Raw genomic sequence first — 50047 nt, 5'->3', positions numbered from 1 at the left:
TTCCGGCGACAGTCGATTTTTTGATTTCAACAGCCATGGCTCGTTCTAATTTGCCTCACTTCGCACCTTCGGTGGCACCGGAGGCGCAGGCGGACGCGTCGGTTCCGAGTTCATCTTGGCTCGCTCGATGTTGTGCAGCATGCCTTGATTGTCGAGTCTTCGGCGACCGACAAAATGAGCCATTCGCGGGGTCAGATCAAAGGCGACTTTTTCAATCTGATTGAACAATTTCGCCAGTCGGTTTTCGAGGTATTGAGCAAAAATCGCCGCCGGGATCGCCACGATCAAGCCCGCCAAGGTGGTGACCAGTGCCGTGTAAATGCCTTCGGATAATTGTTCGCTGCGGCTGCGATCGGCTGTCAACGTGGTCGATTCATGAAAGGCAACAATCATGCCCCACACGGTACCCAGCAGCCCCATCAAGGGTGTTGCGGCAGCGGCCAGATTGAGCCATCGAATCGGGGCGGCATGCCCATCGGCTTCACGCTGAATCGTTTCTTTGACAGCATCTTCGATCTCGCCAATCGGTTGTCCGGTTCGCAGCAACATCGTGCGGATTGCCGTCGCCGCAGGTGAAGGGAAATCGTTGCAAGTATGATAGGCAATATTGGGGCTAAAGTTTTCCGCTGGCTCAGAGATTGCGTACAGTTCGTCGACCAACGTGCGGGGAATAATTTTACTCTGTCGCAACGTCAACAGCCGTTCGGTTGCCAGCGCGACGACTAACAGACTCATGATGCCGATCGGGATCATAAACCGACCCCCGCGACTGATCAGCGACAGCAAATCAATCGACGACGGTTCGGCGATTGCGGTATCCGGGGCAGGGTTTTCATCCTGCATCACCGATTGAATCTCCGCTGCGTCGAAACGCATTTCTCCCGTGTCTTGGCTGTGCAGGACCAGGGTGTCAAGCGAGAGCATCACGAACATGGCAACCACCACGGCCAACGCGATTCGGTGCAGTCGATTCGGATTGTGATTCGTAAAATTCACTACTTTTTCAAAGCCTCTAATTGCGTTTGTGCTTTTCCCGCCAGTTCGTGCTTCGGATGTTTTGCGACAACATACTGAAAGAAGTTAACCGCGAAGTTTTTTGATTTCTGTTTGGCGGCCGCTGTGCGAGCTTGCTGCATTAACAGTTCGCTGCATCGGCCCGCTTCGAACCCGCTTTTGGCTTGCCAGTTTTTGATCGATTCGGGGGCCTGTTCAGCGCCAAAGCCGTACATGACTTTCTGGAATTCGGGGATAGCGAGGTCGAAACGTCGGTCTGCGAAATGGATCTCGCCGATCATGAATCTCGCCCGCGCCGCGATTTCGTTGCGGTAATTGTCAGCGACTTCAGCGAACCATTGCAGCGCCTTTTCGTTGTCACCGGTCTGTTGATACGCAAATCCGGTTTCATAAAAGACCTGAGCCAGATACTGAGTCGACGGAAAGCGACCGCGAAGTTCATCGTACCACTGGATCGCTTCTTCCCATTTTTTCAGTTGAGCAGCGCTCTGGCCTCCGTGCAGCAGCACCAGCTCTCTGGCTTGGCGGTCCGCCGCATCCCGCACCGTTTTCGCCGTGTCATCATTCGCTTGGATTTGTTTGCGCGCGACCTCAAATCCGCGAAGTGCTTTTTCGTAATTCTGTTCGTTAAATCGGCACTCGCCCACCATCATCAAGGCGTCGAATCCGAGCGAGCCGTCGGGATGCTTTTCCGCTTGCTGCTTGAACGCATCGGCGGCTTGGTCAATGTTACCGGCTTTAAAGTGCGACCAACCGAGTCGATAGAATGCTTTTTCGGCCAGTTCGGAATCGGTGGTGTTTTTTGCCGAGGCCAGAAAGTACTTGGCCGCTTCGGGCCAATCTTTCTTCTCGTAATAATTTTGGCCGACAAAGTAGGCCGCCTCACCGGTCAACGAGGTGTTCGAGGACTTGGCGATTAGCTTCGTAAACGAATCCACCGCCGCCTGCTGTTTTCCAGACTCGCGATACGACCACCCTAACTCGTACAAGACTTTGTCCAAATCGGGATAGTTGGGGACTTCGGCCACCAGTCGTTCGAGCCGTTTGGCCGCTTCTTCGGGCTGCTTCTCTTTCTGGTCAATGAGCGCTAATTCGTAGAGCACGTGACCGAGGTTCATCCCTTTGGGGTCGAGCGCCAGATAGGCTTCGAGATCCCGACGCGCGGCATCGGTTTGATTCAAATTGCGTTCGGCGATGCCTCGTGCCAGCAACGCTTCGCCGCGGATCGCGTGCCCCGCGTAATCGCTGAGCAGCGTGTCCAGCGACTTCATGGCATCGTTGTGTTTTCCGTTTTCCATCAACAGTTGAGCGAGACTGTAATATGCATACGGCATCAATCCGGGGTCGGCACCCGAAGCAATGATCTCGTTGTAATGCTCGATCGCCTGCGTTGCATTCTGTTGCGTGCTGGCGAGTTGAGCCAATTTGAAACGCGCCTGATCCGCCATCCGGCTGTTCGGATCTTCTTCGATAATCGTGCTCCAAGCGGATTGAGCCGAGCGGCTGTCACCAGAGGCGAACAAGGCTTGGCCCGACATCAGCAGCGCTTCGGACGCGCGAGGCCAACTTGGATCCGCTTCATGACTGGCACGGAACGCCTTCGCGGAATCGGTGGCATTGCCTGCCATCAAATAGGCTTGGCCGAGCAGCAATTGAGCTTCGGCACGCTGTGATTTCTCAGGCAATTGGTCCGCTTCTTTCTTGAGCATCGCAATCGTCTCGTTGATCCGCCCGGCCGTATTGAGTGCCGTGGCGGCGCGAACAATCCAGATGGGACGCTGCTGCATGTCGTTCGGGTCTGAATTTTCAACCAATTCTTTGAACAGACCCGCGGCCCCGGCCGCATCCCCCATTAGAAACTGGCTCTCGGCTTTCACAAAGCGAACATCCGGAGCGAGTGTGTCGCTGGGGAATTTTTTCAGAAACTCTGTCGCCAACTCAATCGCGTGTTGGGATTCGTTCAGCTGCAGCGCCGAGAACGCCGCGTTGTAGAGAGCGCGTGGGGCGAGCTCGTCGTCCGGCGCATCACGATACGCTTGTTCGAACGCTTCGAGTGACTCCTTCAGCGTGTCCGGGTTCATCGCCAACGCTTCTGCCAAATCCAATTTCAGCGACGCGACAAACTTGCCTTCGGCCGCCTTGTCGAGTTGCTTTTTCGCGATCGCTAACGCAGTGGCCGCATCCCCTTTGCCAAGATGGATTCGCGCCAACCAATGCGCCGCTTCGGTCGATGCTTCTGGATTGTTCTGTTCTAAAACACGCTCGAACCGCTTCGCCGCTTCGTCGGTATCACCACTTCGATAGGTGCTTTGCGCCGAGGCAAGCGTTGCCGACGCGGTGTACGGTGAATCGGGGAAATCGTTTAGCAGTTGTTCGTACTTCTTGGCTGCTTCGCCTGGCTTGTTCGCCTGTACCAATGCGAACGCTTGCCGGAATATCGCGTACGACAGATCTTCGGCATTGTCGGTCGATTTGATCGCAGCATCAAACGATTCGATCGCCTCGCTGTAATTTTTCTTCATGATGGCGGTGTCGCCGATCCGCAAATGGACATCGGTGACTAAATCGCTCTTTTCGCAGCTGCCCAAGAGTTGACGAAACGATGCCACCGCGTTGTCAAATTGGTCAAGCTCTTCGTAGGCAACGCCTCGTGCATACAACGCGTCGCATCGCAGTGGAGATTCTTTCGCGGTGGGCAATGCCAACAATTGGTCGTAGTTTGCGATTGCTTTTTTAGCATCCCCCAACCCATAAGCCGCCTCACCGCTGTAGAACAAGGCACGATCGAGGAATGCACTTTTGGGAAATTCTTTTCGCAGTGTTTCAAATGCTTGAATCGATTCTCGCAACCGATCTTTGTTGCGATTGGGGGCCTCGCCAGCGGCCGAATAGAGACACCATCCGCGATTCACCAGACTCTCTTCGCGTAGTTCGTAATCCGCGTCCTTCAGGGCACGAGCAAACGCGTCCGAGGCGGCGACGTAATCCGGATTCTCTTGCTGCATGTAACAAACGCCCAAAAAGTGAGCCGCCTTGGACACCATCGGGTCCTGCGGGTACTCCTTCAGAAAACGTTGCCAATGCTCGATCGCTAGCTCAAGGGCGCCGTTGGTTTGGAAATTCGCGGCGTCCGCGTAGGCTGCAATCGATTCTTCGGTTGATTCTTCCGCCCAAACACGCGTGCTCAAACCGCTTGTGCCCAACAGTGCAATGCAGGCAAGCCAACCCACAATGGATTGGTGATAAGAATCAATCCTAGAAAAATCGATTCGGAACAGGCTTAAGCGGACCTGCGTTTTCAACACGAACATGACCCCCCCGGATGAGCGTAGGTGTTTCAGCAAACGGTGTTTCAGCAATTTGTCGAACGGTGCGAGCCTGTTATTAAAACGAGAACCGTGCGATCTCGTAAACGACTAATTCTAACGAGATGGCGGCACAGGCGATAGTTTCACGATCAAGCCCATTACAGTTTAACAAGAGCCCCGATTTGGTAGCATCCGTTCAATCTGGAAACCCTTCCTACTCGTCACTTTTGTGCTGATTCCCATGCTCCGTGCAATAACTTGCCGAAAGGATAAGGTGTCAGCCAAATCGGCTCGATCCACCGATCGCGGGGACTCGATGCTGTGCAGGTTAGAGCAAACGGATGCTCTCGGTGACGATGGCAAAGAGGCTACTTTGCTCTGCTGGCGGTTTAACTGCCACTGCGGCTCGTTAGCGGCAGGTCGCGATTTGGCTGGGTAATTGGGGGCAGATAGGGGCAGTGGGCTGTTCACCCCGATACGCCATGCGACGCTTCGGATACACTAAACGGCCGCTGCGTGTCTTTCTGCTTGCGAACTTTTTCTTCTCTTTTTTAATGATCGGATCAACGGTGAGTGAACTGACTTCGGTAATCACGGGTGGTGCGGGGTTTATTGGTTCGCATTTGACGGAATCGCTGCTTTCGCAAGGACACCGCGTGATTGTGGTCGATGACCTGTCGACCGGACGCAAGAACAACATCGAAGGGCTGCTGGACAATCCCAACGTCGAGTACATCGAAGGGTCGGTCACCGAAGAGTCGTTGGTCAACGAAATCGTCGATCGCGCCGACCGCGTGTATCACTTGGCGGCCGCCGTTGGCGTTGCACTGATTGCCAAGCAGCCGATTCAAACCATCGAACGCAACGTCTATCCCACTCAATTGATTTTGAATCGCTTGGGTGAACGAGCAAGCAAAGGCAAATTTGTGCCTTGTTTCATCGCCAGCACCAGCGAGGTGTATGGCAAAAACCCAAAAGAGGTTTGGTCCGAAGAGGACGATCTCGTGTTTGGTGCGACGACCAAGCCGCGATGGAGTTACGGCGTTTCCAAGGCGATTGATGAATTTTTGGGGCTCGCGTTCTACAAAGAAAAACAGTTGCCCGTCGTTGTCGGTCGCTTCTTTAACGTCGTCGGCCCTCGGCAAACCGGAGCCTATGGGATGGTGTTGCCGCGGTTTGTCGAAGCGGCACTGCGTGGAGGGCCGCTGGTGGTTCATGACGATGGCCATCAAGTGCGATGTTTTGCTCACGTGGACGATGTCGTTCGAGCCGTTTCGGATTTGGTCAACAAGCCGGATACCGCTGGCCGCGTCTATAACATCGGCAGCGATGTCCCCGTCTCGATTTTGCAGTTGGCCCAACGAGTTGTCGAGCGAGTCAATCCGAAAGCGACGATCGAGTTCCAAACCTACGCCGACGCGTACGATGATTCGTTCGAAGACATTCGCCGCCGTGTTCCCGATCTGACGCGAATTCGTGAAGCGATCGGCTACGCACCGACCAAAGATCTTGACGGGATCATCGACGCGGTCGCGAAATACCAATCCGCGCTCTAAAAGGCTTCGAACTTCTCGCTGCCACCTCCTCACTGCACCCCCCTCTCTCGCTTCCAGCTATACTCATTGGTCCCCCCCGTCGCGAAAACGTCTTTCGCGAGCAAGGCTGGCGTGACTTCGTCGGCTTAAAACCGCTGGACTGGAGAGTGAGTGAATGGTTGTCGTGCGTCACTTTTTCATTGCCACTTTGATTTTGGCTGCAGGGACGGTTCTCGCCGCCGACCCGGCCGTTGTGGGCTCGAAAACTGCGGGCTGGAAAACGGTAGACTGGAAAACTGTAGGCTGGAAAACCCAGCAGCTTTCGGGCGAATTCTTCAGCGAGGGAGCCACCTCGGGGGACTTCAATCACGACGGAGTGCCCGATATCGCCTCGGGACCGTTCTGGTATGCAGGCCCGGACTTCAAAACTGCGCAGCGATTCTACGCCCAAGACGTCTTCGACCCTCACGGCTATTCGAATAACTTCTTTGCCTACACCGACGATTTTAATGGCGATGGCTGGGATGACGTGTTGGTGTTTGGGTTTCCGGGCCAGGATGCGTCGTGGTTTGAGAACCCCAAGGGGGCTGATCGCTTTTGGCCTCGGCACCAGGTGCTCGATCGTGTGGACAATGAATCACCGGCGTTCGTGGACATCACCGGCGACGGCAAACGCGAGATCGTTTGCAGCCAAGATGGTTATTTCGGGTTTGCCAAAATCAATTCGGAAACTCCTGAAGCTCCGTGGCATTTCCGCCGCATCTCGACCCAAGTCGCCGGCGGTCGCTTCACTCACGGGCTCGGCATCGGCGATATCGATGGCGACGGCCGCTTGGACCTGATCGAAAAAAATGGTTGGTGGAAACAGCCCGATTCGCTCGAGGCAGATCCGTTGTGGCAGCAGCACCCGTTTGCCTTTTCGCCAGGCAACGGCGGAGCGCAGATGTTTGCATCGGACGTTGATGGCGACGGGGATAACGACGTCATCACGTCGATCAATGCCCATGGGTTTGGACTGGTGTGGTACGAACAAATCCAAGCCGATGGAGCGATCACGTTCAAGTCGCACCAGATCATGGGGGCGACGGCAGCCGAAAATCCATACGGCGTCTGCTTCTCACAAATCCACGCCGTCGAGCTCGTGGACATCAACGGCGACGGATTGGATGACATTCTGACTGGCAAGCGTCACTGGGCACATGGACCGCGAGGAGATTCAAATCCGGGCGATCCGGCCGTCGTGTATTGGTTCGAATTGTCTCGGGGCGCCGCAGCCGAAGCTCAGAACGCGGGCGAGAACGCGGGTGAGAACATGCGCGAAGCGGAACAGGTACAGTGGATTCCGCATTTGATCGACGATGATTCAGGCGTCGGAACCGAGGTGAACTTCACCGATCTCGATGGCGACGGAGACCTCGATGTCTTCGTCGGTAACAAGAAAGGGACGTTCGTGCATTGGCAACAACGTCGTCCCCGCGCCGACGTGGATGCGTCAAGGTGGTCGCCTCGGCCCCGCAGCGCCGGTGCCCGCGCCGCCACCAACGGGTTGCCTGAAAACGAGGGGCTTTCGCCACAGCAGGCAGCCGAGGCGATCACCGTTCCCGAGGGCTTTCGCGTTCAATTGGCCGCAGGTGAGCCGATGGTGCATCAACCGATCGCCATGACGCTCGATGATCGTGGTCGGTTGTGGATCGCCGAAGCTCACACCTATCCCACCCGTGCTCCGCAAGGCGAGGGAAAAGATAAAATCATCATCCTCGAAGATGAAAATCATGACGGAGTATTCGATACGCGAAAGGTGTTCACGGAATCGCTCAATCTGGTCAGCGGTTTGGAAGTCGGATTTGGTGGCGTGTGGGTCGGCGCGGCTCCCTATTTAATGTTCATCGCCGACCGCGACGGCGATGACGTTCCCGACGGTGAACCAGAGATTTTGTTGGATGGTTTTGGGTACCACGACACGCACGAGACACTGAACGCTTTCATCTGGGGACCCGATGGTTGGTTGTATGGATGCCACGGCGTGTTCACGCATTCCAAAGTCGGGCCGCCAGGAACCGCCGATGCCGATCGCACACCGCTGAACGCCGGCGTGTGGCGATACCATCCGATCCGTCATACGTTCGAAGTCTTTGCGCACGGAACCAGCAATCCATGGGGAGTCGATTTCAACGAGTATGGCCAAGCGTTTGTCACAGCATGTGTAATCCCGCACATGTATCACATCATCCAAGGTGGGCGATACCAACGGCAAGCGGGGCGTCATTTTGATCCCTACGTTTACGACGATCTAAAAACGATCGCCGACCATGCCCACTACGTCGGCAGTATTGGCGACCATGCATGGTGGGGTGGCCGTAACGAAGCAAGTGCACTCAATGACACCGGCGCCGCAGGCGGTGGTCATGCTCATTGTGGTGCGATGATCTATCAGGGTGACAATTGGCCAATCCAGTATCGGGGATCAATGTTAATGGCCAATATTCATGGCAACCGCATCAACAACGATCTGCTTCGCCGCTCGGGCAGCGGCTATGTTGCCTCGCACGGCGCCGATTTTCTGTTCGCCAATGATCGATGGTTCCGGGCGATCAATATGAAATACGGACCCGACGGCAGTGTCTATCTGATCGATTGGTACGACAAAAATGCGTGCCACCGCACCGATCGTGAAGTTTGGGATCGTACCAACGGGCGTGTCTTTCGAATCCGCTTTGGCAGCACCGAATCCAAACCGGTTCATTTGTCGATCGAAGACAATGAAACTCTGGTGGCCTACCACACTCATGAAAACGAGTGGTATTCGCGAATGGCTAGACGCATCTTGCAATCTCGATGTTTTGCCGCCGGATCGCAAACACCGCTGGACTCACAACAGAACGAGCAGCTCACCGCATCGCTCGAGCAATTGGCGTTTGGTTCGCACGAGGTGCCGGTGCGACTGCGTGCGGTCTGGACGCTGCACGCATGTGGGCTGTTAACGACGCAGCACATCGAGCGACTGCTTGACGATCAAAGCCACAAATCCGAGTACCTGCGGGCTTGGGCGATCCAGTTGGAAATGGAAGATTCAAACACCTCGCTGCTACCCAAATTGGCCAACATCGCAGCGACCGATTCTTCGGCCCACGTCCGCTTGACGCTGGCGAGTTCGCTGCAGCGATTGCCGATCGATGATCGTTGGTCGATTTTATCGGGGCTGGTCCGGCACGCCGACGACGCCGCCGATGCGAATTTGCCATTGATGGTTTGGTACGCGGCGCAGCCGTTGGTCGTCGAGGACGCGCCCCGCGCGCTCGCGTTGGCGAAACAGGCACGTTTGCCGGTCGTCCGGCAATTTATCTATCGCCGTGCCGCGGCCGATCCCGACGCGATCAATCACCTCTTGGCCGAGCTCGCCACGCTCGAGGACATCGAAACGCAGAAGATGGTGTTGTCGGAAATCTCGGCGGCGATCGCCAATCAAGCTCGTTTGAAAATGCCCAAGCAGTGGCCGGCGGTCTACGAGAAACTCGCCGCCAGCGAGGATCCACAAATTGCCACGCAAGTCCAATCGATCACGGTCAAGTTTGGTGATGCTTCGATCTTTCCTCAGCTGCGTGGGATCGTCACCAACGCTCAGCTCGATGCAAACTCGCGATCCAGTGCCCTGGCGGCGCTGGTCAGCGGGAAGGACAAGGAACTGCTGCCCGTGCTCGTTTCGTTGTTAGAGGACACGCGTCTGCGTGGTCAAGCGGTTCGCGGCATGGCCAATTACAGTGAGATTGAGGGCGCTGCTGCAATCATCGCTTATTACGATCGCTTCTCGGATGACGAAAAATCCGATGCGATCGCCACTCTGGCTTCGCGAGTCTCGTTTGCCGCCGAACTGCTCACTGCGGTGTCGGATGGCAAGATCCCTCGCGGTGACTTGTCGGCGTTTACGATCCGGCAAATCCAATCGCTCGGTGACGATTTGCTGACTCAGCGAGTGAACGACGTGTGGGGGACGGCGCGAACATCGCCAGCCGAAAAACTCGAGCGGATTGCACGATTAAAGCAGCAGCTGACCGCTGAGGTGCTCAGCAAAGCCGATCTTCCTCACGGACGTGTCCTGTTCAACGAAACCTGTGGCAAATGCCATCGATTGTTTGGCAGCGGCAGCGACATTGGTCCCGATATCACCGGATCCAATCGAGCCGATATCGATTACTCGCTGCAGAATATCATTGATCCCAACGCACTGATCGGACGCGATTATCAAGCGACTCAGGTGCTGACAACCGACGGCCGCGTGATCACGGGACTACTGAAGGATGAAACGCAGACGGCACTCGTCATCCAAACCGCCAACGAAAAAGTGATTCTCGACAAAGAAGAGATTGAAGAGCGAACGCTTTCTAAAACATCGATGATGCCCGAAGGCCAATTGGACCCGATGTCGCCGGACGAGGTGCGAGATCTGATTGCTTATCTGGCTAGTCCCGTTCAAGTGCCGCTGCCCGGTTCGGTGCCGGTGATCGACCCGAAAACGAACCGCGTCGCAGGAGCCGTCGAAGCCGAAACCGCGACGTCGCTGAGTGTGTCGCGAGGAAGGGTGCAGCCACAAAATATGCGTGGGTTCAAGGCCGGTAAATGGAGCGATGGGACGCATCTGTGGTGGACCGGTGGCAAGCCCGGCGACAAGTTAACGTTGTCGATTGACGTCGAGAAAGCAGGGACATACGAAGTTTTCGTGGCGATGACCAAGGCTCATGATTACGGCGTCGTTCAGTTTTCGATCAATGATGCCCCAGCGTCCTCGCCGATCGATTTGTTCCATAAAGCCGACGTCGTGGCGACGGGCCCGGTGTCGTTGGGCACCCACTCGCTGAATAAAGGAGGCAACCAAATCCAGGTCGAATTGACCGGAGCCAACCCCGCCGCCACCCAAGCGTTCATGTTCGGACTCGATTACATCTACTTGAAGTGACGCTACAGTATAAGGAGGGGTCGCTCGTCGAACCTAAGTTCTGTTTCGTTCCTAATTTGAAGATGTCCCTCTAACGTGATTCAGTTTTCCGGCCGCGCTGATCGATGCATGATCCTCTCTGTTTTTTTGGGCGGGATTGCGTTGCTGCTTGTTTCGGTCGGTTGCGAGCGACCCTCAAATCCTGCTCCGCAATCGGAAACGCCAGCGGCCGAGGCCGAGATTCCTGCGACGATTCCCCCGTCGCAAGCGGACGTCGCATCCGGCGTCGATTCGAATGTCAGCATCGACGAAATCAAGCAATGGATCGATGCCGGCGATTTTGACAAAGCAGAGCAAGGACTCCGCCGCCGACTGGCCCTCGACCCCACCGATCCGCCGATGTTGTTTCTTGCGGCGCGGTGCAGTCACGGACGCGGAGCATTGGACGATGCGCTGGAGTATCTGACGCTGATCCCCGCAGATCATCCGCAGGCCGGATTGGCGGCCCAGGGACAGGCAGCGGATTGGTTGATGCAAGCGGGAAGGTTGCCTGAGGCGGAATCCCGTTTCGAAGAGATGATCGAGCGTTTTGGCAATTTGCCCCCGCTGCATCGCCGCATGGCGTCGCTTTTGAATTCGCAAGGTCGACGCGTGGAAGCTGCCGAGCATGTCCGTCAGCTCATTCGATTAGGCGACGTCACGGAGAAGGAATTGCTGAGTTTAACGACGCTTAGCGTGCCGTTTCATGATGAACAGAGTGATTTTGCCTCGGGGTCACCGCTGCATCAATTGGCTCGAGCCAAGCGGTTATTGGTGCAGGACGAAGTGCCCGAGTCGCGTCAGTTAGCAGAGCAGCTGTATGCTGAATTTCCTGAGTCGACCGCAATCGCAGCCTTTGTGGGCCGAGTCTATAACGCGATGCAGGCCGAGGAATTGCTTGAACGTTGGGTGGCGATGCTGCCACAGGGCATCGAAGCGGAGCCCGAGTATTGGGCCGCGATGGGCCAGTGGATGCTGCGTCGTGGCCAGCCCAAGGTGGCGGTTCGCTGTTTGAGCGAGGCGGTCGTACAAGATCCGACCGACCGGGTGGCTTATTTGCGACTGGCCGAAGCGTTGGCGGCAACCGGGGATTCGGCGGCCGCAGAACGTGTTGCCGCCCGGCAGCAGGTTTTGCAGCAGTGTTGGCAATGGGCCATCAATATTGGCTTTGGCCGAGAAACGCGGGGCGAAGATATGCAGCGGTTGGCAGCGAAATTAAACGAAGTGAATCGGCCTTGGGAGGCGGTGGCGTGGGAGTTTATCGCGGCACACGATCGCAACGAACTCGATCAAAAATTGCCCGAGCTTCGTGAAAGACGTGAGGAATTGGCGACGAGCGGCACGGCGGTCGACGACCCCCTTTTTTTGACTTGTGGCGTCGATCCGTCGCAATATCCGCTGCCCGATCTGCCGTCGCTCGCCGCGGCCACCTCCGGCTCGAATCGCTTTCAGCTCGATCCCGCCTCGTCGGCAAGCTCGCCGCTAGGTACCCCGTCCGGTCCAGCCGCTCCTATCCAACTCGTGGATGTCGCAGCGAAGCGAGGCATCGATTTTCAGTATCTCAATAATCAATCGGCCAATGATGCCCATATTGTGATGTACCAAACCGCCGGGGGCGGCATCGCGGCGTTTGACTTTGATTTGGATGGATGGACCGATCTCTATTTTTGCCAAGCCGGAGGGTTGCCGAATGTGCCCGACGGTTCGCAGCCGAACCGGCTGTACCGAAACCATGCTGGCGATCAGTTTGCCGAACTGGGCGGTCTCGCTGGCGTGGATGATCGATCGTATGGCCAGGGCGTGGCCGCAGCCGACTTGAACCAGGACGGCTTTTTAGATCTCGTGGTTGCGAACATCGGTGCTAACCTGATCTACATCAACAATGGCGACGGCACGTTTACCGAATCACCGATCGCAGGCTCCGGCGGCTGGACCACCAGCATCGCGGTGGGCGATCTCGATGGGGATGCCTTGCCTGAAATCGTCGAGATCAATTACATCGACGATCCGGCGGCGCTGACGGCACAGTGTTGGGGGCAGGGATTTGACTGCACTCCGCGAATTTTTCGACAAGCGAACGATCGTATTCTACGGCGTGATGCAAACGGGAATTGGCGTTCCTGGGAAATGGATAACCGGTTTGCCGAAACGCCCAATTACGGCTTCGCGGGAGTGATCGCAAATTTCGATCAATCCGCAGGTAACGATCTGTTTGTCGTTAACGACACCAAAGAGAACCATTTTTGGGTCAGCCGCGATGGGGGTGTCGCATCAAGGTTTGGGATGGTCAATCAAGCGGCGCTGCGTGGCTGTGCCTCCGGTGCAAGCGGCGAGGAACAGGGATGCATGGGGATCGCCGCGGGGGATTTCAATCGCGACGGGCTGTTGGATTTGCATGTAACCAATTATTGGCAGCAACCTGCCAATCTGTACTTGCAGCGCACCGGCGGGTTTTTTACCGACTATGCCGCCCAGTACGGGATCGCCGATCCGAGTCGCGCGACGGTGGCCTTTGGGACGCAAGCGTCCGACTTTGATCGCGATGGTTGGTTGGATCTTGCCGTTTTGAATGGTCACGTGTTTGATCCGGTGGAAAACAATACGCCTGAGATCCCCTTTCGTATGCCGCCGCAGCTGTTTCGCGGTCACCACGGCGGATTTGCCTTGGACGTGACCGCCACCGACGCGGACTCGTTTTGGTCCACGCCGACCCTCGGGCGGACGCTGGCGAAGTTGGACTTCAATCGCGATGGACGCCCCGATTTGGTGGCGAATCATCTCGATGCTCCCGCTGCCTTGTTGGAAAACAAAACCGCCGGCGGGCATTGGTTGCGGCTGGATCTGGTAGGCGTCACGAGCGAACGCGATGCCGTCGGAGCTCACGTGACGGTGCGGCACGCCGATGACGTGTGGCACAGCTGGGTGATCGGAGGCGATGGGTACCTGTGTACCAATGAATCGACCGTCGATTTTGGGGTGGGCGACTATTCGCAAGTCGCCGAGGTCACGATTGAGTGGCCGTCCGGAGCTCGGCAGATCTTTACTGATGTCGATACGAACCACAGCTATTTGGTGGTCGAAAATGATGACCGCCTGGTTCCCCGCTAGGCCGGTCGTCCAACGCCACCTACTTTTGCACTCACCGGGTGGTTTTTGAATCAATTCTCGAAGGCGGGGGCGATTCGCCCTTATTTTTGACTATGAAATATTTGCGTGATACGCCAAGCGAATCTGTCTTCGGAGCGAGTTTCCGGTCCGGTCTGCCGCAGAGGTTTGTGCTGCTTTGTTTGGCTGCAGTGTTGTTGGTGGGATGCGGCCGCGAGACGACGGATTCGCCGAGGGCAGCAGAGACGATAGCGGAACAGCCTGTCGAGGCCGCAGACGAAGCGGCCCGTCTCGCGATGCAGCGAGGGGATTGGGCGGCGGCCCAGGCGAGGATTCAAGAAGCGTTGCTGGTCCGCCCCAATGATCCAGTCGTCCTCGAGCTTGCGGGTGATATCGCGGCGGCGTCACGGCGATTCAGTGAAGCCGTCGAGTTGTATCAATCCGCAGTCGAAAACACGCCAAAGCCAACGCTGGCGTTGCTGGACAAGGTCGGTAAGGGATGGATGAACCTGGGGCGTCCCTTTGAAGCGGTGCGGACGCTCGAGTCCGCAGTGCAGCTGTACCCGAACCAGCCCGCCGTTCGCACCGACTTGGCAGGGCTGCTGGCGGCACTGGGGATGCAACATCAGGCCGGGCCGCATCTGCAGTGGCTTGCCATGCGCGGTCACGCCGGTGTGAGCGAGTTGATTATGTTGTCGGATCTGGCCCGTCCGCAAAATAATGTGGCGATGAGCGAGTATTCGCTCAAGCATTATCCGGCAGATCTGCGCCCCCAATTCTCGCTGTCCATCGCCGATGCTTACAAAGACGACTGGTCAAAGGTGCGTGAGCGATTGCGGCCGGTTGTCGCGAAATATCCCGAGTTCACAATTGCACACGCGTATTATGGACGCGCGATTGTCGAGTTGGACGACGACGAAGCAGTGCAAACATGGGCTGCGTCACTGCCCGAGGGAATCGAAGACGAGCCTCAGTATTGGATGGCTGCCGGGATCTGGGCCGAGCGTCAAGGAGATGTCAAGCAAGCCGCCCGCGGCTATTGGGAAGCGGCAATGCGCGAGGATGACAATGCCGAGGCGCTCAGTCGGCTCGGGATCGTGCTGGCGGAATTGCAGAGGGATGCCGATTCACGTGCGATCTCCGAGCGTGCCGGACAGCTTGCTCAGATGCGAGATGCCGTCGATTTGCTGCATTCACGTCAAGACAATTCACAACAAGTCGCCGTTCGTATCGCAAAGGCGATGCAAGAATTGGGGCGGCCCTGGGAAGCCGCCGGATGGCTTCGTGCCGGAGCGATGATGGACCAAGCGATCGACCCTTCGCTACGTCAGGTTTATGCTTCGGTTCGTGCGACGCTGACTGCGAAAACGCCTTGGCAGTTGCCCGAGAGCAAGATCGCGAAGGAGCTCGACTTATCCCATTTCCCCGCAGTCAGTTGGGCAAGTGGCAAACGAAACTCCATTGCCAAAGCGTCGCCATCAGGCAGCGGGGGGCGGGGGATCCGTTTTGAAGACCAAGCTGCATCGCGGAATCTGAATCATGTCTGCGCGGTTCAAACCCCCGATCGTGGCGAAGCAGGATTGTGGATCTATCAATCCGGGGCTGGCGGAGCAGCCGCAATCGATTTCGATTTGGACGGCTGGGGGGATGTTTATCTCACCGCGATGGATGGCACTCCCCAACAGGACAATTCGTCGCCCAATCGATGTTTTCGAAACTTGGCAGGGCAATTTTTAGACGTGACGCCGCAGGCGGCACTGGGGGACGCCGGGTTCGCTCAGGGGCTTGCCGTGGGCGATGTGAACAGTGACGGCTTTGATGACATCTACGTTGCAAATTATGGACGCAATCGTCTGTATCAAAACAACGGCGATGGCACGTTTACCGATGTCACGGACGCGTCGGGATTAAGGGGGAATGACTGGACCACGTCGGTAGCGATCGCTGACATCAACCAAGATGGTTACGCCGATTTGTTTGATGTCGGCTACTGCAATGGTCGTGATCCGTTCGAAGTGCCTTGCAAAGAAGAAGGCAAAATCATGGCGTGTCTGCCCAAGTCCTTTCCGGCCCAGTCCGACCGCGTGTGGCAAGGACAGCCCGAGGGGCGATTTGTCGAGGTGACCGACACGTGGCTTGAAAAACATGACTCCGCTCATGGTCTTGGGATCGTCGTGGGGCAATTCGACGAGATTCCCGGTTTGGATGTGTATGTCGCCAACGATATGGCGGCAAACCACTTTTGGTCGGCAGCAACCGATCGCGATGGTGCGTTTGCTCTCAGTGAGCAAGCGGTCGTTCGAGGGCTGGCGGTCGATCGTCGCTCGCTATCTCAGGCATCAATGGGAATTGCCGTGGGGGACCCTGACCGGGATGGCGATTTTGATTTTTACTTGACCCACTTCGCCGCAGAATACAACACCTACTACGAACAGATCCGTCCTGGAATGTGGGCCGATTTGACCTCGCGTGTGGGGCTCGCCGAGCCCACGATGCCGCTGCTCGCGTTTGGCACTCAATGGTTCGATGCGGATAACGATGGTTCGCTCGAGTTGATGGTGGCCAACGGACATCTGAATGACTTTCGTTACAAAGGGGACGCCTACCGTATGCCAATGCAATTGTTTCATCGCCAATCCGATGGGAAATGGTCGCTTTTGGATCCCGATCAACTTGGTGAATATTTCCGCACAAAGCGGTTGGCTCGTAGCTTGATCCATTTGGATGTCGATCGTGACGGACGCCAAGATGCCTTGGTCACGCATTTGTTCGATCCCGTATCGCTGCTAGTGAACCAATCGGTGGCGACGTCGTCCTCCGCAGAACTTGGATCGTCGAGATCGCCGCGTTCGATTGCGTTCTATCTGAAAGGCACCGAGGGGCATCGAGATGCGATCGGAGCCATCGTGTCTGTCGAAATCGCAGGAAAGCCGTACGTCGGGCAATTATTCGCTGGCAATGGGTATCAATGTTCTAGTGAGCGATGTGTCCGTTTTGGGTTGGCCGAGGCTGCTGGGGCTGAGCAAATTAGCGTCCAGTGGCCCAGCGGAAAGCGAGAAATGTTTGGATCCCTTAACCGCGGCGGCGAGTTCTTGCTTCGCGAAGGAAGCGGACAGGCATTCCCGTTGCCGCGACGCTAGCGACCCGATCGATACGCGGTGAAATAGTGAAGGCTGGTGGTGATAAAACTCATCTTCTGTCCTCTCTTCTCTTTTTTGGGTCTTCATCGCGATAGGAGATCCGATGGCATTGTTGGAAGTTTACGTGCTGTGGAACTTGGTTTCGTACGTGAATGACGCCGTTTTGTGGTCTTGGTGCGAATTTCTTCTGCTTGCAGAACATTTGAAGCACTCTGTTTTCCAGCGGGTAAAAAATTCATGCAAAAAGTTTGGTTGTCCCTGTTTTTTTTGTGGGGCGAGCCGATGAATCGAGTAGACTCCAATTTGTGCGGTTGCATTTTCCGTTAGCTGGTTGCTGCGGACCTTTTCTGATCGCTGGTTTCCAGCGAACGTGCAGCCCTATGGTTCCATCAGTTCACAGCTGTGTGACTCCCCAAACTTTTATTCGGAATTCTACTATGGAAAATATCTCAATTGAGATGCGTAAAAAGTCAATTGGCTTGCTGGCCTTGATTTTGGTTGCCCCTTTGTTCGTCGGTTGCGGAGGGACGGCACCCAATACGGTGACCGCGCCACCAGAGAACGTTCAGACGCCCGAGGAGATGGAGGCGTTGAAAAAGTCGTACATGGAATCGCAGCAGGAGATGCAGCAGCGAGACAAGCAGTATCGATAGTCGCGACGGTTCGGGTGGTCGCGAGCGGGCCCTTTCGCGTTGAGTTTTGTTCATTCGCCACCCACTGTTCGCTAGCCGCCTGCTGTTCGCTAGTCGTCGTTCGCTAGCTGGGATGCGTTTGGCGTTGCGACGAGTGTGGTGTTCAAGTTTTGTTCTTTTCTCTTTCGGAGTGTTTAAAATGTTTCGTTTCAAGCGAAGCCAGCGCGGCTTCACGTTAGTCGAGCTGTTAGTCGTGATCGCGATTATCGGCGTGTTAGTAGGGTTGCTATTGCCCGCAGTACAGGCAGCCCGTGAGGCGGCTCGTCGCATGCAGTGCAGTAACAATGTCAAGCAAATTGGCTTGGGGCTGCATAATTACCATGCCGCCTACAACAAGCTGCCGATGCAATCAGGCGGCACCCATGGTGGTCCCGTCAATAATGCCAAGATCCTCAGTTGGTTAATTCCGGTGCTGCCGTTTATCGAGCAGCAAGCTTTGTACGAGCAGATCGCCAATCCGCTGGGGACTTATCCGGCGATGGGCCCTGTGCCTTGGGATAAAGGTTATGATCCCTGGCGAACCACCGTCGGATCATACCGTTGCCCCAGCGATCCAACCGTGGGAGTTCCTGGTGAGACAGGGCTTAATAACTACTCTGCCTGTATCGGAGATTGTTTTCAAACCACTCATACCGGCGGAGTGAACGCCGATGGAACGGTTGGCGACCAAGGTGCCAAGCAGCGTCTGCGCGGCGTTTTTGAAACCCGTTACTTCACCGGTTTTCGAGACATTTTGGACGGAACCAGTAACACCATCATGGCGGGTGAAATCGTCACTGACGCTGGCCGGCTCGAAATTATTGGCCAACCCAAGATGGATCAGCGAGATCCGTTTTTTGACAATCCTCAGCAGTGCTACGTCGACAATGTCGATCCGCAGCGTCCCCAGTTCTACAAGGATGCCAGCAATACAGGTGCCGGCGATCAACGACGTGGAAAGCGTTGGGCCGATGGTCGTCCGATGTTTACCAGCGTGAACACCGTGCGTCCACCTAACAAGGAAAGTTGTCTATGGGGTGGCGACGGATCCGATGGCAGTTACACGATGGCAAGTCGCCACCAAGGTGGATGTCATGTGTTGTTTGCCGATGGTGCGGTCAAGTTCATCACCGAAAGCATCGAATCGGGCGATCAAACCAAGGGCAACATTCCTCGCACCGGTTCGGTCCCAGGACAAGAGAGCCCCTACGGTTTGTGGGGAGCCCTCGGAACCAAGGACGGAAAAGAAACCAAGCAGCTTGAGTAGCAGGTCGGCTTTGGCCTTGGGGAAGTCTTCATGTTGTCCCTAGGCAAAGAGATACATCGGTTTAAGTTTTGAGAGCCCAGGAATTGCGATAGCCTCGCAGCCTGGGCTTTTTATTTGTGTTGCGGATTTGTCTTGGTTAGCTATGGAGTTTGCTGCATCTTTATCGCTACTCGGTACTGTCGATTAAATGCGTCACCGCGTCGCGGTTGGCATCGATGGTCAGCGACCACTGTTGATCGTAGACGTTGGCATTTTGGCCGGTTCGAGGTAGCGTGGGAAGCCAAATGTCGGGCCTAAATTCGCTGAGCTTTTGTAACGAATCGAGGTAGTCTTTGACCCGTTGAGATGATGCGGTGAGCTCTTGTTTCAGTTCCGACGTTTGCGGTTCCACGAAGCTTTGTTTCGTCCTGCCGTTTCTTCGCGTGACCCACCAAAGACCGATATTACGAGGCACCGAGGGAGTGACCAGGACTTGCTTTTTTTCCACCGAAAAACGGAATGCGAGAGCGGGCATCCCTGCATGGCTAATCGATAGTGAGTCGATCGCAAGGTCGGCAAATTGTTTCGAGTCTTCCTCGTAGAGGTCGATTTTCGTTGAGGATGATTCGGCTGACGTCACTGGCAACTGCGGAGTCACTACTTGCGATACGCCCGCGAGTGATTTTAGCCCACTGGAATGTGTTTCTGTGTTCGACGTTAGTAGGACCATGTCAGGGGTACGGTAATCCAGTTGCAGGGTTTTGCACTGAGCCTTTAGGAAGTCGGCGAAACGATCGCCCCCAGGTGCGTTGAACACCACGAATCGATCGGAGCGTATGAGACCGTAAACCGCGATTCCGTCGAGTTCTCCGAAGTAATAAAGCCCCTTTTCGATTTGCTTTGGTACCCCATCAAGAAAATCAGGACCATCGCTATTTTGACGATCAACCGCGATCTGCAGTTCCTGTTTGGCCGGCTCGAGTAGTTCTTTCCATTTTTTCGAATCGATTCGAATCGATTCCGACCGGGTTTGTTGTCGCGGGTGCCCGGTTAGCAGCAGGTCGGGCGGTTCCATCTGAAGCAGGCGATTGATGGTCTCTAAATAGGCAACTGCATTGCCACGATATCGAGGCGAGATATGCACTGGATAGGTGGCAGGACCGAAGTTCAGCGAAGCAATCACGTCGCCGGCAAACATAATTCGTTGGCCCTCTTTTTCGACGAGATAACACATGCTTCCCGGTGTGTGTCCAGGGCAACCGATCACGCGTACGGTAACGTCGCCAGATTCAATGACGTCGCCGTCGTGGAGCTGCCGATCTACTCGTATCGGATTGCCAGAGAACTCCGTTTTTGGAAACAGTGAGAACAAGGCAAATCGATCAGCCGAGCTCAGCACTTTATAATCCTCTGCCCCAGCGCAGACGATGGCATTGGAAACTTCACGCACTTTATTTGCGCCAAAGACATGGTCGTAATGAGCATGGGTAAGCAAAACATAGCGAACATCCTCGAGCCGTAATTGCACGGAAAAGAAAAGCTCGCGTAATCGAGTTGCGTTTTCGTCCAATCCTGTGTCAATCAGGATGACGCCTTCGCTGGATTCAATTGCGAACGCAGCGCTGGGTTGCAAATCGCCAAACGCGTGCACGCCGGGTGCTACGGTCGTCGTTCGCGTCCCAAGCCAATTCGACGGATAGTCCTTGGGGGCGATTGCATCAGAGGTTGACTGGCTTTCCGTTCGTAGTCGTTGTGTGTGAAGTCGTCTGGCAAGATCCGCATCCTCTTGAGATTTGCATCCGCAAACGACAGAAACAAAAAGCAAGGCAATTCGTAATGCGTTCGCACGATGCTTTGCGTCTTGTTCGCTTGGCGTGTCGCGAGTTGATGTTTTCGTGTTTAACAACGCTGCGGCATCACTTGTCGTTTTCGGGTTTTTCATTGATCGTGATTTGCTGGTTTGTTTCGATCGGCCCTTGGACAACTTGCTGTTTGCCGGATGGCCAGGTGACTTCGATTTTGTCGATGCTGTCCGAATCGCCAAGTCCGAAGTACATCGGCATACGACTTTGAGACAAGTAGCCCGATTTGCCGTCGTGCACCGATAGCAGTTTGCGGTCACCAAGCGTGACTTCGACCATCGCTCCAATCCCGTCTCGGTTGGACTCGTCGCCGACGAGATGGACCTTCAGAAAACGCAGTTGATGCTGATCGCTGAGGTTGCTTTTCAGCACCATCGGGGTTCCGCCGAAGTCGTTGGTGACGATATCGAGGTCGCCATCGTCATCGAGGTCAAAGATAACACTGCTGCGAGTTCCGATAGCGGCCCAGACGAGGACTTTGCCCCCCTGGCCTTGGCAATGTTTGTTGCCACGGTCAGCTCCACTGCAATCAAGTTCCATCCATGGTTGGGCTGTTCCTTTGCTTCGGGGTTCAACTCCCAATGCGAATTCGCTATCGACAAACTTTTGACCGCGATCGTTAAGTAATACCGAGTTGATTCCATAGCGATAAGGATAACTCATGCTGGCGGCGATAAAGGCATCCTCAAATCCGTCTGCGTTCAAGTCGCCAACGCTAATGCCCCATGGCCAGTAGTTTTCAGCGCCGATGTCTGCAGAGAGTTCTTCGAATTGGTTCACGCCCGTTTTGCGATAAAACGCGTTGCCCAGGATGTGGTTTCCGTCGGTCGCCAGCATTTTAATCGGCAGGTTTCGCCGCATCTTGCTTTTTTCTTCATCGGGTTTGAGGTCGTGCACCATGTCGGTGTGCATGTCGGTCACGTAGAGATCGAGTTGACCGTCACGGTCGAAATCAAACACCTTGATTCCCATTGTGCCCCAGGCAGTTCGGGGAAATAGCTCGCGACTCTTTTTGACAAATCGTTTGCCCTGTTCGTTTTCGTAATATTCGTCGTGGCCTTGCATGTTTAACAGGTAGATGTCGGGCCATCCGTCGTTGTTTGCATCGATCGCCGAGGCGTCGCCTGACCAACTTGCGTCATGGAAACCGAGTTGCTCGTTGGCGTTTTCGAAGCGTCCGTCACCTAAGTTGTGAAACAGGATGTTTTCTTCGACGCGGTCGTCATGTAAATGGCCGGTAAATGCTGCTGGGTAAGCGAGGTAGTATCCGCCATTTCCTCGTTCTTCCGTTGTGTACTTGCCCACGTTTGTCAGCAACAGATCGAGTAGTCCGTCTCGATCGTAGTCGAAAAAGATGCTGCCAGAGGAGTGGCCAACGTGGTTCACTCCGGCCGTATCGGAAATGTCTTCAAAATGCCCTTGCCCATCGCCACGGAATAATTTGTTTGGGGCACGCACTCGCGTTAGATACAAGTCCACGTTGCCGTCATTGTCGATGTCGGCAAACGATGCGCCTACGGAAACTTCGTCAGAGACTCCAACGCCCGCGGACTCGGTGATATTTTCGAACTTGCCGTCACCTTGATTCCGCCAAAGTTCATTGCGTCCAAATTGGCTGACAAAGTAGATGTCGAGTCGTCCATCATTATCAACGTCGGCTGTTGCAATTCCGCTGCCGTGGTCGTAGTGAGCTGCTTTGAATGCTCGTTTTACATCGTCGACAACTTCGTCCTTGAATTGGATTCCGCTGTCTTCTCGTGAATCACGAAACTGGAAATCGCTAGTGATGTCCAGTGCGGCGACATCTGCCTTTTGTTGTTCCGCCCGATCGGTCAGCCACTGGGGATCACGAACGTCCTCAGGAACGGCAATTTCGTTCACACGATCTTTCCACTGAGGGCTTTGATCATCCAGTAGGGTGTGAATGTCTTGTTTCAATTTGACGTTGGCTTCCGGAGACAAGCCTGAATAGTACCCGCGTATCTGAGCATTGCCATCGACCAGAACAAACATCTGGCTGTGCGCGATCAAGGTGTTTGCGTCCCGTGGTGACGTGACCGGAAGCTTGAATCCATCCTTGCTTAAGTCCCACAGGACGCCTCGATCCCCCGTCAAGAAATGCCAGTGTTCGAAATCCGCGTGAGATTTCTTGCCGTACTGTGTTAATACATGTGGCGTGTCAAATTCAGGATCGACCGTAAACGAGACGAGTTCAGTGACACCCCAAGCATTGTCGCTTTTCAACTTCTGTTGCAGTTCGGCGAATGCTGCGGTTTGGGCGGGGCAAGTCATCCCGCAGCGGGTGAAGATAAATGTCGCAACCCAGACCTTGCCACTGAGTTGATCGCGGCTGAACTGACGCCCCGATTGGTCTGTCAGGGTGAACGGTGGCACTGTGCCTAGGATTTTTAACTCGGGTGACGGTGAGTCGGCTGCAGCGTTTTCGATAACTTGCCGATTCGCTCGCTTCGCGATCTCGTCATCAGAGGAGGATTGTGTTGATTGCCGGCACCCTACGGTGTGCATTGTCAAAAGCGTTAACGCCAGCGTCGTCAACGTGTGCCGGAAAACATTGTCGTTTTTCATCACTGAACCGGTGGTGGAGGTGTCGTCGAAAGTGATTGCATGGTGCGATGGAATTCATGGTCGGTTTGCACAATCAGGGTGCCCAATAGTTCGGGATGATTGTATCCGCACATTTGGCTGCTTCGTAAATCAAACGTGCCTGTCGCTTGCGGAGCGGTAAAGTCTACCTCAAACACTAACTCAGGAGCGGCGATCTCATAGACTTTGGCATGGGGGATTTCGACCGTGTAGACAAAATCACGGCTTTTTAGCAGTAAATGAACCTGAGATCCTGCAGGCACGAAAAGATGCTGCTTGCCAAATCGGTCGTCGTTGGTCCCGCTGACGCGGTCCTGCCCAGGGTAGCGAAAGTAAAGTCGATAGTCGCTGGCCATCATTTCAACATCAATTTGTTGGTAAGGCTCTGTAACGATTGACAAAGCTTGTTCCGTCGTGGGGGCTGGGGCCTCGCTGACGCAACCGAGTTTAGTGAGCGCGGTTGCAAGCGTGAGGACCGCGAGGGTGACCTTCGAAACTCGGTTGATTCGGAAGCGAGTTACCATAAGGTGGTCTGCGGCGAGGGGTTCATGGAGTCAGCAAAGGCAACGGTCGTTGATTTGTGAATTAGATCGACCAGTGAAACGCGGACGACGCGGTTAATTTGCTGCCATCGGGCTGCTGCCGTGGCTACCACAACCGCTGAATCGTACTTAAGTCAGCAATCCAAAAATTCAGTGTTTTATTAGTGCTTTGTCAAAAAACACGCATCATACGTCTTTCCGAGGGTAAAGTTCCTGCGGCATTACCTTTGTGGATGTTGCCACGTTGTCAGCGATTTCGCAGACCCTTCGACAAGCAAGTAGTCGCGTCCACTTGCCAGCACGCCGAAGGATTCAACGTGTCCCGATGGCCATGAAACGGTCACCTCTTCAATCGTTTCAGCTTGACCGCATCCGATGTGAATCTGTCGTTCGTTGGATGCCATGTAGCCATCACCTGTCATCAGTTGCGAGACATGCTTACGAGTCCCGATCATGGCTGTGACGCGTGCGCCGATCGCGTCGCGTGGCGATTGGGTTGCCTTGAGCTCCAATCGAATCGACCGCCCTGCATCGGGGGTTTGATTGACCAGCAGCGCCGCTGGATCGTCCACGTGGCTGATGGCGACATCGCAACGACCATCGCGATCGACATCCAAAGTTACCATTGCCCGTCCGAGATGATCATGGCTGAAGTATTCGCCCAGTGCGGATCGATCCCATTCTTCCCACCGTCCGTTCTCGGTTCGTGAAAACAGTTGTGGCGGCATGCGGTAAGCCACGTCGTCGCGGTCGACTCGATCAACATGCCCGTTGGCAATAACGAGTTCGAGGCCGCCGCCATTATCAAAATCTGCCCATTGAGTGCCAAAGCCAAGCAGCTTCATCGATGGTTCGCTGAATCCCATCTGATAGCTTCGGTCGCTCCAGAAACCAGGGGCGACTTGCTCGTAGTAAGTGTTGTAGTCGTCCGAGAAGTGAGTCATGAACAGATCGAGATCTCCGTCTCCATCCGCATCCGCTGCCGCGATGCCCATTGAGGCTTGGGAGTGCGATTTGCCGCTCGTCCCCAGTCCTCGTACGACACCAAGATCGGTCAATTGGAATGCTCCTCGACTCGGTTGCAGTGATTTGGGCTGAGATGACCAGAGGTGATTGACGGTCATGTCGTTCGCGACCAGCACGTCGACGCCAGGCCGCTCGTCGAGTTCGCCTGCGACGAGCCCAAGTCCCCGACCGGGTGACGTTTGTGTCATCCAGTCGTCGGTCGTTTCCGTAAACGTGCCATCACCATGGCCACGCCAAACACGATCCGGTTCCGCATTAAAAATCAAGGGCGAGCAAGTCCCCAAGCCAAACTTGTTACGGCACTCGCGTTCAAAGGGAGCACGCCCCGCACAGTAGTTGGCTTCATAGATATCCAGAATCGAGTCACCATCGAGATCAACCATTGCGACGGAGGTGGTCCACTGTTCCCCAGCGAGTCCCGCCGAGTCCGAGACGTCCGTGAAGGTACCATCACCATTGTTTCGATAAAGTCGATTGCGACCGATGTTAGCGTCAAACAGATCAGGGAAACCGTCGTCGTTATAGTCAGCCACAGTAAGACCCTGGCTGAAACCGGTGTCGCGATATCCCGCCGCCGCAGAGACATCGGCGAAACTTCCATTCAGGTTGCGGCTGAGCCGATTGGGCGATGAGTCGTTTTGCAGCGCCGTGCCATCGAGGGCAGCAGCGGCGAGATCGGGCCAACCGTCACAATCAAAATCAATCACGGCGATCCCGCCTCCCACACTCTGCTCGATCGAGTGTCCTCCCACTTCGGGAGCTGGAAGGGAGATGTGGATCCAATTGCGCTGGCGAGCTTGGTCGGAAAACGCAATTTGCCCTTTCGCAGTTGATGCCGGTGCGTCCAAGAGTTGGGGCGAATCTCCCGCCGTCGTACCTGACAAATCACTTAAGTCAACCTGAGATGCAGCCATCATTTCCGGCAATTGCCACGGGCTTTGTTGTTCCAGTTGATTGCGAATCGACATGTATCGCTCACGCAAATCGGGAAGTTTCTCCTGCGGTAGTGAAACGGCGACTCGCGCCCAACCTTCGGCTTCCCAGACCCGTCCGAGAGCCAGCATCGCCTCGGCCACACGCATGCAAGCCGCCTGCGACTGATCTCGTCTTTCAAGATGGATCTTCAATGCATCACGAAGTTCAGTGTGCTTGACGATCAAATGGGTTAATCGTGTGGCGTCATCGGTGCGTTGCAGTTGGTGTATCGACACCAGCAAGTACGTTAGGGCCTCGGGATAGATCGCACCACCACGTCGGAGCGATTCCCAAAACGCTTTCGCGGCCGCCTCGTGATGACCTCGGGTTTGCTCCCATCGACCGAGCACCATCCAGTACTGTGGCGAATTGTCGGCGGACTTGGGGGCTGATTCTTGCCACTCAGCAAGTTTTGCATCCTCGCCAAGTTCGGCGAGCGATTGTCCATACAAGGCATACGCAGGAACGAACTGCGGAAATCGTTGCACGATGGGCTTCAATCGTGCGGCAACTGCGGTCCAGTCTTGGTGCAACGCATCGAAGCGTGCTAAGCCAAATTCGGCACGACGATCTTCGCCGGAAATGGCGAGTACTTTTTTGCAGCTATCGACATCCGGTTCCACACGTACCGGATCCGCCAACACCAGCAGCGATTCGGGATCGCTTTGGCCGCGTTGGACCAGCCACCGCAAGGCAGGCACTGCGGCTTCGGGCATTCCGAAGGCCGCCGCCAATCCAGCCAGTTCGTAACGCGATTGAGCATCGGTGGGAAATCGTTCGCTCAGCGTTTGCAACGCTTCGATCGCTTCGTAGGGACGCCCGGCTCGAATCAGACTCTTGGACCATTTATCGAACAACTGCCGATCCGCAGTCGCCCCGTATTCGTCAATCGCCGATTGGTACAGCACGGCAGCGGCCCCCGCATTGCCGCGATGGTTCGCTAAGTCAGCAGAGAGCTCCAAAGCTTTCGGATGATGTGGATCTGCCAACAAACACTGCTTGAGTGCATGATCAGCAATCTCAAATCGCCCCTGTGCCATCGCGTTAATGGCGTGGTCGATAAGGTCAACCGTGGGCTCGGCACCACGACTCGATTCCTGCGAATCGGTGTCTGAAATCGCCACATCGGGTAAGCTGGGTTGGTGGCATCCTGACACCAAAAGTGATGTCAATAAAATGGCTCGCACCAAGCGAGTCGGCAACGGAATTCGCCGATTGATGAACAGCAAGTGAGGAAGCATGTGCGGATCTGCGGCGGGAATTAAATAGGTTGCTTGGGAGGCGAGAGTATTGCAAGTCAAATTCACGACTGCACCCAATCCGTGAATCCTCAAAGGAAGTTTGTTCGTATCTCGTACCTCTCGGCAACCCTATTTCAGTCGAATCTCGGCCACCGGCAAGCTCCAGCCAGAATCAGTGATTCATTGTAGGGTGACTCTCCGAGTCGTCATCGCTCAGTTTTGTAGTTTGCGGCCTGTTGTATTTGTAAACGCGATTTTCACTTAATTAATAGCCCTGCGAGCGAGTAAGGGGGGGCTGGGTGGCTCGCTAATAATAGCGAGAAGAACAAGCAAACGTGGGAATTCAAACAAGTCTAATTGATTTCTGAGTTCCAGGGGGGCAAGTCTTGATGCGGTGTGTCCCCTCTTTCGAGGGTCTCGCGTGCGGGTTGAATTGAGTGTCAAAATAATATTCGCAGTAACTGGCGATGCCAAAATTCCGTGTCAATTCCGAGTTTTTTGACAGAGACTTATGAGAGCTCTGACCACTGAATATCTAACGTTATCGCACATTCTCCACATTGTTTTATTGTTTCGTCACTCACCTAAGCAGCGAAGTCTCACATCGGAGTCGGGGCATCTACTTGCCTGGGGCTATTGGTTTGTGCTTGTGATTGCACTCACCGGCTGCCAGCAAAAAGCTTCCGATCATCCGTCGCCGACAATAGCGACGCCGGAACGGTCACGAGGGTCGGTGCCGGGTCGGTTGCAAGAGGCCGAGCGTCATCTAAGTGAAGGGCGATCTGTGTCCGCGTTGCAACTTGTGCACCAGATCCTCCGCGACACGCCTGAGAATCTACAGGCATTGGAATTGGCCATTAAGATTCATTCGGGACGTGACGAGTTCGCCGAGGCTGCTGACTACGGCACGCGGTTGGCGCAGCTCTCCTCTCAAGACGCGTCGGCGATATTGATTCGTTGCTTTGACTGGAACCTAAGAGCGGGGCGTTATGAGATTGCCGAAGCGAATTTGCTCAGGGCGATTGAAGTTGCGCCTGATGATATCGACTCGCGACGCTTGCTCGTAAATTTGTATAACGCTCAAGGACGGCGGATGGAAACACGTACACATGTTGAACAGTTAATCCGCTACAAAGCGGTCAGTTGGGAAGAGACGCTTAGTTTGATCGATTTGCGTGGCCCCTTCACGCTCGTGACATTTGATTCCGTCATTGATGATTCGCAAGCTTCCTTGTTCTGGCTTGGGAAAATGAGAATGGCATATGAGGATTTCAGAAGCGATCGTGGAAATGTGATTGCCACGGTGAAACGGGTTGTTGACAAATGTCCCAACAGCGCCGCTGCGCATGCGTTCTACGGACGCTTGTTGGTGGAGAATGGGCGATACCAAGCACTCAAGTTATGGTCGGATCGGCTCCCTGACGACATGCTGTTGCAACCAGAATACTGGAGTACCGTCGGCGCCTGGCTGCAGCATCAAGGGCGTCACCAGGAAGCGATTCGGGCGTATGGAGAAGCATTGCATTTGGATTCGGGCAACCGCGAAGCACTACGAGAGTTGATTCGTTCGCTTGATAGTATTGGAGCGGAAGAGCAAGCGGTTGCGTTGCGAGAACAGTTGGCGGTTTTGGATCAAATTTTTCGCTTAGCCCGCAAAGCCGATGCTGAACAAGCGATGTGGATTGCCACCGAGTTACAGAAACTTTCAAGACCATGGGAAGCTTTGGCCTGGATGAAACGCTCGGCACAGCTTGCGGGAAGGCTAGGCCAGATCATCCCTGAATTGGATCGACGTTCCGCTATGGTGATACGATGGGAAGGCTCTGCGTCGACGGACCAAATCGCCCAGACACGGTTGAGGAAACTGCTGGGCTTCGACGTTCATGATTGGCCGATGCCTGAACTGGATGAGCTTTTTCAGGATCCGAAGATGTCGATTGCGTCGACTTCCAGCGACAATTCGGCAGCGGGTGTTCCGGGGCCGTTTGAACCTCTCGAGCCCGCTCTTCGCTTCGACGACATCGCGAGTGCCAGCGGGCTGGATATCGACATTGAAACTGGTTTTTTTGATGAAGACGGCTTCTATGCGTATCAAGTTGACGGCAGCGGCCTCGGCGTGCTGGACTACGATCTCGATGGTTTGCCCGATCTCTACATCATGCAGGCCGGTGGCTTACCGAATGATCCAATCGGTTCCAACGCGAACCAACTGTTTCGCCAAGTACAGGGCGATTCGTTTCACGAAGTAACCGAGGAAACTAGGACTGGCGACCGGAGTTATGGTGCCGGCGTGGCGGTTGGTGATCTTAATCAAGACGGCTTCCCTGATCTGTTGCTCGGCAACGTGGGGGCCTCGGTTCTGTTGATTAATCAAGGAGATGGTAGTTTCCGAAACGCGAGTCATTTAATCCAAGAAAACCCGACGGTTTGGACTTCGAGTTTCGCGATTGCGGACCTCAGTGGTGATCATCTGCCGGAATTGGTTCAAGTCAATTACATCGACGACAAAACGGCATTTGAAATTCGATGTTCAAAAGACTATTCACATTGTCAACCACAACGATTCCGTACGGCAGCGGACCGAGTGCTCAAGGGCAATTCCGATGGCACCTTCTCGACCTGGAAATCGCTCCGAGCGATTGACAGCGATCCCAAGTTGGGACTCGGCGTGGTGGTCGCTAACTTTGACAAACAGTATGGAAATGATTTTTTCGTAGCCAATGACGGTGATTTGAATCACTACTGGGTCAGCACCTCGAATGTGGACAACACCGAAGACCGGTTTGGAATGATCGAATCAGCGGGGTTGCGTGGCTGCAGTATTGGGCAAGGCGGAGGTGCCCAAGCATGCATGGGAATCGCTGCGGGCGACTTCAATCGAGACGGGATGTTGGACATGCTCATCACCAACTTCTACCACGAACCAGTCAATTTGTTTATTCAGAATCGGCTTGGTTTTTTTTCCGATCAGGCGACGCAATACGCATTGAAAGCACTTTCGATGCCAGTGTTAGGATTTGGTGCTCAAACACGTGATTTCGACAACGATGGTTGGCTCGATCTCGTCATGCTCAACGGCCACGTTTATGATGCCACGGACCAGGGGATCCCATTTCTCATGCGATCGCAATTGATGAAAGGGAGTCGTAGCGGTTTCGCACTGACGCCGCCCGAGGTGGCAGGGACTTACTTTCAGCGCGAACAACTGGGGCGAGCACTGGCCGTATGGGACTATAACCGCGATGGGCGAATGGATCTCGTCGCAAATCATTTGGACCAACCCGTGGCGGTCTTGCAAAACAATTCGAATTCGCTGAATTGGCTACAACTCGAGCTGGTTGGGACAAGCAGCGAGCGAGACGCGATTGGTGCTGTGGTTACCGTGGTGACCGCAGATTCCCAATCATGGACGGCCTTTCGAACTGCTGGCGATGGGTACAGGGTTAGTAATGAACCGGTTCTCCATTTCGGCGTCGGCCACGCCGAGTCGCTCCAGCGTGTCGAAGTGACTTGGCCCAGCGGACAAACCCAATCCTTCGATCATGTGCCATCGAATGCGCGTTATCTATTAATCGAAGATTCCAGTACACTCTACTGCCGCAATCCAGAATAAACCTGAATTGTCTTGTGCTGGAGAGACCTGTTTGACGCGACGATCGCATCTCGACTCAACTTTCAAATTGGTGATCGGCGAAGCTACAAATCGTCGGCGTCGTGTCGCCGCCAATGGACTCGTGCCCTCGCCCGCTCCCCAAAAAAGCGAAGCGGCTAACCCAGGAAATTGAACGTGGCGGACCACGAAGCTGGTGGGCTTAGTGCCCTGCACCGATGCTGCGATGGAAATGGTACAATCAGATTCGCAACGATGCTCTTTGCGTGTGCTCCTGCGTGATCCGAAACCGCTGCCAATATGTGTTGAATGAACAAGCGAACCCTTTTTTTAGTGACATTCGGTGCCCTGCTCCTTTTCTTAGCAATCGGCATTCGATTTATTTTGTCGGAGTCAACGCCAGCAACCGAGGCAGTGGATCGGTCTACGGCATCGCCCCGCCTCTCCCCGCCGGTTCATAGCGACGAGTCTGCTGCCGAATCCGATCCGACCTCTTCCCCCAGTTTTCCACGCGATTTCGGTGCCAGCGGACGGAAAGAGCAGCAGAACAATTCCCGCTCAACGCTTACGGCAGCGGTTTTGGGGCCTCAGAGCGAAATCGGAAACGGATTCGTCGGTTCAACAACCTGCCGAAAATGTCATGCAGAGGCTCATGAATCATGGCACTCGTCTTATCACCGGACGATGACTCAGCAAGTCAACGAGCAAACCGCACCCGCTGCGATCATTAACCAAACGGTGACCATCAACGACAGAACTTATGTTTTCGAAAAGAATGGCGACCATTTTGAGGTCAGCTTTCCTGATCCCTTGGTGGGAAATCAAGTTCGACGTCGCCGGCTCGTTTTGATGACCGGGTCTCATCATCTGCATGTGTTTTGGTATGAAACGGATGTGCATGGTACTCCCGGTCAGCTGGATATCGTGTTTTTGAAGGAAGAGCAGCGTTGGATACCACGTGAGTCCAGTTTTTTGCGGCCCAGCGTTCACTCCAACGTTATCGAGCTAGGGACCTGGAATCGCACGTGTAGCCGCTGCCACGCTACCCATCCTACCGAAGGGTTTAATGAGTTCACTGAAGACTGGGATACTCGAGTCACCGAATTTGGAATCGCCTGCGAGGCATGTCATGGCGAGGGTGCGGGGCACGCACACAAGCATGCTTCGGATCCGTCCGCCATTCTCTCCATTGCGAATCTCGACAGTGACCAGATGAGCAGGCTCCCAGACAGGATCGTCAATCCCAAACACCTTCCCAAGCAGGCTTCCGCCGACGTTTGCGGACAATGTCACAGTATTTTTGTTCCTGACTACGATGTCGTCAGTCGGCCTGATTACATGCGTGATGGCAATCCCTTTCGCCCGGGCGAATTACTTAGCGAAGTTGGGTTCTCGCGTGTTGTTCGGGCCACCGCGGAATTTCGAGATACGGAAACGTTTCAGCGATGGTCATCGATGGAGGAACTCAGCAGTGGTTTTTGGTCCGACGGGACACCTCGTATTGCGGGGCGCGAATACAACGGATTGATCGAATCGCCCTGTTTTCAGAAAGGCGAGATGACGTGCTTGTCCTGTCACACCATGCATCCGCCCACAGAAAGGGATGTTAACGAATGGCGTGACGACCAATTGAAACCTGGGATGCGAGGTGATTTAGCTTGCCTGCAATGTCATCAGGAATATGAAGATAACATTGCTGAACACACCCATCACGCAGTTCAATCCGAGGGCAGTCGCTGCATGAACTGTCACATGCCGCACACCACCTATGGATTGCTTAAGACCATCCGTAGTCACCATATCTCAAGCCCGTCAATTCAGGCCAGTAAAACGAGTGACCGGCCCGATGCCTGTTCACTCTGTCACCTCGACAAAACGTTTGGTTGGGTAAGCCAGAAACTAAGCGAGTGGTACGGGCAGGAATTTGAAATCAAGGAGCCATTAGAAGACTCTCAACCGGTTTCGACATCGGTCTTGCACCTACTCCGCGGTGACGCAGCGCAGCGAGTGGTGCAGATCGCTGCCATGGGCTGGGAACCTGCTCAGCAAGCATCGGGAACCGACTGGATGGAACCATTTCTCTTGCTCGGCCTCAATGATCCTTATGATGCCATTCGAATTGTTGCTGGACGATCGCTGCAAACGTTGCCGCAGCGTAGCGCTTTGGAGATCGACCCGCTGGCGCCCGCTCGGGAGCGAATGGAGATTTTTAATCAATCCATTAAATTGATCGACGAAAACACAGAACTCCTACCGCGGCCAGAGGTCCTGGTCGACGAAAACGGGCGTTTTGACTTCCCTCGCGTGCGAGACCTCTTAGGGCAACGCAACCATCGGCCAATCTACCTGCGAGAATGATTCAGACGCAGGATAGCTCTGTTTTCCAATTTGACTATTCTCGCAGCGGAACGGCATGAGTCATTCTGGACTCGCTTCATTGGGCGGCTCGCGCCATACCGCTTATCTTTACACAATCGAGCGTTGTGTATATCCGTCGCGTGATTTGGTGTCGAGGAGCGTGGGCGTTCCGCCCACGCTCACCCCATTGATTTCAGTGAGCGAGTCGTACACGGACCGTATCACCCGTAACCAATAACACGCGTAGCCGAACTCGCCGGAGTTTGGTTACACAGCGTTTCACCAATGAGTCTCATCCGAGGTGCTTGAGAACGGACTTGCCCTGGATTTAGCAGTTGCTGACTTGACGCAAGAGGGGAGTAATGCGACTATATAGACCATTGTCTCGTGCTGCGCCCACTTCATTGCATAAAGTGGTGATGCACGAGTGAAGTCTCTAAAGCGGTTTAAGTTCATTTAAGCTGTGGCCTTGTAAGGCCAATAAACCCAAGGAATTTATCATGATCCGCAGTTCAATGCTTTTGCTTTCTCTTTTTGTGATGACCATTTCACTGACCGGGTGCGGTTCCAACGATGGGACCACCTACGACGTTGATTCGGCGCCTCCGGTGACTCAGGATGAGGTCCAAGCGAGAGAAGATTACGAGGCCCAGATGAAAGCTGAACACGCAAAGCAATACGGAAGCTAGTTCTTCCCTGACAAAACAGCCTTTCGCTATTCTATCCCGTTTTGAGAGGTGGTTGGTTGGCTGATTTACAGGTGTGTGGTTGCAAATTGTCTGTCGCAGCCGTCTGCCGTTTATTCGTGTTTTTTTCGAGGATTTCTCGCGAAATCCTGTGAAGCGTAAGGACGTCCTGTGAAGCGTAAGTACGTAATTCCGTAAGTTTGAGCGGAAAATTTGACAACGCTCCAATGGTCTGTTAACTTCCACTAGGTTTGGGCTGTGCGCAATTAGGTTGCGCAAACCCAATCATTTCTTCTTCTCTTCTTTTAATTGTAAGGCTGAAAACAAATGAATTCTAAATCGAGGCGGGGTTTTACCCTCGTCGAACTGCTGGTAGTCATCGCGATTATCGGTGTGTTGGTGGGGTTGCTACTTCCTGCGGTCCAAGCCGCCCGGGAAGCTGCACGCCGCATGAGTTGCAGTAACAATTTTAAACAGTTGGGGTTGGGGCTGCACAATTATCACTCCGCATACGACAAGCTGCCCATGCAGCGTGGTGGTACATATGAGCTGGGGGGGGAAAGCAACCGCTTTAATCTCTCGTTTCTCGTTGGAACACTGCCCTTTATCGAGCAACAGTCGCTCTGGGAGCAGATTTCAAATCCCAGTAATATTAACCGAGATGGCACACCGCGAAGCCCTGTCTGGCCTCCAATGGGGCCCGGTCCCTGGTACGCGGATTACCGTCCTTGGGTGACGCAAGTCAATTCGTACCGCTGTCCGAGTGATCCAACGCAGCCGACTGCGACCCAAGTGGCATTCACGAATTATGCTGCCTGCGAAGGAGACGCTTTCTTCGAGCAGCACCACAATGGCAAAAACAATAATGGCAACTCGAGTGGCGATGGAACTTGGGGCGCAGAGGCCGGCAATCGCTGGGCTCGCGGAACGTTTCATGGGCGAAGCTTTACTGGCTTCCGCGATGTTCTCGACGGTCTTTCCAACACGATCATGTGTGGTGAAATCGTCGTCGGAAATAGCCAGAAAGAGACTTTCAGCAGCATCCACCGGGACGGTAACGTGGCCTCCGTTTCGCCGAACTCTTACGAAACCAGTGGAGTCATTGACCCCAATCGACCAAATTTTTGGTCGACGACAGCCAACTGGGATAGTAACCCGAATCACCAACGCGGACGTCGTTGGAGTGATGGTCGGCAAACGTACACAACCTTCGTCACCATTCGCCCACCGAACGGTTACAATGTTTGCCGCGGTGAGGGAAATTTCGGGATTTACTCTGCTGCTAGCCGTCACCAGGGCGGGTGCCATGTGCTGATGGGCGATGGCGCCGTGAAATTTATCACTGAATCGATTGAAGCGGGCGATCAGAGCCACGTTCCATTTGGCCGAGCCAATCCAGGAAATGGTCTGGGCGCCAACGATGGAGTGGGCATGGCAAGTCCCTACGGATTGTGGGGAGCCCTGGGAACCCACGCAAATGCAGAGACGATTGGCTCGGAATTCTGATATGGGCTACAGTGCTTTAAGCTAGCACAGTTTGCTGCTATTTGATGACGGACGTGACTACCTAGGTCACGTCCGTTTTTTTTGTGCCTCGCGGAAGTAGGCAGGACACTCGAAGATTCAAGGACAGCTCGGTTCTTCAAAATTGCGTGGCTTTCTAAGTCGCGTTCATACTCCGTTTATTGTCTCGACGATTAGATGAGTCACCGTGCTCCCACAACGGTTTGCCCAATGAGAGACAAAGGTATCATTGCTTTGTCTTGAGGGAATTCGCGAGTCTTTTCGAGAGAGCGTTCCCATGGCGCCGATTGCTACTGGTTGAAGGGGCGGGCATGGCTATATTACAAGGCGAACGTCGATGAAACATGTTAGTTGCTGGCTCCGTTCTTCGAAGCGTTTTAATTGCTTCTCGACTCACAATCGAAAGTTTGATTTGCGAGAGTGTCGAGTATGTATGCCGTATCTGTTCGTTGTTCTGATTGCAGCAGCGACTGCTGGGTGTGGTGGTAGCGACACCGGAGTGTCGTCGGAGGAACTTCTTCGGCGTCAGCAGTTGAAACAAAGTGCCGCTTCGTCAAAAGCAAAAACCATGGACGAGCGTCTTGCGGCGGCTCGAGCGTTTCTTGATCAGCGGAATCATGTTGCGGCGCAAACGGAGCTGCGGCCCTTGATGATCTCGGATCGCGACAATCCTGCTGTCCTTTTGCTCGCGGCAAAATGCGAAGCGGCCGCTGGCGACAAACTTGCTGCCGTCAATCTTGTCGGCGGCATCGGCGAAAGTGACGCGGACGCGTACCGCGAAGCCCTTTGGGTTTCATCGGGGTGGTTGGCCGATTTGCAGCAATATGACCACGCGATCGAGCGTCTCCAGCAGATGTTGTCGCTCGAGCCCGATGCCGCTCAGGGGCATCGGCGAATCGCGACGGTGTTGGACAAGCAGGGGCGTTTGTTTGAAGCGGCTTCTCATCGAAAAACATTATTGCGGCTTGGCGATTTTAGCGAAAAAGACTTGTTTTCGCTGACCGATCGAACTCGTCCTGTGATCGATGGATCCTCTAGCGATGCGTCTCGCCAGGACGCTTGGATCGCCAGCCCGCTGGCGGAGACTCGGCAGGCCTATTCAAACCGTGACGTCCATCGCACGCTCCGGTCGGTGCAGGGGATGGTGTTGCAGGATCCCGATTCGACCGCGGTTGCTGCATTCGCAGCACGTGTTTATGCCGAATTGTCAGAAGACCAGAGGCTTGCCGATTTGCTCGGGCAACTGCCTCCGGGGATCGGCCGCGAGCCCGAGTATTGGTACGCGATTGGATTGTGGCTGCAGCGACAGGGACAACATCGTGAAGCGGTGCGATGTTTAGGGGAAGCCATTGCTCGTGACGAAACGAATCGCGGCGCACTGTCGGCCCTGATGCGTTCATTGACATTGTTAGGAAAGACCGAAGCGGCGAACTGTGTGAATGAGCAGTTGCAGCTATTGAGCGAGACCTTGCAGATTGCGTCAACGTTCGCTGCTCGTCCTGGAACGCCTGAGGAATTAAAGCGAATGGCAGAGTTGCTCGTGGATCTTGGGCGACGTGATGAAGCGATGGCATGGCAAATGGTTGCCGGGAAGCGGTATGCTGCAAGCGATGATGAGCTGCAACTTCTCTCGCAACAATTGTCGTCGCTTGCACACGGGGCCGGTTCGAATGCGTTTGCTGCAAAACGGGTTTGCAATATCGATTTAGAAAAATGGCCGTTGCCGTCGTCCCAGTCGTTGGCGAGTCGGGGATCCAACAGCCTTGAATCCGGTGCATCACCAAGCCCCACGGCGTTGGGGGCTGAGATTCGGCTCGTGGATGTGGCGGATCGTGTGAGGTTGAACTTCCAATACGACAATGGAGATGATCCATCGGACGATTCAAATCTGTTGCACCACATGACCGGTGGAGGGATTGGAGTCATTGACTTTGATTTGGATGGTTGGCCCGATTTGTACCTCGCACAAGGTGGCGGAGAGGCGTTTGACCCGCTTGGTTCCAAGCCCAATGCACTGTTTCGCAATCAAGGTGGAAAGCAATTTGAGGAATGTGGCGAGCGGTCGCAAACAGGCGACCTTGCATATGGGCAAGGCATTGCGACGGCGGACATCAATCAAGACGGGTTCCCTGATTTGCTCGTCGCCAATATCGGCCAAAATATGATTTACCGGAACAATGGGGACGGCACCTTTGCGAAAAGCGAATTGCCACAGGTCAATTCACAAGGTGATTGGACGAGTTCGATTGCGTGTGGCGATTTGAGTGGAGACCATCTGCCCGAGATCGTTGAGGTCAATTACGTCGATGATCCGTCGGCAATGGAAATTTACTGTTCTCCTATGCGAGATATTTGTAACCCAAGTGTGTTTAAGCCTGCGGTGGATCGCGTTTGGCAAGTGGATGTCGAGGGTGGTTTTTCGGCGTACCGCGGATGTGAGGGAATGGATTCAAAGCCGAACTATGGATTCGCAGCTATTATCTCAAGTATTGATTCGGTGCCTGGTAATGAGTTGTTTATTGCGAATGACACCGGGTTCAACCATTACTGGGTTGAGCAGCGGTCGACCGACGATCAATCCCGTCGTCGTTCGGGCCGTGCTAGTGCGGATCTGCAAACATCGCTCCAGCCAAGCCGTCGGTTGGTTGAATCAGCGTCGGTGTTTGGCTGCGCCGCAGGGATTCAGGGAGAACGTCAAGGATGTATGGGGATCGCCAGCGGGGATTTTGACCGCAATGGGCAGCTTGATTTGCATGTGACCAATTTTTGGAATCAGGCGTCGGATCTTTATTTGCAGCAGCCGAGTGGTTTGTTTGTCAATGCAAGTTCTACGCATGGGCTTTATCCCGAAACTCGGATGACGGTCGCATGGGGGACGCAAGCGGTTGATTTTGATCGCGATGGCTGGCTTGATCTCGCGGTGCTTAACGGTCATCTCGCCGATCATCGCCATCGCGGTGAACCGTATCAAATGAAGCCACAGTTGTTTCGTGGCAATCAAGATGGATTTCAGCTTGTTGATCACAAATATGATGGGAAAGACTATTGGTCTAGGCCAACACTCGGTCGTACGATGGCGGTTCTCGATTGGAATCGGGACTCCAAGCCAGATCTTGTTACAAATCATTTGGATGCGCCGGTTGCTCTACTTGAAAATCAGACGCAATCGAGCGTTCCCATTCAGTTTGAATTGGTGGGGACGGCAAGCGAGCGAGATGCCATTGGTGCGGTGGTCAAGATTCAATGTGGCGACCAGAGTTGGAGCGGTCGGGTCATCGCGGGTGATGGCTTTTTGTGCAGCAGCGAAGCCGTCGTTGACTTTGGGATCGGCCTGGCGGAACAGGTCGATGCTGTTCACGTCGTCTGGCCCTCTGGGGAAACGCAATTATTCAGCGGGATCGAGGCGAACGCGCGGTATCTGATTGTCGAAGGGGATTCGGATCTGCATCAGCGATAAGCGCATCGGCCAACCTTCCCCGCTAGAGTGCTGCTTCTTCGATTGTGATCACTTGATCCAGGGGGATGCTGTCGAGTTGCTGAACTTGGCCGCTGGTCCAGCGGACTTCGATTTGACATGGGGCGTCAAATTCGCCGCAGCCAATGACAAGCGTTGGCTGGTGGGATGTTCAAGACACGCCGCGTGACCGGTTTCCGTGACACGCTCGATGGATTGTCCAACACGATCATGGGTGGCGAGATTGTGTGTGATGCAGGTCGCCGCGAGATCATCGCTCAGCCGGTACCAAGGCGTCGCCCATGTGTTGATGGGCGACGGCGCGGTGAAGTTCATCACCGATTCGACCGAGGCCGGTAATCAGACGGTAGGGATCATCGTTCCCGGAATGGCCAGTCGCTATGGTTTGTGCGGCGCGCTAGGGACGGCGATGGGCGAGGAAACACAGACGCTCGAATAGTCACGCTGGTTTTTCGTTCAAGCAGAAAGCGGGTCGGCTCCGATGAGTCGATCCGCTTTTTTGTTGCGTGATTTAAGTGGTGGCGCAACGTGCGTAAAGCCGTCGTCCACGTTGGTGGCAAGTAGACGGATGGTTTTCACGAGGCGTTGGGGGAGAGGCGGATTACGACGAGGCTTTGGTGTTGACGTACATCATCCGCAATGCGTGAAGGGCTTCAGAGAGCATTGTGGATTCATCGTCGCTGAGATTGCCTTTGGTCTTTTCGCCAAGCATGTCGATCGTATCGATGTAATGTTTGGCAAACGGTTTGTTGACCTTGGCTTCGCCGCTGGCGGGGTCAGGGATCTGGCCCAGCGTCGCCATTGCTTGAGTGAACAGCATCGAGATCAGTACTTCGAACGATGCCGGAGGCGGTGCTTGCATCGCTGCGTGTTCACCCCCCTGTTCCGCTTCATTGGTTGCGGAAGCGTCGGTGGTTGGTGCAGTTTTCTCGGCCGTCACCGGTTTGTCGTCGGGGGCCTGCTTTGACGGCTCGCTGTTGCCGCTGTCGGACTCGGCCGCCGCTTTCGCACTGGCGGCCTCTTTTTCTTTAGCGACCTGCTCTTTCCAGTCGCTGTCGACAATGATTTTGGGTTCTTCGGATGGGTTTTTGTCGTTGGGGTCGCTCATGGCAATACCTTTGAAATCGGTGACGTGTCGGGACGTTGATTCCAGTTGTTTCTATCGTTGGCTGACGCTGGGCGCTTCTTTGTTTTCACGCTGCAGACGTCGGTCGACTGCGGCTTGGACGAATCCTGCGAACAACGGGTGTGCCTTTAGTGGTTTGCTCTTGAATTCAGGGTGGTACTGAACGGCCACAAACCATGGGTGATCAGGCAATTCGACGACTTCGACCAATCCGCCATCGGGGCTTGTTCCCGCAAAACGCATTCCGCTGGCTTCAAACTGCTGGCGATATTGGTTGTTGAATTCGTAGCGGTGGCGATGGCGTTCGTCGACTTGGTCGCTTTCATAGGCTTTGCCCGAGATGCTGTGCCGGTCCAATTTGGTGGGTTGGCTGCCCAGTCGCATCGTGCCGCCCATTTGTGTGACGTTTTGCTGTTCGTCGAGCAAGCAGATGACGGGATACGGTGTGTCTTTGTCGAATTCGCTGGAGTGCGCGGCTTCGAGTCCGACCACGTTGCGGCCGTATTCGATTACAGCGCACTGCATGCCCAGACAGATGCCCAAGAATGGAATACCACGCTGGCGTGCAAATTGGATCGCTTGCACTTTGCCTTCGACACCACGTTCGCCAAATCCACCAGGAACCAAGATGCCGTGATAGCCGCTTAGCAGTCGCTCGGCGCCCTCGCGTTCAATATCGGCGCTTTGGATTCGTCCCACACGGATTTGCGCGTGGTTGTGGATGCCTGCGTGATCGATCGCTTCATAGATCGATTTGTAGGCGTCTTTGTGCTCGGCGTATTTGCCCACCACGGCGATCGAGACTTCGTGATGAGGGTTGCGAAGACGGTGTAGCAGGTCGGTCCAAGGCGAGATGTCGAGGGTCGATGCCGGCAGTCCCAGTTTCTTGACAACCAATTCATCAAGTTTGTTGTCGACCAACGAAAGTGGAACCTCGTAGATCGAGAAATCTTTGTCTTTCTCTTCGATCACCGCTTCGACCGGCACGTTGCAGAACAACGCGATTTTTTCGCGATCATCGCGACTGATCGAATGTTCACAGCGGCACACGAGCACGTCTGGTTGGATCCCGATTTCACGCAATTGGCCGACCGAGTGCTGAGTCGGTTTCGTTTTCAGTTCGTCGGCGGCCTTTAGGTAAGGCACCAGCGTCAAATGCATGTACAGGCAGTTTTCGCGTCCCACGTCGAGCGAAAACTGACGAATCGCTTCGAGGAACGGCAGACTTTCGATATCCCCGACTGTGCCACCGATTTCGGTGATCACCACGTCGACGTCGTCGCCCCCCATTCGCTTGATCACCGACTTGATCTCGTTGGTGATGTGCGGAATGACCTGAACGGTTTTGCCTAGGAATTGGCCTTTGCGTTCTTTTTCGATGACCGACAGATAAATCTGGCCCGTCGTGTAGTTGCAATCGCGAGAAAGTCGGCCCGAGGTGAACCGCTCGTAATGCCCCAGGTCGAGGTCGGTTTCGCTACCGTCATCCAGGACGTAGACCTCGCCATGCTGGTAGGGACTCATCGTCCCTGGGTCGACGTTGATGTAGGGATCCAGCTTTTGCATGCGGACCCGCAACCCTCGCTGCTCGAGCAGCATCCCCATCGAGGCGCTGGTTAAGCCTTTGCCAAGCGAACTAACAACGCCACCGGTTACAAAAATGTGTTTCGTCATGGAACGAAATCATACCCAAATGGGAAAAAGACGGAAGTCGTCGCAAAGCTGCAGAATTGCTTTTAGCGAATCCGCTCGGCAAACGCTTGGAAATCGGCTTCGGTGTCGATGCCCGGCGCGGCCGATTGGACGCGTGCGACGACGATTCGCTTGCCCGCTTCGATCGCTCGCAGTTGCTCGAGCCGCTCGGATTGCTCCAGCGGGCTGGGCGGTTGCTTGGAAAACCACTCTAGAAAATCGCGGCGATAGGCGTACAAGCCGACGTGGTGCCAAAACAGCGGCGGTTCCATCGCCAGCGTTTCGGGGGTAATTCCGCCGCGACAATGTGGCACCGCCTCGCGGCTGAAATAAATCGCGTTACCGGCGAATTGAGGATGGGCGGGCGGTTGGTTGGCCTGCCCTGCCCTGCTCTGCCCCGTTTCGCACCCACCCCCCGCTTCGCACCCACTCGCCGCGACGACAATTTTGACGCAGGCCGGGTCGTGCAGCAGTGACTCGTTTCGGATGGGAGTTCCGATCGTGGCGATATCGGCTTGGGCATCGTTGATCAGCACCGTGCCGACTAGGTCAACCGTCGCGGGGTCAATTTCGGGCTCGTCCCCTTGGACGTTGATGAACACATCAAAATCAGGAAATTGGACGGCGACTTCGGCAATCCGATCGGTCCCGCTAGGGCAATCGACGCGGGTCATCACGCATCGGCCGCCGAACGAGTTTACTTCATCCGCAAGTTTAGGATCGTCGACCGCAACCACCACGGCGTCGGCAACGCTGGCTTTCGATGCGGCTTCCCAGGTATGACGGAGTATCGACTTGCCCCCTGCGCTGCGAAGCAGTTTTTCGGGGAGTCGAGTCGATGCCAGGCGAGCGGGGATGACGATCATGCAGCGATTGTTCATCAGAATTCCGAAGTCCTCGTGTTTTGCGAAAATTCATACTCACGTTTCTCATGATCCCGTCAAAAGTGGGTCAAGGTAAACGGGGGCGACCTTGCAACTTGGGCGTTTGACAATGATTTGGCAAGCAGATAGAGTCGTCAATTAACGGTGAGCGGTGCCGCAAAGTCAACGGATCTTGGATTTTGCGGAAACAGGGAACTTCGGTGAAATTCCGAGACGGCCCGGCCGCTGTAACGGATGTTGTTCGCGAGGGAATGTCGCTCTTGGTGACGTTTTCGCGAACCGCCAACTTCTCACTCTTTCGTGCCATTGTTCTTCAAATCGCCTTTGTCGCCATCGGGCGTCGGCCAATTTGGGAATGAGAAGGCGGAAGAAGCTGGCATGCATCCTAAGTCAGAAGACCTACCGCGTCACCGGATGCTTTGGAACTCGCTGCCCACGCCGCGATTCTCGAAAAACCTTCTTGGGTGAGGTTAGCGTCACGATCGGACCGTCTCGCTGTGCAAAAGGCGTTTTGCAGCGAGCCGTTGTTGTTGATTTTCCTAGGCATGAATGCTGTCGGCGACCCTCCCCTGCCCTTCGCGTCTGCGAACCCAGCGGTAGATATCCGGCAATATCCACTCGGTCTTTCCCCTTTAAATCGTTGGCGGTACGTCGATGAGGTTCCTCGATTGTGGACGAACAAACCCGCTGTGGGATAGGCTTCGCGTCTGTCATCCGCAGTCGGTTTCACGCTCACAAATAAATCGATCAAGATCTTGCGGCCAGCAACGCGGCTTCACGCTGATCGAGTTGTTGGTCGTGATTGCGATCATCGGAACCCTTGTTGGATTGCTATTGCCGGCGGTACAGGCGGCTCGCGAGGCCGCACGTCGGATGCAGTGCCACAGTCGTTTGCATCAGATCGGGCTGGGACTGCAGAACTATCACGCCGCGTTCAACCAATTTCCCATCGGGGTGATCCAGCCTCGCCCGCTGTGGCCCCAGGGCAAAGAGTTCGCTTGGTCGGCGATGATGTTACCGCAGATCGAACAGACCGCAGTTTGGCAGCAGATTGATTTCGGCGTTCCCTACGACGATCCGAAAAACGCCGCTGCCGCAGCATCGGTCATTTCGACATTCATCTGTCCCTCGACACCTCGCAGTGACAATTTGAAAAAAGGTCGCGGGGTGACCGATTACGGCGGCATCTACGGTGAACGAATTTTGAGCACCAACAATCCGCCCTCGGGCGTGATGATTTACGACCGAGCGATGCGTTTTCGTGACATCTTGGACGGCACGTCGACGACCGTCGTGGTATCCGAGGACGCTGATTTTCCGGATGGCCAATGGATCAACGGAAAGAACTTGTTTGATCAAGCCTTCCCGATCAACAAAGCGCCCAGTTTTGAAAACGACATGCGAAGTTTTCATCCGCAAGGCGTCAATGCAGCCTTTGCCGATGGATCGGTTCGCTTCCTCAACGAGAGCATGGATCTGACTGTGTTAGCGGCAATTTGCACGCGTGCGGGTCACGAAGTGGTCTCTGATTTTTGATTTTTACACTGTTTGCAACATCCTGTGACGCTCGAGATTGAGCTTCCGCACATGGATAAACTCCACACGATAAACACCTAATATGCGTCAACGTACAAACCAACTCCGCCGTCGCCGCCGACTGATTACCGAACGACTCGAGGATCGACGATTGTTGGCCGCCGGGCCGTATGCACCTGCGGCGGGCCAATTCGGCAGTACGGCGATCGCGATGGACGATCCCGCGATCGTCGCCTGGGCAACCGATTGGAAACAATACGCCCCCGGTTCCGAGGTCAGCGCGACGTTCCAGACCCCCGAAAAGGCGTTGGGACCCGCGGTCGGAACCAGTTTCGATATCGTCTCGCTCGGCCGTGGCGGCGAAATCACGTTGCAGTTTGATATTCCGATTCGCGATGGACTGGGACCCGATTTTGCCGTCTTCGAAAACAGCGTGACCGATACGTTTCTCGAACTCGCTTTCGTCGAAGTTTCCTCCAACGGCACCGACTTCTTTCGCTTTGATACTGACTCGTTGACCGATTCATCCGTGAATGGTTTTGGCAGCGTTGATCCAACAAACATTGATGGTTTTGCCGGAAAGTATCGGCAAGGATTCGGAACCCCCTTCGATTTGAATGAATTGGCGGGCATCAGTGCGGATTTGGACGTCAGTGCAATCAGCCATGTTCGTCTGATTGATATCGTTGGTGACGGATCGCAAACCGATTCCAGTGGCGATACCGTTTATGATCCCTATCCCACGGTTGGCAGCGCTGGGTTTGATCTCGATGCCATCGGGGTGATCAACCAAGCACCCTATGTGGTTTCGTCGGTTGGATTTGAAGATGTAGGTCAGTCGCTGACACCCGAGTCGCACTGGAACGGGCCCGTTTCCGGTGGCACGACCAGCGAGGGCCCTTTTGGTGACCAGGTTACCAAGGGGGAATTCACGAGCGACGAGGCTCAGTTTAACAACGCCTATTCGCTTGATTATGGTTCTTGGTCCGGTTGGGCGTACTCTAACGAAACCAACACATCGACCCCAGGGTTCAGCAACCAATTCAGCGCCATCGCCGGGGGCGGTGCGAATGATTCATCCACCTTCGGTGTCGCCTTTGCCTCAGCGACCGGTGACGATGTCGCAAAGGTCACGTTACCCGAGGATGCGGGGGCGTTGCGGTCGATCCAGATCACCAATACGACCTACGCCGCCTTGTCGATGCAGAACGGTGACTCTTTTGCAAAGAAATTCGGTGGTGCATCGGGGACGGATCCTGATTGGTTCCTGTTGACGATCGAAGGAAAAGACGACTCGGGAGCGAGTGTTGGGACCGTCGATTTTTATCTGGCCGATTATCGCAGTGACGATTCATCACTGGACTACATCGTGGATGTTTGGGCCGAAGTCGATTTGAGTTCGTTGTCCAACGCGAACTCGCTCGAGTTTTGGGTGACCTCGTCCGATGTGGGCGCGTTCGGGATGAATACCCCCGCTTATTTTGCGATGGACGAACTGTCCTTTTTGACCCCAGGAATCGCAGTCGATGTGTTGGACCATGCGATTGTCGAAAACGCCGGTGCCGCTGCGACGACCGGCCGGCTGACACGCGGCGGAGACGACTTGTCCGCCGCGATGACGGTCGGTCTTTCTAGTGACACGGCCGGGCTGATCATCCCGCCGACCGTGACGATTCCCGTAGGCCAAGCGTTCGTCGATTTCGCAATCGGGGTGACCGATAACGACCAAGGCAATGGCGATATTGCGGCATCAATCACCGCAACCTCAGGTGACTTGCAAGCGGTTCGCGAGATCACGATCATCGACGACGAGGTTCCCACCTTGACCGTGTCGGTGGCCGCCGAAGCGATTAACGAAGGCACCACGGTCTCTGGAACGCTGACGCGTGTCAATGCGGATACAACCCAAGCATTGACGGTCCAGCTATCGAGTTCCTCGCCAACGATCGCGTCGGTTGCTGCGACGGTCACGATTTCAGCAGGGGCCGCCTCTGCGACCTTCGCGATCGCGGCGATCGATGACGATATCGATCATGGAACGACCACGGTTCAGTTCACTGCGACGGCGACGGGGTTCCTTTCACTGCCAAGTTCGGCGGAGGTGATTGACAATGACCAACCCGCGATTCGTGTGACTGCAAGCGACAGCACCTACAGCGAATCCGATGCTGCTGCGACCACTCGATTTGAAGATTTAGGCGTCGGACTCGGCAACGAATCCTTTGACAATGGTGCATCCGGTAACGGGCAATTCGTCAGCGATAATTTGACGCTGAACAACGCCTACAACGCCACGTATGGTTCCTGGTCCGGTTGGGCGATCTCTAACACGACCGATACAACGACGCCCGGCTACCTGAATCAATATAGTGCAATTGCGGGTGCCGGAGCCTACGGGTCTCGGACGTACGCGGTGTCGTCGGGCTACGCCGCCGACTTGCCTAGCATCACTCGCGACAGCGATAACGGTGTCGGGTTCCAGCAGTTGTCGATCACCAACACGACTTACGCCGCGCTGTCGATGGCCAACGGTGACACGTTTGCCAAGCAATTTGGTGGCGCCGATGGCTCCGATCCCGATTGGTTTCTGTTGACGATCGAAGGCGTGGACGAAGCCGGTGATTCGGTTGGAACGGTCGAGTTTTATTTGGCTGATTTTCGTTTCGACGATCACTCGCTCGATTACATCGTTGACGAGTGGACGGTGGTCGATGTGTCGTCACTCGGCAGCGCCGTCAAGCTCGAGTTTGCGTTAAGTTCGTCCGACGTCGGCTCGTTTGGGATAAACACGCCTGCCTACTTTGCGGTCGACGATATTGTGATCGCCCAGCCGATTGATCCCGCCAACCCGGTTCCTTTCATCACCGTGTCGCGGCAAGAAATGGACTTGTCCGAGCCGCTCGACGTCAGACTGACCAGCAGTGATGCAAGTCAATTGCGAGTTCCGATGTGGGTGACGATTCCCGCCGGACAAGCCTCCGTCGAGGTGCCGCTGAGCATCGTTGATGACATCGTGGTCGATGGCGATGCGGTCGTCACGATTGCGGCAACCGCCGATTCGCTATCAAGTGAAACGACGGTGACCGTCCAAGACAACGATCAGTCGACGCTCACGGTCACGCTCGGTTCGAACGAGCTGAATGAGTCGCTTGGCAATGCCAACGCGGACTTTGAAGATGCGGGACAACGACTGGTCGACAATTCGTTTTACAAAGGCCAAGACGGTGCGGGAAGCTTCCAATCGGGAGACCTCGTGTTTGCCAATCATTACAATCCGGCCTGGGGTTCATGGTCCGGTTGGGCGTTCTCAAACACCACCGACCAAACCACGGCGGGTTACACAAACCAGTTCAGTGCGTTTGCGGGAAGCGGTGCGAATGGATCGTCAACCTACGCGGTGGGCACCGGAGCAACCGGAAGCTCGGCCGCAGTCATTCAAAAGAACCGTGACGGATTGTTCGAATCGTTGATGGTCACCAATACAACGTATGCGGCATTGTCGATGACCCAAGGGGATGCCTTTGCCAAGAAGTTTGGTGGCGAATCGGGCGACGATCCCGATTACTTGTTGTTGACGATCGAGGGACTCGATGCGAGCGACCAGTCGATCGGAACGGTCACATTCTATCTTGCCGATTATCGCTTTATCGATAATTCACGGGACTACATCGTCCAAGATTGGACGAAGGTCGATTTGACGCAAATCGCCGCAGCGGATCGGCTCGAACTGTCCGTTGCCTCGACGGACGTCGGAGCGTTTGGAATGAATACTCCCGCCTATTTTGCGGTCGATGATGTTCGTGTCCAACCCGCTGCCGAGCTTGCCGGGCACGGCATTGTTCATCGCAACGATGATGATTTGTCGAATCCACTCGTGGTGACGATCAACGCCGAACCCTCGAGCAATTTGTTATTGCCCACCACGGTGACGATTCCTGCCGGTAGTGCTGTCGCGCCGTTCTCGTTTGATGTGGTTAACGACGGTGTCGCCAGTGGCGACAAAGCGATTGCCGTCTCCGCAGCGGTGGACGGTTACACGTCAGTGCCGGGGCAAATCAGCGTGGTCGATGACGACGAAAAACAGGTCGGATTGTGGCTTGATCAATTGGCCTTCGCCGAAGACGCTGGCGTCGGTGCAGTCACGGGAGTGATTTCACGAAATGATGCCAATCTTGACTCGGCGATCGAAGTGTCGCTCGATGTCGGAACCGCCAGCGGGATCGTGTTGCCCACGACCGTGACGATTCCTGCGGGCAGCCGCTCGGTTGTTTTCGCCGGCGACGTCGTCTCGGACGGATTGGCGGGCGAGGACCAAACCGTGACGCTCACGGTCCAGGCGACTGGCTATTTGCCTTCGACCGCCACCATCGAGCTGACCGAAGTGGACCAGCCGGGCTTGTCGATTGAGTTTTCGGCTGCTGCGGTCAGCGAAGATGGCGGCGAGGCCGCTGTTGATTTGACCGTGTCGCGAAATACCTTGGACATTTCTGAGTCGCTGCTGGTTTCGCTCAGCGGCGTTGTCGATTCTCGTCTCGATCTGCCAGCCACAATCACCATTCCCGCAAACGAACGTTCGGCATCGATCACGATTGATTTGATCAACAATGTGCGGCTTGACGGTGATCGTGACGAAGAGGTGACGGTCGCCGCCGACGGTTTCGTCGACGGGGTGGGAACAATTCAAGTCGACGACGATGAGGTCGCGGAAATCGAACTCGTGGCCAGTGGTGGTACGACTCAAGTCAGTGAATTGGGGACGAGCGATACATTCGAAGTTCGCTTGACGGCACAGCCGGCGACCGATGTCGTGCTTGCGGTCGCCGAATCCACCTCGGGTGATTACACGCTCGATAACACGCGGTTAGTGTTCACCAGCGACAACTGGGATGTTCCACAAACGGTGACCGTGACCGGCGTCGCTGACTTCGTCATCGAAGAAAACGAGTCCCACTCGATCGTCGTGTCGGTGGTCCCTGGGGAATCGGACGCTGGGTTTGCCGCTGCCGAATCGGCTTTGCTGACCTTGTCAATCGAAGAAGTCGCGATCGAGAATATCGAATTGGTCAGCCAAGATGACGTGTTGGCCATTCGTGATCTCGATTCCGCGAACACCTTTGCCTTGACGGATGCGGAAGACGGATTGCAGTGGGTGGGCGACGATCGCACTCAGCACCTAAGTGTGGATGCCGCCGTCGTGGGGGATCAAGCCATTACGCTCGACTTGGCGGGTGGAAACGACACCGTCACGCTGAGCGGTTTGTCGACCTTGAAAATCGATGGCGGCGATGGGTTTGATCGCTTGACCGTGACACTTTCGGAAAGTGAAATCGATCTCGCCGCTTTCCTGGCGAACCAGATCAGCGGTTTCGAAGAAGTGGTGATCACGACGACGGAAGCAAAAGTACTAAGTTTGGATGCCAACGCAATGGCTCAGGCGTTTGGTCCTGGGACTTCGATGGTGCTCCATATCGGTGTGTCGCAACTGACCGCGAATGCCGATTGGACGCTTGCGGACCCGACCTTCGTTTCCGGCGTGTTCGCCCAAGTGCTTCGGTTCGAAGGGGTTGAGATCTTGGTCGTCAGCGATTCGCCGTGGCGAAATTCGCGAGACCGATGGGACGTCAACAATAGCGGGTCGGTGACGGCGTCGGACGCGCTGACGATCATCAACCGATTGCCACTGCAAGGACAATCGGGGCTGCCAGTGATCGAGTCGCTCGCTGATTTTACTGGGATGTATTACGACGTTTCGGGCGACGGCAAGGTCACCGCGCTGGATGCACTGAACGTGATCAATCGTCTGAACAGCACCATCGAAACGCCGCCGGCAGAACCCGAAATAACGACCGCCCTGTCCTTGCCTGCGGCAACGCAGTTTGCGGTGGAACCCTCGGCGCTAACTTGGTCTGCGACGAGCT

At 55.0% G+C, this 50047-nt stretch carries 23 protein-coding genes, 1 pseudogene and 1 riboswitch; of the genes and pseudogenes, 14 read left to right on the top strand and 10 right to left on the bottom strand.

Going from position 1 to position 50047, the window contains the following annotated elements; genetic code table 11:
- Positions 1 to 45: 45 nt before the first annotated feature.
- Together ABX962_RS01470 and ABX962_RS01465 are read right to left on the bottom strand one after the other, a co-directional pair.
- Complete coding sequence (locus tag ABX962_RS01470) at positions 46 to 996, bottom strand: MotA/TolQ/ExbB proton channel family protein (RefSeq protein WP_372715941.1); 951 nt, start codon at positions 994 to 996, stop codon at positions 46 to 48.
- Entirely contained in the window at positions 996 to 4202 is a 3207-nt protein-coding gene (locus ABX962_RS01465; protein WP_372715939.1) for a tetratricopeptide repeat protein, read from the bottom strand. Before ABX962_RS01465 ends, ABX962_RS01470 begins: the two co-directional genes overlap by 1 nt.
- 689 nt (positions 4203 to 4891) lie before the next feature.
- Here ABX962_RS01465 and ABX962_RS01460 point away from each other — a divergent pair.
- From ABX962_RS01460 to ABX962_RS01435, 6 genes are all read left to right on the top strand, one after another.
- A complete protein-coding gene (locus ABX962_RS01460; RefSeq protein WP_372715937.1) occupies positions 4892 to 5878 on the top strand; it encodes an NAD-dependent epimerase/dehydratase family protein in 987 nt (328 codons plus the stop codon).
- Positions 5879 to 6032: 154 nt separating this feature from the next.
- On the top strand, positions 6033 to 10808 hold the full coding sequence (locus ABX962_RS01455) for a PVC-type heme-binding CxxCH protein (protein ID WP_372715935.1): 4776 nt from the start codon (positions 6033 to 6035) through the stop codon (positions 10806 to 10808).
- A gap of 108 nt (positions 10809 to 10916) precedes the next feature.
- Positions 10917 to 13934: an FG-GAP-like repeat-containing protein gene (locus ABX962_RS01450; RefSeq protein ID WP_372715933.1), complete on the top strand. Its 3018-nt coding sequence runs from the start codon at positions 10917 to 10919 to the stop codon at positions 13932 to 13934.
- Between the two features lie 92 nt (positions 13935 to 14026).
- On the top strand, positions 14027 to 17071 hold the full coding sequence (locus ABX962_RS01445; protein WP_372715931.1) for an FG-GAP-like repeat-containing protein: 3045 nt from the start codon (positions 14027 to 14029) through the stop codon (positions 17069 to 17071).
- 437 nt (positions 17072 to 17508) lie between these two features.
- Positions 17509 to 17724, top strand: a complete 216-nt coding sequence (locus tag ABX962_RS01440; RefSeq protein WP_372715929.1) for a hypothetical protein — start codon at positions 17509 to 17511, stop codon at positions 17722 to 17724.
- Positions 17725 to 17902: 178 nt separating this feature from the next.
- Positions 17903 to 19009 carry a DUF1559 domain-containing protein gene (locus ABX962_RS01435; RefSeq protein ID WP_372715927.1) on the top strand — a complete coding sequence of 369 codons (1107 nt, stop codon included), beginning with the start codon at positions 17903 to 17905 and terminating at the stop codon, positions 19007 to 19009.
- Positions 19010 to 19175: 166 nt separating this feature from the next.
- Here ABX962_RS01435 and ABX962_RS01430 read toward each other — a convergent pair whose 3' ends face one another.
- From ABX962_RS01430 to ABX962_RS01415, 4 genes are all read right to left on the bottom strand, one after another.
- Positions 19176 to 20930: an MBL fold metallo-hydrolase gene (locus ABX962_RS01430; protein ID WP_372715925.1), complete on the bottom strand. Its 1755-nt coding sequence runs from the start codon at positions 20928 to 20930 to the stop codon at positions 19176 to 19178.
- Entirely contained in the window at positions 20905 to 23436 is a 2532-nt protein-coding gene (locus ABX962_RS01425) for an FG-GAP-like repeat-containing protein (protein WP_372715923.1), read from the bottom strand. The genes ABX962_RS01430 and ABX962_RS01425 overlap by 26 nt, the downstream gene beginning before the upstream one ends.
- Complete coding sequence (locus ABX962_RS01420; RefSeq protein WP_372715921.1) at positions 23436 to 23855, bottom strand: hypothetical protein; 420 nt, start codon at positions 23853 to 23855, stop codon at positions 23436 to 23438. The genes ABX962_RS01425 and ABX962_RS01420 overlap by 1 nt, the downstream gene beginning before the upstream one ends.
- A gap of 362 nt (positions 23856 to 24217) precedes the next feature.
- Complete coding sequence (locus ABX962_RS01415; RefSeq protein WP_372715919.1) at positions 24218 to 27304, bottom strand: FG-GAP-like repeat-containing protein; 3087 nt, start codon at positions 27302 to 27304, stop codon at positions 24218 to 24220.
- 718 nt (positions 27305 to 28022) lie between these two features.
- Between ABX962_RS01415 and ABX962_RS01410 the strand changes: the two genes are divergently transcribed.
- The 5 genes from ABX962_RS01410 to ABX962_RS01390 all read left to right on the top strand — a co-directional run bounded on the left by ABX962_RS01410 (position 28023) and on the right by ABX962_RS01390 (position 38873).
- Positions 28023 to 30851: an FG-GAP-like repeat-containing protein gene (locus tag ABX962_RS01410; RefSeq protein WP_372715917.1), complete on the top strand. Its 2829-nt coding sequence runs from the start codon at positions 28023 to 28025 to the stop codon at positions 30849 to 30851.
- A gap of 681 nt (positions 30852 to 31532) precedes the next feature.
- Entirely contained in the window at positions 31533 to 33206 is a 1674-nt protein-coding gene (locus ABX962_RS01405) for a hypothetical protein (protein ID WP_372715915.1), read from the top strand.
- A gap of 500 nt (positions 33207 to 33706) precedes the next feature.
- The gene (locus ABX962_RS01400) at positions 33707 to 33895 is read left to right on the top strand and encodes a hypothetical protein (RefSeq protein WP_372715913.1); all 189 of its coding nucleotides are present in this window, start codon (positions 33707 to 33709) and stop codon (positions 33893 to 33895) included.
- Positions 33896 to 34219: 324 nt separating this feature from the next.
- Positions 34220 to 35398, top strand: coding sequence for a DUF1559 domain-containing protein (locus ABX962_RS01395; protein WP_372715911.1), 1179 nt, complete (start codon positions 34220 to 34222; stop codon positions 35396 to 35398).
- Between the two features lie 451 nt (positions 35399 to 35849).
- Positions 35850 to 38873, top strand: a complete 3024-nt coding sequence (locus tag ABX962_RS01390; RefSeq protein WP_372715909.1) for an FG-GAP-like repeat-containing protein — start codon at positions 35850 to 35852, stop codon at positions 38871 to 38873.
- A gap of 22 nt (positions 38874 to 38895) precedes the next feature.
- Here the strand turns inward: ABX962_RS01390 and ABX962_RS01385 are convergent, their stop codons facing one another.
- Positions 38896 to 38985 (bottom strand): hypothetical protein, encoded by a 90-nt coding sequence (locus tag ABX962_RS01385; RefSeq protein WP_372715943.1) that lies wholly within the window; start codon positions 38983 to 38985, stop codon positions 38896 to 38898.
- Positions 38986 to 39035: 50 nt separating this feature from the next.
- Here ABX962_RS01385 and ABX962_RS01380 point away from each other — a divergent pair.
- Positions 39036 to 39330, top strand: a pseudogene (locus ABX962_RS01380) (DUF1559 domain-containing protein); the annotation flags it as partial.
- 162 nt (positions 39331 to 39492) lie between these two features.
- On the opposite strand, the gene ABX962_RS01375 reads toward ABX962_RS01380, so the two are convergent.
- From ABX962_RS01375 to ABX962_RS01365, 3 genes are all read right to left on the bottom strand, one after another.
- On the bottom strand, positions 39493 to 39999 hold the full coding sequence (locus ABX962_RS01375; protein WP_372715907.1) for a DUF1844 domain-containing protein: 507 nt from the start codon (positions 39997 to 39999) through the stop codon (positions 39493 to 39495).
- Between the two features lie 51 nt (positions 40000 to 40050).
- Positions 40051 to 41691: a CTP synthase gene (locus ABX962_RS01370; RefSeq protein ID WP_339936787.1), complete on the bottom strand. Its 1641-nt coding sequence runs from the start codon at positions 41689 to 41691 to the stop codon at positions 40051 to 40053.
- A gap of 62 nt (positions 41692 to 41753) precedes the next feature.
- Positions 41754 to 42590 carry a 3-deoxy-manno-octulosonate cytidylyltransferase gene (locus ABX962_RS01365; RefSeq protein ID WP_372715904.1) on the bottom strand — a complete coding sequence of 279 codons (837 nt, stop codon included), beginning with the start codon at positions 42588 to 42590 and terminating at the stop codon, positions 41754 to 41756.
- 135 nt (positions 42591 to 42725) lie between these two features.
- A riboswitch (cobalamin riboswitch) is annotated at positions 42726 to 43015 on the top strand.
- 232 nt (positions 43016 to 43247) lie between these two features.
- Between ABX962_RS01365 and ABX962_RS01360 the strand changes: the two genes are divergently transcribed.
- Together ABX962_RS01360 and ABX962_RS01355 are read left to right on the top strand one after the other, a co-directional pair.
- Positions 43248 to 44129 (top strand): DUF1559 domain-containing protein, encoded by an 882-nt coding sequence (locus ABX962_RS01360; RefSeq protein WP_372715902.1) that lies wholly within the window; start codon positions 43248 to 43250, stop codon positions 44127 to 44129.
- A gap of 82 nt (positions 44130 to 44211) precedes the next feature.
- Positions 44212 to 50047, top strand: a 5836-nt coding sequence (locus ABX962_RS01355; protein WP_372715901.1) for a DUF4465 domain-containing protein, incomplete at its 3' end; no start/stop codon positions are given.

It is taken from the genome of Novipirellula sp. (assembly GCF_041583735.1).
GTDB lineage: Bacteria > Planctomycetota > Planctomycetia > Pirellulales > Pirellulaceae > Novipirellula.
Note: the sequence above shows the minus strand (reverse complement) of the source record. Positions and strands in the feature narration are given on the sequence as shown.

Coding starts and splice junctions, on each gene's coding strand:
- ABX962_RS01450 (WP_372715933.1), top strand. CDS start 10,917: ATGATCCTCTCTGTTTTTTTGGGCGGGATTGCGTTGCTGCTTGTTTCG.
- ABX962_RS01375 (WP_372715907.1), bottom strand. CDS start 39,999: ATGAGCGACCCCAACGACAAAAACCCATCCGAAGAACCCAAAATCATT.
- ABX962_RS01365 (WP_372715904.1), bottom strand. CDS start 42,590: ATGAACAATCGCTGCATGATCGTCATCCCCGCTCGCCTGGCATCGACT.
- ABX962_RS01390 (WP_372715909.1), top strand. CDS start 35,850: ATGCCGTATCTGTTCGTTGTTCTGATTGCAGCAGCGACTGCTGGGTGT.
- ABX962_RS01360 (WP_372715902.1), top strand. CDS start 43,248: ATGAGGTTCCTCGATTGTGGACGAACAAACCCGCTGTGGGATAGGCTT.
- ABX962_RS01395 (WP_372715911.1), top strand. CDS start 34,220: ATGAATTCTAAATCGAGGCGGGGTTTTACCCTCGTCGAACTGCTGGTA.
- ABX962_RS01400 (WP_372715913.1), top strand. CDS start 33,707: ATGATCCGCAGTTCAATGCTTTTGCTTTCTCTTTTTGTGATGACCATT.
- ABX962_RS01435 (WP_372715927.1), top strand. CDS start 17,903: ATGTTTCGTTTCAAGCGAAGCCAGCGCGGCTTCACGTTAGTCGAGCTG.
- ABX962_RS01430 (WP_372715925.1), bottom strand. CDS start 20,930: ATGAAAAACCCGAAAACGACAAGTGATGCCGCAGCGTTGTTAAACACG.
- ABX962_RS01445 (WP_372715931.1), top strand. CDS start 14,027: ATGAAATATTTGCGTGATACGCCAAGCGAATCTGTCTTCGGAGCGAGT.
- ABX962_RS01425 (WP_372715923.1), bottom strand. CDS start 23,436: ATGAAAAACGACAATGTTTTCCGGCACACGTTGACGACGCTGGCGTTA.
- ABX962_RS01440 (WP_372715929.1), top strand. CDS start 17,509: ATGGAAAATATCTCAATTGAGATGCGTAAAAAGTCAATTGGCTTGCTG.
- ABX962_RS01405 (WP_372715915.1), top strand. CDS start 31,533: ATGACTCAGCAAGTCAACGAGCAAACCGCACCCGCTGCGATCATTAAC.
- ABX962_RS01370 (WP_339936787.1), bottom strand. CDS start 41,691: ATGACGAAACACATTTTTGTAACCGGTGGCGTTGTTAGTTCGCTTGGC.
- ABX962_RS01455 (WP_372715935.1), top strand. CDS start 6,033: ATGGTTGTCGTGCGTCACTTTTTCATTGCCACTTTGATTTTGGCTGCA.